The sequence below is a fragment of the Pseudodesulfovibrio piezophilus C1TLV30 genome (assembly GCF_000341895.1).
In the GTDB taxonomy this organism is placed as follows: domain Bacteria; phylum Desulfobacterota; class Desulfovibrionia; order Desulfovibrionales; family Desulfovibrionaceae; genus Pseudodesulfovibrio; species Pseudodesulfovibrio piezophilus.
In genome coordinates this window covers 1,897,645-1,955,315 of sequence record NC_020409.1, presented here as the reverse complement: position 1 = coordinate 1,955,315, position 57,671 = coordinate 1,897,645, and the positions used below count along the sequence as shown (strand labels likewise).

Below are 57,671 nucleotides of genomic sequence, written 5' to 3'. Positions count from 1 at the left end.
ACGATATCCTTGCCCTTGAGATCTTCATAGGGAAACCAGTTGCCCAAGGGGGCGCGAACGCCGATCTGATCACCAGCGGATAAGGTATGCAGTTTTGCCGTCACTTCGCCCGAAACCATGACGCTGAACTGGAGATAATCCATGCGTGTGGGCGGTGAATTGATGACAAAGGTGGACTCTCCGGTGCCGAACACCGAGAGCTGGCCAACCTGGCCGGGATGGAAGGTGAAGTTTTTCATCTCTTCTTCGCTGTTGAGCACGACCCGGAACGTCATGATATTCGGCGTTTCCTGAATGGTCTCGATGATCGTGCCCACGGCCGGAAGATAGGGATTGGCCGTTTCTTTGTTGTTGGACTCTTGCAACACGATTTATTCCTCCGCTGCCGTCGGTGCGGCAATGGCTTTTTTGACGATGGCGCGAATATCGACCGACACGGGGCAGCTCTTGATGCAACGGCCACAGCCTGAGCAGGCCATGTTTCCGCCATGGATGGACGGATAGTAGCTGAACTTGTGCCCGACGCGGTTTTTCAAGCGATGCGCTTTAGTGGGCCGTGGGTTGTGTCCGCTGGCCTCCATGGTGAAGAGATTGGACATGCAGTTGTCCCAGGTCCGAAGTCGGACTCCTTCCATACCGAATTTTTCATCTGTGATGTTAAAACAGTAGCACGTGGGACAGAGATACGTACAGGTGCCGCAACTGATGCAGCGATCGGAAACCTCTTCCCAGAATTCGGCATTGTCGAACAGTGCGAGCAGGTGTTCCGGTGCGGTTGAGATATCCGGGGCCTCTTCCATGCGGTCTTCGGCCATGGATTTGATGCCTCGGGCTTCTTCAATCCGGCTTTCTCCGTTTGTCAGCAGGGAGCTGTTCAGCAGGGTTTCGCCTTTTTCGGTCACCGATTCCAAAAGCCAACCGTCCGGCAGAGCGGTCATCTGGACGTCAGAACCTTTCGTATCGGCAGGCCCGCCGCCCACCCAATTGCAAAAGCATGTGGTGGCGGGCCTGTCGCACACAAGGCTGATGAACAAAGTCTGCTCTCGGCGGTTCAGATAGTTCTGGTCCGTGACTTTGTCAGTGATATACACCCGATCAAAAGTGTTGAAACCGGCTGCATCACATCCTCTGCCGCCCACGACAAGAGTCGGAGCAGCATGTTTCTTTTCTTCGATATTCAGGCGAACTCTGCCCAGATCCTGTTCGTCCTTCTCGTATTTGAAGGTCATCAAGGCTTCACATTGAGGAAAGACCGCACTCTTGGCCGAGACTGTCGGGCGCAAGCGCAGTTCCGGGGCCTGTTCTTCGCTGAATGGACGGTAGACGACCGCATCGCCTTCCTGCCTGGGAACAAGGGTCCGATAGGTTTCGGACAGCTCCGCCAGCCAGGGAACAAGTTGATCTTGTGGTAAGAATTTGGCTGCCATTACCATCCCCTCTCATTGATGTTGTCTTCTTCCACCTTGAAGGCCTGTAAGGGCGGGGTCGCTTCAATGATGGTTCCGGCCTTGTAGTCGAACAGGGTATTGATTTCCTTGTTCAGTTTGCGTTTGAGCAGCAGCAGGGGGATGCCCACCGGACATGCTCGCTCGCATTCTCCACATTCGGTACACCGACCGGCAAGGTGCATGGCGTGGATCATCTGGAAGAACCATTTGTTCTGAACGGTATCTTCCTGGGTAATCCAGTGGGGATCACGGCTTTGGGCCACACAATGATCCCGGCATACGCACATGGGACAGGCGTTGCGACAGGCGTAACACCGTACGCAACGATCCATTTCCTTGAACCAGAATGCGAGCTTTTCCTCGTTGGACTGGGCTTCGAATTCTGTCACGTCCGAATAGTCGTCCTCAGCGGATTCCTCGATGGGATCGCCGATGAAAACGTCACTGACCAGAGCGTTGTGGTGTTGACACCGTTCACATTTCGAGGCGGATATATCCTTGAGCCAGAGTTTGTGCGCCTGCCCATCCACTGTAATTCGCAGGGCTTCTTCGCCTGTTTCCACGGCTTCCACATAGTCGAGTGTACCGACTATTCGCTGTATCTTGCGGATGGAGATAACCCCTTCACACGGAATGGTGAAGATGGTGACATCATCACGATTGATCAGTTTTTCCTGCAAAAGTTCGATGATGGAGCGGCTGTCGCATCCTTTGACCACAATACCAACCTTTTTGCCTTTGAGTCCTGGCAGGTAGGTGGCAAGGTTGTGAACGCACAGGGGACCCCACATCATCTTATCGACATCCTCCTCGGTACGCATGAACAGGGGGTTGGTGCGCAGGGGGTCAAACCCCTGCTCCCAGCCGATGACCATGTCCAGGTCCGGGAGTTTCTCTTTTATTTTGGTTTTCAGTTGCTCCAGATTCGACATTGTATTCTCCGTTGGTGAGGTCGTTTAAACGGCAGCGGCCATGGCATCGGCCCGAGCCAGAAGCTCAGGGTCCAGCTTGGGCGCAGGCCCCAGCTCGTGGATGCGTTCGGTGAACGTCTGGACCACAGTTTTCCATTTCTGCCCTTCGGAGGCGGAAACCCATGTGTATTCGAACCGGCGCTCGTCAATACCGAGGATCGGCAGGAATTGCTTGAGCACTTCCAGGCGTCTGCGGGCGTAGTAATTGCCTTCTGAATAGTGACAATCACGGGGATGGCATCCGGAGACCAGGACTCCATCCGCGCCGTTGACCAGGCTCTTGAGCACGAACAGCGGATCAATGCGTCCGGAACAGGGGACGCGAATGATACGAAGGTCCGTGGGTTGCTGGAATCGTCCGACGCCGGCAGTGTCCGCGCCGCCGTAGGAACACCAGTTACAGAGAAAGCCGACTATTCGTAGTTCCGGACTGGCGACTGCTGACATAAGACATTGACCTCCGCGAGAATCTGGTTGTCGGTGAAGTGTTGCAATTGAATGGCCCCCTGCGGGCAGGTGGATGTGCAGATGCCGCATCCCTGACAGATAGTCTCAATGACATTGGCCTTGGGCATGCCGCGGAAGTCCATTTCTTCGATTGCACCGAAGGGACAGGTCGCTATGCATTTGCCGCAACCGATGCATCGTTTGATGTCCACAGAGGATATCTGCGGGTCGCTTTCAAGTTGATCCTGGGAAAACATCGCGAGAACCTTGGCTGCGGCAGCACTGCCTTGGCTGACCGAAGACGGGATGTCCTTGGGACCCTGGCAGGACCCGGCGAGATAGACTCCGGCGGTGTTGGTTTCCACCGGCCTGAGTTTGATATGGCTTTCCATGTAAAAACCGTAGCTGTCATAGGAAATACGCAGCTTTTCCGCGAGTTGTGGCGCTCCGTGGGCTGCTTCGGCTCCGACCGCGAGGACAACGAGGTCTGCTTCGATCTCAACCTGGCTGCCAAGCAGTGTATCCGCTCCACGGACAACATATTTGTCACCTTTGGGATAAATCATGGCGACGCGGCCACGAATGTACTTGGTGTCGTATTCTTCCATGGCTCGACGGGTGAATTCGTCGTACAGCTTTCCTGGTGCGCGGATATCCATATAGAAGACATAGGATTGTGAATCCGGCATGTGATCCTTGGTCAGAATAGCCTGCTTAGCCGTGTACATGCAACAGAAGCCTGAGCAGTATGGCCTGCCAATGGATTTGTCTCTTGAACCGACGCATTGGATGAAGACCACGGTCTCCGGCTCCTTGCCATCGGACGGACGTTTGACGTGTCCGCCGGTGGGGCCGGAGGCCGAGAGCAGTCGTTCGTATTGCATTGAGGTGATGACGTCCGGGTATCGACCGCCCCCGTATTCTCCGTAACGAGTGAAATCAAAGAGGTCATAGCCTGTGGCTACGATAATCGCTCCAACGGCTTCTTCCACAGCCTCGTCTTGCTGTTCGAATCTGATAGCTTTGGTGGGGCAGACTTTTTCACAGACGCCGCATTTGCCACTTTGCAATTTTTTGCAGAAATCAGCGTCAATAACCGCTTTTTTAGGAATGGCCTGGGGAAACGGGATGTTGATCGCCGTGGTGGTGCCGATTTCCTCGTTGAAATAGTCCTTGCTTTTCTTGCTCGGACATTTCTCCATACACAGACCGCAGCCTGTGCAGGCATCCCAGTCCACATAGGTGGCTTTCTTCTTGACGGTGATATTGAAATTGCCCACATACCCTTTGATGTCCGCGATTTCGGAACTGGCATAAAGGGTGATGTTCGGGTGCTGGGCCACATCGACCATCTTGGGGCCGAGGATACAGCTTGAGCAGTCCACTGTGGGGAAAGTCTTATCCAGCTTCGACATCTTGCCGCCGATGGATGAAGTCTTTTCCACGAGAACGACATCAAGTCCACCGTCCGCGCAGTCCAGGGCTGCCTGAATTCCGGCCACGCCGCCGCCGATGACGAGCACGCGTTTGTTAATGTCGAATTTCTTAGGTGTCAGCCCTTTGTCATGGGCGAGCTTGGCCGCAGCCATGGAGACCAGATCAATGGCCTTGGCTGTATTGGCTTCCGTATCTTTGCCGATCCACGAGACATGCTCGCGGATATTGGCCATCTCGAACATGTATTTGTTGAGACCGGCGCGTTCCACAGTCCGGCGGAAGGTCGGTTCATGCATGCGCGGGGTGCAGGATGCAACCACGACGCCGTCAAGTCCATGTTCCTTGATGGCGTCGATGATGCCGTCCTGGCCCGGTTCCGAGCACGCGTACAAAGTGTCGCTGGCAAAGGCCACATTGGGCATTTTGCGGGCCTGTTTGGCCACTTCGGCGACATCGACGGTTCCGGCTATGTTGCTGCCGCAGTGGCAGACGAAAACTCCGATTTTCATATTGAATGACGCTCCTTGGATCCTGCCTGGCTAGGCTTGGGCCTGTTGGGTTTCACGCATTGTGCGAAATGCCTTTCCAGGGTCCACACACAGTTTGTCCATCATTAGGCTGGCGTCGCTGTGGCCGAGCGCCATGCCGATGAGCTGTGTGTAGTAGAAGATGGGCATGTCGTGTTTGCTGTTGTTGGCCCTGTTGATCTGGTCCTGACGCATGTCCAGATTCATCTGGCACAGAGGACAGGCCGTGACCATGGCAATGGCTCCACAGTCTTCTGCTGCATCAAGAAGTTTGCCGGAAAGTCGGGTGACGATGTCATTTCTGGCCACACCGAATGACGCGCCACAACACTCCACCTTGAGTGGGAAGGGCGCAACTGTCGCACCGATGGCTTCCATGATCCGGTCCATGGCGATGGGATTCTCGCAGTCGTCAAAATCCATGACCTCGGGCGGGCGATTCATGATGCATCCGTAATAAGGGGCCAGGGTCAATCCTTCCAGCGGTTTTTTGACCATGCCCTTAATGCTGTCCACGCCGAGTTTCTCAAAGAGAACCTGCATGACGGACATCACAGGAAGATCGTTTCGACAGGAACCGCCTGCCAATGTATCGACTTCTTTCTTGAACTCGGGATCACGCATGCGGTGGCTGGCCGTTTTGAGGTTGGTCAGGCAACTGGGGCACGGCGTGATAATACCCTGAACATCCAGGGTCTCGGCCTGGATGATGTTTCGGGCCGACAGGGCGGCGGACAAATGGTGGTCCACGGTGTGAGCCGGGGTGGAACCACAGCAACTCCAGTCCGGGATATCCACGAGCTCGATACCCAGATCGTGGCACACGGCGCGGGTGGACTGATCGTATTCGATCGAGGTGCCCTGACCGGAACACCCCGGATAATATGCAAAGGTAAGAGGGGAACTCACGAACGACGCTCCTCGTTGAATCGTTGGAAAATCTTTTTGACTTCATCCTTGCCCACGATGTCATGGGCTTTGAAACCGAGCTTGCCCCGAGGCATGAGCTTGAGGCCAAGGTCGATATCAGTGAAGAGTTTACCCGTCTTGGTCGCATAGGCTACCATCAAGCCGACTTCGAAAACCCGGCCATGGCGTTCAACGGATTGCAGGAAGGCGTCCCAAAAAGTCTTGACCTGAGGCTCAGGAGCGTATCCCTCTCGCCGGGCCATGTGCCGCAAAACATCCATGATGCGCGCGACGTCGATTTCATTGGGACAACGGGTGGTGCACGATTCGCAGGAGGCGCACAACCAGATGGACCGGCAGGAAAGGACCGTTTCGCGTTGTTTCGCCTGGAGGTTGCGCATGACCTGACTGACCGGGATGTCGTAAAATGAGTTGTACGGACATCCCGCGGTACAGTTTCCGCATTGATAGCATAGGCTCAGGTTCTGCCCGCTCTCTTTCTCCACTTGGCGAATGAACGCGTCGTCACCGGCATCGTTCATGTGTATCGTGTTCATGTATCGATCTCGCATGGTTTAGCCGAAGCCTGGGCTTCGGTGTTGGTTTCTCTATATGTTGTCGTTCCCGAATCGTTCCGAACATGCGATGAAATCGGGTGGCGATCAGCCGGGATCGTTGACGACATTGTGGCGGGCATGAGTCCCCGGGAAAGGGACGGCTTTCCCGGGGTGTTCTGCTGGCCGGTTTACATGGCTGCTTTGTAGATCTCGTCGACATCCATATCGGTGGGACAACGCGGGTTGGTCAGACCGCAGGCGTCTTTTTGTGCGTTGCCGGTCATGACCTTGATGTCCTTGGGGCTGACTTCCTTGCCGTAGCGTTTGCCGAGTTCGACCAAACCGGAAGGTATGCCGACATCGGAGGAAAGTCTACGGATGGCCACAAGGCATTTTTCGGCTGCTTCGATGGGGGACAAACCGTCGAGGTTTTCACCCATGATTTCGGCCAGCTTGGCGAAACGATCGACTTTGGCAATAAGGTTGAATTTTTCAACATGGGGCAGGAGGATCGCATTGCATTCGCCATGGGGCAGGTCGTAGAAACCGCCAAGCTGGTGAGCCATGGCGTGGACGTGGCCCAGGGAGGCGTTATTGAACGCCATACCTGCGAGATACTGAGCGAAACACATGCCTTCGCGAGCATTGATATCCTGACCGTTGGCAACTGCCGGGCGCAGGTGCGTGAAGATGAGTTCGATGGCCTTTTCTGCACATGCGTCGGTCATGGGGTTGGCAATGGTGGAGACGTATGCTTCCACAGCGTGAGTCAGCGCATCCATGCCGGTGGCGGCAGTCAGGGACGGCGGCATGCCGACCATCAACATCGGATCATCAAGAGCGATACCTGGGGTGACACGCCAATCAACGATAGCCATCTTCACCTTTCTGGACAAGTCGGTGATGATGCAAAAACGAGTCATTTCGGAAGCTGTTCCGGCAGTGGTGTTCACTGCAACGTAAGGCGGCAGGGGCTTTGTGGACTGGTCAACGCCCTCGTAATCATGAATCTTGCCGCCGTTGGAAACAACCAGGCCGATGCCTTTACCACAATCATGGGATGAACCGCCACCCAAGGTGATCAGGCTGTCGCACTTGGCTTTTTTGTAGACATCGACACCTTCGTGGACATTGGCGTCAGTCGGGTTCGGGATGGTCTTGTCATAGACTTCATAGGACATCTTGGCATCGTCGAGCAGATCGGTGATCTGTTTCAGAATACCCGTTTTGACAATACCCTGATCAGTTACGATAAGGGGTTTCTTACCGCCCAGGTCGCGAATCTTGCCGGGAATTTCCTTGGAAGCACCGATGCCGACGAGAGTGACACTGGGAATGAAAAATCCATAAACTTGTTCCTGTACAGCCATGATACATCTCCTGAATTGAAGTTAACGAATGACGGAATATCCGTACTGGTTACCAACTGAGGCTGAGACCTCTGTCAGCAGATAGCGTGCCAATGGATTTTCATCATTGTTTTCAGGGTGTTCAACTTTATTTGAACACTGTGCTTTCCGTGTGTGGGGCATTTTGTCCCATACTCGGTGGGGGGGTGGCTTTGTCATAACTATAAACAATACGAGTAATGATACGAATTTGTAGATTATTTTATGGTAAGTGTCGTAATGACACACAGCTTGAGGCTGATGGGTCAAAGTGACTTCCAGGTTCTTTTTTAGCTTTCTATACCGTATTTGAGAATTTTTCTGTAAAGAGTTTTTCTTCCTATTCCAAGAACTTCCGATGCTTTTTGTTTGTTGTTGTCATAGTAGGACAGGATGCGCAGGATGTGTTCCTTCTCAACAGTCTCCAGCGACATGGGCGGCGGAGAGTCTTCGCATGTGGCGCTGCAATTGAGAATTTCCTTGGGCAGAGCCTGATCGGTAATGACGTTATTGTCCGTCAGAATCAATGCCCGCTCAAGCACGTTTCTCAGTTCGCGCACATTACCCGGCCAGTCATAGCTGAGCAGAAGCTGCATGGCTTTGTCCGCTACCACGCATTGATCGCCGCCGCCGCTGAGTCGGCCGAGGAAATAGGCCACCAGCAGCGGAATGTCTTCCTTGCGTTTTTTCAGGCGAGGGATGTGGATATTGAAGACGTTGATTCGATGGAAAAGCGCTTCGTTAAATTGGCCGTTTTCCACTGCCTTTGCCAGATTTCGATTGGTTGCGAACAGGAATCGGACATCAGCCCTGCGTTCTTCATTTTCACCCATACGGCGATATGTCTTGGTTTCAATGACCCTGAGCAGGGAGGCTTGCACATCCTCAGGCAGGTCGCCTATCTCATCGAGAAACAGAGTGCCTTTGTGGGCCAGGGAGATCAGCCCCTCTCGAGCTTCGGAAGCACCGGTGAATGCACCTTTTCTGTGTCCGAATAACTCGGAGCGGACCAGTTCGCGCTGGAGCATGGCGCAGTTCTTGATAATCAGGGGATGGGAAGCACGTTTGCTCTGACTGTGGACCGTGCGAGCCACCACATCCTTGCCCGCGCCGCTTTCGCCCGTAATGAGTAGGGGGATCTCCGAAGGACGGAGTTTGCCGATGAGAAATCGGATATGCTTAATAGGATCGGACTTGCCGATCAGGGAATCATCGTCAGAAGCTTCGTGAGTATGGCGTAATCCCTTGTTTTCACGTTGCAGCCAGACTCGCTGGAAAGCACGATCGAGGACCAATTCCAACCGGTCCAGCTTGAAGGGTTTGGTAATATAGTCATAGGCTCCGATCCGCATGGCTTCGACCGCACTGTCAATATCGCCATGCCCGGTGATGAGGATGATTTCGATATCCTGCAATTTTGCCTTGAATTCGGTAAAGAGGTCCAGGCCGTCTCCATCCGGGAGCTTGATATCGAGAATGAGGACATCATACTCGTTTTTAGCGACCATTTTTCTGGCCTGTTGTGCGCTTTTGGCCGTATGGACGATTCGTTCGTCGGAATTCAGTTCCCGTTCGAGCAGTTTGAGGATGCTTTCCTCATCGTCGACCGCGAGCACTCTGTAACTTGTCTGCATGCTAATCCTGTTGAATCGGGAGGGAAACAATGAAACTCGACCCTTTGCCGACTTCACTGGTGACTTCGATCTCCCCTTTATGTTCCTTGACGATATTGTAGCAGGTGGACAACCCGATGCCGATTCCCTTTCCCACGGGTTTTGTGGTGAAAAAGGGGTCGAAAAGTTTGTCTTTGATGTCTGCAGAAATGCCACAGCCGGTATCTTTCACTTCAATGGCGATCATGTCGTCGTTCTTGTGGAAAGTATTGACGGTAATCGTTCCGACCTCGCCGTCCAGGGCGTCGCTCGCGTTGGTCAGCAGGTTGAGAATGACCTGTTTGAGTTGCGGTTCATCGGCTTTGATCAACGCCAACTCAGGCTGGAGAGTGACGTTGAGCGTCAGATTGGTTGATTTTTTCAGGTGAAATCCGAGAAGATCGATCGTCTCGCGAATAATTGAATTGAGAAACACTACGGTAAAGACCGATGACCTGGGGTGTCCGAAGTTGAGCAGGCTGCGGACAATTTCCTGGCATCGATTGCATTCCTTGAGAATGATGCCTGTGCAGTCGGCGAAGTCGTCAATGACCTCGTCGGGAATCTGTCCGTCAAGTTTCGAGAGCCGTCGCTGAATACCTTCGGCAAAACCGGAAATGGCCATGAGCGGATTATTCACCTCATGGGCGACGCCCGTCGCCAGGGTTCCGACGGTTGCCATCTTTTGCGCCTGATAATATTTAGCCTGGTATTCTTTTTCGAGTGTCACATCCCGTTTGAAAATCAGGACACGGTTGCCGGACTGGTCAGGTATCTTGACTGGGGAAGCGATCATTTCAAACTGGCGGTTCCGGTTGCCTATGCGGAATATGGCTGTTTCCTTGCACACCTTGTTGGTGGAAAGAGAGCGAAAGGCCGGACATTCCGGGCAGGGAGCGTTGGTATCGCGAAAGAGTGTGTAGCAGTATTTGCCTTTGTGTTGTTTGCCCTTCCCGAAGAGTTGTTCAAATTCATGGTTGACGGCAATGATGCGCAGGTCCTCGGACAGGACCATCATGATATCAGTGATACCGTCAAGAATGGCAGCAATTTCCCGGCGCTGGTTTTCCGACTTTTGGCTGGAGGTTTTCAGCTCTTCAATCGTATGCTGTAATTCCTGGAAAAAGCCGAGTTTTGAGTGCTCAATGCCGATCAGGTCGGCCAAAGTGGTCGGGGTCATCACCATGCCTCCTCGCATATGGACATCAGGTCCTGCCAATCGGCTGCTCTCGGGTTGGTCAGGTGGCAGGCATCGTGGGTCGCGGTTTTGCAGATGTCTTCCAAGGTCGACTTATCCGGGAGAAGTTGTCGAAGTTGGGTATTGAGGTTCAAATCCTTGAAGAGCTGTTCCAGTGTATCGATACCGATTTGGGCGGTATGTTTGTCCGGACACAGTCTGGCTCCGGCGATTTGTCTACCGATGTCCCCCATTTTTTCGACACAGGAAGGCATATTGTAACGCATGACCGAGGGAAGCAGGACCGGGTGAACCCAGCCATGCAGGACATCATAAATTCCGCCAAGAGAGTGGGCTATGGCGTGCAGGGAACCCAATCCTGCATTGCTGAATGACATGCCTGCCGCAGTGGCGGCGATGGAAAGTTGTTCCAGCGCCTTAATGTCTTTTTCTTCGGCAGCGGGAAGGATGTTTGCCGTGATCAGATCAATGGCCTTGAGTGCCTGCATTTCGGTAAATGGCGAAGCGAGTTTTGAAACATAGGACTCCACCGCGTGTGCCAGTGCATCTATGCTGGCGGCCAGGATCAGGCTCCTGTTCTGGGTTACGAGGATCTGTGGGTCGATGATGGAAATGTTGGGAACGAGCGAACGGCTGATGATGGACATCTTGACCTGCCGTTTGACGTCGGTGATGATACAGTATTGGGAGATGTCGGAGCTGCTGCCCGCAGTACTCGGAATCAGGATCATGGGAGGCAGGGGGCGCATGATACGGTTTGCCCCTTCGTAATCTCGTATCTGCCCTCCGTTGCCGACGATAATGCCGATACCCTTGGCTGCGTCCATGGGGCTGCCCCCCCCGAGAGCAATGATGACGTCGCACCCTTCCTCTCGGTAGAGTCTGGCTCCCTCGTGCACCTGACTGTCACGGGGGTTGGAATTGACGTTGTTGAAGTAGACGCAATCAAGATTATTTGCCCTGAGGATACCCCGCACGCGGTCAACCCACCCCGCTTCCTCAAGTCCTTTGTCACTGACAAAGAATATCCGTCGAGCGCCGACGCGCTGCGCACATTGGGGGAGGTGAGTGATGGACCCATGTCCGAAGATTATGTCCGGTATGGCGAATTTTGTACTGAGCACGGTACAGTCTCCTCAAGAGTCAGGACGTGTGAGCCAACGGCTTATCGTGAACGGGATGATACGTTGACCCCATTTCACTTTTTTTTCAAGCCACATTGCGATGAGAGCAATTCCCAATTGATGTTTGAATGATTTCGAGCCGCTGCGGTGTCGGGTTGAATACGTCAAGAAGGCGTCGGAACTGTTTTTAAACCTGTGGAAAACTCCAAGCTCTCCGTGTTTGGTGATCTTATACTGTTCTGCTTGTCAAGAAAATCGGGAGAAGCGAGAATTTCCCATTTGGAAAGTTTTTTTGTCCGGGCAGAGGGAGAAGAGCTTTTTTTACCCGTGTTTGAGATGGAAGTACAAGGTCTTGAAGTGAGAGGGGAAAAGGCCTCTCGTAATAAAATGGTGCATTCTAAAGAGTTCGTTCGCGCCTGTCAGGGGATCTTTTTGCGTGACAGGGGGAGCTTGGCATGAAAAAGGGCTGACCGAGACACCCGGTCAGCCCCATGAAGCTCGTTCTGGTTGTCCTGTCTAGTTCAGCAGGTCCGGACGGGCGATCTCGATCTGGGCTTTTTCACGCAGACCGGTCATGAAGGCGTTCAGCACTTCGTTTTCGTAGTTCTGGCTGGCCTGTTGCATCCAAGCGTCCTTTTGTGCCTCCCATGCTGCTTCAGGAGCGGGAATGCGTTTGGCGACGCGAGCAACGATGATACCGGAGGGCATGACATACGGCTGGTCCAGCCATGCGTTGTCTCTGGCAGCAAAAGCGGCTGTGGCCATATTTTCATTCTGACCCAGTTCCGCGACAGTGCCCTTGCGATCAAAAGGCGTGGTTGTCTTGATCTGGCCTTTGTATTTCCTGGCGGCCTCAGGAGAGGCTGCAAGTTCGGCGAGAATGTCCTCGGCGGCTTTTTGGGCAAGCTCCGTGGCTTTGTCTTTTTTGATATTGTTGATGATCACCGGCTTGACCTGTTCCAGTTCCATGGGGGCGGCCGGAATGTCTTCAGCTTTTTCCACGAGCATATATCCGCCATCGATGGCCAGAGGAGTCTGGTGAGCTTCTCCCACGGGGATGGACATCACCACTTTGGCGGCTTCCGGGGTCATACCAAAGGCCTGGGGCAGGAATTTTTCCGGGATGGGACGGGACGTTACTGCCAACATACCCAGCTCATCCGCCACATCCTCCAGCTTCATACCGGAGACAAGGCGGTCCATGGATTGGTCGAGCATGTCAGTGACCTTTTCGGACGCTTTTTCTTCGGCCAAAGTATTGGAGATCTCGTCCTTGACCTGCTCCAGAGTCTTGGTTTCTGCTTTCTTGTGGTCTTCCACCAGAATGATGTGCCAGCCGAACTGTGTCCTGATCGGTTGGGAGAAAGAGCCCTTGGGGGTGGTGAATGCCGCGGTCTCGAATTCCGGGACCATGTCACCACGACCGAACCACCCCAGTTCTCCTCCCCGAGGGGCGCTGGGGCCTTCGGAATACTTTTGAGCCAACTTGCCGAAGTCAGATCCTGCCTTGGCTTTTTTATAGATACGATTGATCTTGTTTCGAGCTTCCTTCTGGACATTCTCGGGATCATCTTCTTTTGACAGAATCAGAATATGGCGGGCTTTGACCTGTTCCTTTTGGATCATGGAATCAGCATTGGCATCATAATATGCCTTGATTTCCTCATCAGAGACGGTCTGGTAGGCCGCGAGGTCGGATGGGGTGAAAGACAGGTAACGCAGGCGAACCTGTTCCGGCACCATGAATTTCTCTTCATTGGCAGTGTAGAATTTTTCCACTTCATCTTCGGTCACATTCACACGCTTCATGAAATCGGCAGGGGTCTTTTGGATATAATCGATGGTGATCTGTTCTCCCACCCAGTCGTATATCTGACGTGCCTGCTCCGGCGTCACGACGCCGGTCTGACGGACCATGTTCTTGACCTTGTCGGAGATGTATTCATTGCGGAAATTGGCCTCGAACTGCGGAGGAGTCATGCGGATGGAGCGCAGGGCCATCTGATAGATGTTGCGGTCGAACTGTCCCTGCTGGTTCCAGAAAATGGATTGGCGGGTAATGGCTGCGAAAACTTCTTTCTTGGAAGCGGAAATACCAAGGCGGCTCGCTTCGTCAAGGAGCAGTCGGGAATTGATCAGTTCACCGAGAACCATCTGTTTGAACTGTGGTGTCTGCAACTGGGCGCTGGTGACGCTCGGGTTGGACTTGCGCATCCCCTCTGCGGCTCGTTGGAAAGCATCCTCGAACTCGGCTCGGGTGATGATTTGGTCGTTGACGGTGGCAAGGACAGGATCATTGCCTGTGTCCATACCGCTCATACCAAAGGCGAAGACAAAGACGACGATGAGGATGGCAAAGATGACCTTGACGACCCAGCCCGACGCGTTTTCACGCATTATCTCAAGCATTACTACTCCAGAAACTCTTTGTCCGCCGCCTCACCCGATTTGCGAGGAGGCGGCGGTTGATTTCATTGATTACGATTGACTTTGACGGACAGCGTTAAGCAAACCACCTGACTGGATAATATCCAGTTCCTTTTTGGTCAAATCATTTATGACCGGGATGGCATCGCCGCTGGCTGTTGTGATTTCAAGAGTTCCGCCGGGTGTCATGTCCCCGGCCGGGATGGTCAGTTCTGCTCCCAACTCCAGTCTGTCGTAGTCGGCAGGATTGACCAATAACAAGGGCAGGATGCCGAAGTTGACCAGATTGGCACGATGGATACGGGCCAGGGATTTGACGATAACCGCCTTGACCCCCAGATGACGCGGTCCAAGGGCGGCGTGTTCCCGGCTGGAACCTTGCCCATAGTTTTCGCCGCCGAGAATCACTCCGGTACCATGATTTTTCATGCGGCCGACAAAGTCGGCATCCACGCGGTTGAAGATATACTGGCTGATGGCCGGGATATTGGAGCGCAGGGCTGTAATCTCGGCACCGGCAGGCAGGATGTGGTCCGTGGTGATATTGTCCTCGACCTTGAGCAGGATTTTGGCCTGTACCGTCTTGGGTAATTCAGTGAAGTCTTCCAGAGCCACAATGTTGGGACCGCGCAGAATCTCCACGGAATCCTTGTCCTCGGGCGGGAAGACAAACAGGTCGCGGATCGATGGGACATCATCGGGCAGTTCGATGCGTTCGGGAGCCGGTCCCCAAGTGGCAGGATCGGAAAATTCTCCGTCAAGTGCCAGCCGCGCGGCTGTCTGGGCAGAAACAAGGTAAACCTGGCCGTCCAGGGTGCCTGATCGGCCTTCGAAGTTCCGATTAAAGGTGCGTACGGAAACACCTCCGCTGGTCGGTGAACCTCCCATGCCGATGCAGGGACCACAGGTACATTCCAGGACGCGGGCTCCGGCATCCAGTAATGGTTCGATCAGCCCTTCGCGGGACAGCATCTTCATGACCTGTTTGGAGCCGGGGGAAATCAGCAGGTCTGTCTCGGGCGGAGTCTTTTTACCGGACAGGATCTGCGCGGTATTTTTGAGGTCGGAATACGAGGAGTTGGTGCAGGAGCCAATGGCACATTGGTCGATCTTTTTGCCAGCCAGGTCTCGCACTTTGCAGACTTGGTCGGGCATATGCGGCTGGGCAACCATGGGTTCCAGTTCCGAGAGGTTGATTTCGATGATTTCATCAAAGGAGGCGTCCTCATCGGCAACCAGTTCAACGAAGTCGCAGGGGCGTCCCATCTTGGTCAGGAAGTCTTTGGTTTTGTCGTCGGAGGGGAAGATCGAAGTGGTGGCACCGAGTTCAGCACCCATATTGGTGATGGTGGCCCGATCCGGGACGGACAGGGCAGCAACGCCAGGACCTCCGTATTCGAAGACTTTACCCACGCCACCTTTCACCGTAAGGCGGCGAAGCAGTTCGAGGATAACATCCTTGCCTGCGGCCCATCCTGTCAGTTCACCTGTCAGGTGGACCTTGACCACTTTGGGCATGGGGATAAAATAGGCTTCTCCGGCCATGCCGAGCGCCACGGAGAGTCCGCCTGCGCCCATGGCCATGGACCCAATGCCACCCGCTGTGGGGGTATGGGAATCGGACCCGATGAGAGTCGCACCCGGCTTGGCGAAGTTTTCAAGGTGGAGCTGATGACATATACCGGTCCCGGCAGGAGAAAAGATCGCGCCGGATTGAGCGGCCACGGTACGCAGATAGCGGTGGTCGTCCGGGTTGCGAAAGCCCATCTGCAAGGTGTTGTGATCGACGTAGCTGACCGAAAGGTCTGTTCTCACTTCGCCGATGCCGATGGCCTCGTACTGGAGCCACGCCATGGTGCCTGTGGCGTCCTGGGTCAGGGTCTGGTCGATACGGAGGCCCACCTCCTGCCCCGGAACCATCTCTCCGGAAACGAGGTGCTTTTCAATGATCTTGTGGGTTATGGACTTGCCCATCTGTCACTCCTGCAATGTCAAAAGGTTATCGGGTACTCTCAGTTACAGCCGCCAAAGTGCCCTGGCAGGATAAAGCAGGGACGATCCTCTCACAAATCGTCCCTGCGCGCTTCTACGGCTCGTAATCATTTCCTCTAGAAGAGAAAGCCCTTTTCAAGGCCTTCACTCGGACCGCCTTCCTCGATGCCGAGGGTGATCCGGTTGATCTTGTTGGTGCGGAACTTGATGTCCACGTCCAAGCGAAGTTTTTGCTGCTGCAATTCGAATATTTCCTTGTGGTGGTAGATTCCCTCTTTGGGATTTTCCGCCTCCATCAATTCCCGCACTCGTTTCGCGGTTCTTTCTCGTTCAAGAGTCAGCTGTGCGGCTTCGGCTTCAAGAGTGGGGATATCATCGCTCAGTCGCGCTTCACCGGATTTTGATTCTTCTGCGTGTGTCATCTTTGGTTTCCTTGACCGGCTTGGGTTTCATCTTGCCGGAGGGCAGGGAGTTGTAGAAGTTCCAGAACTCGGGCCAGGTGGAGGTCACTTCTCCGTGGTTTTCCAGCTTGATGCCGGGCACCGAGTAGGCAGCCAGGGCGCATCCCATGGACCAGATAGGTTCCGGGCTGAACCATGTGCCTTCCCACGACCGTTCGCCGGATTTGATCTCCACGCCGCTTTCGGTTTTTTCGTAAGCGACCCCTGTGCGGTCGAGAAGTTCGGCTCCTGTTTCGCTCAGTTCACCGGTGAGGGTGGCGTTACCCAGCTTCATGGCCAAGGCCAGAGCCAGGGGCTGCATTTCCTCGCTTTCGCCGAGGGTAATGGTCGCGGATTCAGGTAATTCACCTTCCATGGTCGCAATGATGTTTTCCGTGGCGACATCAATGCGAAGTCCCAGAGCGCGGAGCTGTTCCAGAACCCGGTCTCCCTTGTCGGACTTGGGCCAGGAACCAGCGATGTTGATAGACCCGCCAGCCATGGCAGGCAGGGCCAGAAGAATGGAGTTGAGCCGGACAGACAGGGGCAGGAGCGGGCGTTCTTCAATGACGGGAATGCCATCGGAAACCGTCACGGAATCTTTTTCCAGGGTGGCCTTGATGCCGCAGATCGTCAGAACATCCACGGCTTCGGCAACACGTTCCCTGGCCGTCTGGTTCAGTCCCCGGATGGTCAGGCCTCCGGGAAAGGACCATGCCGCCAGGGTCAGGGCGGCTGCGAAATCAGGATCAATGCCGCCGGGCAGGGTTATTTCCTCGTCCATGGGACCACCGCACTCAAGGCGTGCGGGAAGTCCGGGGTTGTTCGGATTCATGGGGACAAGGCGTGCTCCCAATTTGGGCAGCACCCTGTTCATGGTGGCGATATCCAGCAGCTGAAGGGCTGGCTTGCCGGTGAATTTGCAACGACCTGCGTGGCCCAGAGCGAGGCAGAGCAACATATAGAAGTTGAAGTGGTCTTCACCAACAAAGATCATGTTGCCTTCAAAACCGAGGGTACGGTCTCCTTCATTGCGGATGAAATCATCATCCCAGGAGATGGGTGCTCCGGCCTGCTTGAGGGCCTTGGCCAGATCCTTGTTGGGGGCGTTCATTGTCACTGGAGCCAGTTTAACCGCAGCGCCGGAGCTTGCTGCGAGTGTCAGGAGCATTCGTGTGAAACGGAAGGAACGAGGGCCGGTGATGGAAGCAGAAACCGCTTCCACACGCGGGGCAAGCTTGTATCCTTCGCCTTCGAATTTCTTGCGAATGTCAGCCAGGGAAAACTGGTTGAGCAGGGTGAAAAGCTGTTTGGTCAGTTTAGCATCAAGGCCAAGTTCCCCGGCGTGTTTGTCAAAGGAGCCGCGCAGCAGCTTTTCGAGCTTGGGGTCGACCAGGGATTTTTGGCGTGATTTACGCCATGCGCCTTCCTTGCGGATAAGGAATGCACGCTTCTCAAGCAGATTCAGGACCTGATTGTCGATGTCGGAAATATCATTGAAACGGTGTTCGGAAACCGCCTGGGATTTGTCGACGAACGACTCTTCGTCGCGGGGAGGGAGATTGCCGAAGAAGTCACGTTTGCCCCGTCCGCCTCCGCCTCGTTTCTCAAACTTGCGTGGGCCTCGGCTTTCATCACGACGCGGTCGATCGGTTCTGTCATCACGACGCGGGCGATCGGTTCTGTCGTCTCGGCGTGGTCGATCGGTTCTGTCCTCTCGACGAGGCCTTTCTGACCGATCGTCTCGGCGAGGACGGTCATCCCTGTCATTGCGGGTAAAATTATCGCGTCTATCGTCTTTGCGCGGTCCATTGGAGGGACCTCGTCTGTCGTCATCTTTGCGGATCTTGATCATAGTCTTTCCGTCTTCCTTATAAATGATGTAGTTCCCCCCATGAGGGGAAAGGCTTCTCTATCGTGAAAGAATGATTGATGCAACCCCCGTATTTCAAGGCATCACGGGCATGGGCGGCGATTCTTTGATGCACTGTGCAGAGTGTTTTTTCAGGCTTTTGCGAAAGAGTTTCAGCATGTTTGGAAGAGGAAGGAAAAGGGAGATGTCGAAAGGGACAGCAGAGAGCGGGAGCAGGGGCCGGTCGCGTTGTAAAAAAATCATACGTCATCCCGGTCTCGAACGTCCAGTCTCCATCCATTGAGTGGGGCGTAACAGCCTTGTCCGGCGTGTTGAGATCGGCGAACGTCTTCGCCGTACTTCGGGTCGAGCATCAACTTGCAGATATAGCGGGTGTTTTTTGGGTCCCAGAGCAGCTCAGGGCAACGTTTGGTGTAGCCATAACGGCGGTGAGATTCCGAGCATGGATCCCGAAGACAACACCAGCCACACCCCACGCATGGCGCATTTTCTTCCGAAAGAGGCTCAATGGCGGGGGCATCGGTGAATATGTTGAATTCGTCGGACACAATTTCTCCCTGAGTGGAGAAAACGGATACCTTTGCAACGGGAAAAACGCAAGGTTGCTTACAGGATGAAATCCTTGATGACCTGAAAGCCTGTCCTGAATTGCCATAACGCCAGGGCAAGTAATATCAGGTTGCAAGCAGCGTGGGCCAGGGGCAGTATTTTTCTGCGAGCCTTTTTCTTGTCCATATAGAGGCCTGAAGCGCCCCCCAGAATGAGAAGCGGGAGCATGGCGAACGCTGTTTTGTAGTGAGCGCCTGTCACGAAGTTCACTTCCCATTTGAGGCGGGCGACGGTCATGCCGCCTATCATGCCGAGTAACCAGAGGGACAGGGCTATCTGTCCCACTGTCACATGCCGTTTCCAGGGAAAGCGTGTGCGCATTTCAAAATGTCGGGCCAGAAATCGTTTCATTCCAAGGGAGGCCGCGTACAGCCCCACCAAGGTGGCGAATATCTGGAGAGCCGGATGAAACCAGAGCATTGAGACCTCCCGCAACCGTTAGGGTTTGCAACGAGTCTACATCAAAAAACGCTTTGGTCAAAGGGCTCGGTGAAGAGTTTTCTTCGAAGCATCTCCCAGACCATGTCGGGAGTCAGGCGGCGCATACAGTCGTGGTGGTTCAGCGGGCACCGCCTGGGACCGTGCAGGCCGCATGGCCGACACTCAAGGGGAATCTCGGCCACGGTGGAGTTGTCGCCGCGCGGGAAGAAGCCCAGTTCTCTGACAGTGGGGCCGAACAGGGCGACCAAAGGGGTGTCCTGGGCCCAGGCAAGGTGCATCGGGCCGGAGTCATTTGTCAGATAGGCGTTGAGTTTGCCAAGGTAGGCGGCCAGCTGTGGGAGCGTCAATTCTCCACCCAGATTGAGAACATTGACAGAACCTTCGACCTCGGCTCCTGCCTGAACCTGGGCTGCGACGTCCCGTTCATCCGGTCCTGCGAAAATGAGCACCTGCGCTCCGGCACGGGCTGCGCGAGTGACTATCTCGCTGAAATATTCCACGGGCCAGCATTTGGTGGGCCATGTGGAGCCGGGGTGCAGGCCAAGCACCGGGCGATTGCCACAGTGTGCTCTCCAGAATTGTTCCGCATCCTGTCGTGTCTCGTCGGATATCGAGAGTGACGCCTTGGGAGCGGGCGCGTCGATGCCAAGGGGCTTGAGTAGTTGGAAGAGGCGTTCTATTTCCTCCAGGTCTGCAAAGCGGCGCGAAACGGTTTCTGTATAGGCCAGCGTGTTGAACCATGGTTGATCATAGCCGATACGCCGATTGATGCCGGTGGCTCCGCTTATCAAGGCGGAGCGGAAACTCTTGTGCGCTGAAATCCAGAGATCGAAGCCTTCCCTGCCGAGTTCCCAGCCATACCGAACCGCTGAGGAAAGGGATTTTTGCGCACCTCGTTTGGCAAAGGGGCGAACGCGGGTGATCTCCGGCTGGGCCGTAAAGACAGACTCGACGCCACTGCGGACGAAAAAGTGGATTTCCGCTTTTGGGTAGCGGGTTTTGAGGGCGTGCAACAAGGGCAGAGTCAGGACGGCATCGCCGAGAAAGGCTGTCTGCCAGACGCCGATTTTGGTGTATTCGCTCATCGAGAGAAGGTGTATCCTGTCCCTGCGGTTGAGGCAACGGTTGATCTCCTGTGCCGATGCCCGTATTCTGCTGGAGCAGAGTCGAATGAATTCAAGCAGTCAGGAGGCTGATGATGAAATATATCATGTTTGAAGATTTTTCCGGTGTGCCTGTGCCCGTCATTTTTCCCAATCGGATCGATCATGCTGAAATGCGTGAACAGATGCCGTATCCCAAAGCCCTTTCCGCCGGGTATGTTTCCCTGCGTCCGGACGGTTTTCATTGTCATGGTGCGTCCAAGGAGCTGCAATTGGAAGCAAAATCAGGGGATGCCGCTGTCATTGCAGGAAAATTTGAGGATCCCGAGAGTTAGGGATTCGCAGTGCGCCCGATCCATGTCCCCGTATTCAGAGGGAACACGGGCGGTCAGAGCCGCCTCGACCGGCCGTGCTGCTGAACCGTTCCCCCCTTCAATACGACCATTCGCCGTTTTCCGGGTTGCACCCATGGCGTGGCCAGTGCTAAATCTCGATGACGCTTGGAAAAAGCGGCAGGCTTGAGAAGGGACCGAGAATGCTGTTGTCTTGTCCCGCCTGAGAAGGAGAGAGAGAATGTTACTTGGAATTGATGTTGGCGGGACGCATACCGATGCTGTCGCCATCACTGTGGATACGGGTGTAGGCGTGATGGCTTCCTGCAAGGTGCCGACTCGACATGATGATCTGTTGCGGTCCGTGACTGAGGCTTTGGAAACCATTTTGGGTAAAGTGGACAAGGATGCGGTGACACAGCTTAATTTGTCCACGACCTTGTCGACCAATGCCATTGTCCAGGGGCAGACCGAAGATGTGGGAGTCATTGTTTCGTCCGGTCCCGGCATTGATCCGCATAACTCCATGCTGTGCCGGGATTTTCATGTTGTTGAAGGGTCCATTGATCATCGGGGGAATGAAATAAAGTCCCTTTCCTCCCGTCAACTCAGTGATGCTGTGGATGCCTGCCGCGCCAATGGGGTGCGTGTCTTCGCCGCAGTCAGTAAATTTTCCACGCGCAATCCGCGCCATGAAAACGTTATTCGTCGTTCCATTTGTCAGTGTCGTGAAACCGATCAATGCGATCACGCGGATTTCGTCACTTTGGGACATCAATTGGGCGGTGCGCTCAATTTTCCGCGACGGGTGGCTACCGCCTATTTCAATTGTTCGGTTTGGCGTCTCTATAATGACTTTGCCACGGCGGTGGAAAAGGCTCTCCATGATATGGGGTTGGCTCACGTCAAGGTCAACATGCTCAAGGCGGATGGCGGTACCATGCCTTTGCCGCAATCGCGTACCATGCCGGTGCAGTCCATCTTTTCCGGTCCGGCCGCCTCGGTCATGGGGATTGTCGCTTTGACAGATATCTTTCTGGATTCAGTCATTCTCGATATCGGAGGAACCACCACTGATATCGCCGTGTTTGCCGATGGCGCGCCCCTTATCGAACGGGAGGGCATTGCCATTGGCTCCCACCCAACGCTTGTCTCTGCTCTGAAGGTCCGATCTATCGGAATTGGTGGGGATTCCGCCATCTCCGTGGTCGGGAAAGACGTCCGTGTCGGCCCTAACAGGTTTGGCCCATCCGTGTGTTTCGGTGGGGCGAGGGTGACTCTGACCGATGCGCTTAACGTGACAGGAGTTGGACAGGTTGGGGATATCGAGGCGTCGGCAAAGGCTCTCGATACTTTTGCGGCCCGGTATTCCATGTCCGGTCAGGATGTGGCCGGTGCTGCCGTGGATTACGCGGCTCAAGCCATTCACTCGGCAACTCGGGAACTGACTGATGAGATCAATTCCAAGCCGGTCTACACCATTCATGAACTGGTGGAAGACAAGCGTGTGGTCCCGAAAAAAGTCTATCTCATGGGTGGACCGGCTCAAGCGCTCCGGGAATCGCTTCACGAGTGCTTCCAGCTTGCCACGGAAGTACCGGAAAACTACGATGTGGCCAACGCCATCGGTGCAGCCCTGACTCGCACAACATGGGAATTGGAGTTGTTCGCAGATACTCAACGACATGTCCTGTTCATTCCTTCCTTGTCCCACCGTGAGAATATTCACTCGTCCTATGACCTGGGGGATGCGAAGAAGGACGCCGTAAATCATTTGACCAGGCAGCTCGATTCCATGGGGGTTTCCCTGGAGCGGGAAGATGCCCAGGTAACCCATTCCTCCAGCTTCAACATGATTGAAGGAATGAATCAGGTCGGCAGGAACATTCGGGTCAAATGTCAGGTTCGGCCTGGTGTTGTCGCAACCCTGGTTGGGAGATAGATCATGCTCAAGGCACAGAACTCACTTGGAATCATTTTTTTCCCGGCTTTTGATTGGGCCATTTCCCCCACGCATCCCGAACGGCAGGAGCGGCTTCTCTACACGCAGGACCAATTGCGGGAAGAAGGGCTTTTCGACATCGAGGGAATAGGAGAATACAAACCGGATGTTGCCGCTATCGAAGACCTGGAGAGGGTGCATTTCCTGTTTCCTGATGGTGGCAGTGTCACGACGCGCTCCCATCGCATCTCGGCGGGGGGGGCCATGAAAGCCGCTGATCTCGTCATGACGGGGGAACGCGAACGGGCCTTTGCCATGGTTCGTCCTCCCGGTCATCATGCCATGAAGGTCGTTCACGGGTCGCGTGGCTTCTGTACTGTCAACATCGAAGCCGTGATGATCGAACATATCCGGGAAACATACGGGCATAAGCGTGTGGCTATTATTGACACCGACTGCCATCACGGTGATGGTTCGCAGGATGTCTACTGGCATGATCCCGAGACGTTGTTCATCTCCATTCATCAGGACGGGCGCACACTGTATCCCGGCTCCGGTTTTCCCCAGGAGTTGGGTGGTCCCGGTGCCATGGGGCGGACTCTGAACATCCCGCTGCCCCCCAATACTTCGGATGAAGGATTTCTCATGGCCATGGAAAGGGTGGTCATGCCCATTCTCGATGATTTCAAACCGGACATCATCATCAATTCGGCAGGTCAGGACAACCACTTTTCCGACCCTATCACCAACATGAACTTTTCTGCCCGTGGCTATGCCGCGCTCAATGAGATGCTCAGGCCGGATATCGCTGTCTTGGAGGGTGGCTACTCCATTCAGGGAGCCTTGCCATATATTAATCTGGGCATTTGCCTCGCCATGGCCGGGGTGGACTTTTCCCATATCCGGGAGCCGAATTACAATCCTGAACAGGTACGTCAATCCTCCCGGACGACGGAATACATTGAGGAGCTGTGCTCCCAACTCCCACGGTTGTACTTTGACCCACCAGCGTTCAAAAGCGGCAAGGATACTTCACAGGGAATTCTCTCCGGGGACACTTTTGTACGACATCGGCAGATCTTTTACGATACGGATGGCATCAATGAGGTTCAGCAGGAAAACCTGACCGTTTGCCCGAAGTGCCGAGGGCTGCTCAAAATCGAAACGCGTGCGGATTCCGGTCCGCTTTGTCTCGGCGTGGAAATACCCATTGACGCCTGCCCTGAGTGCAGAAGCAAAGGCTATCAGTTGGTGGAAGAAGGGCAACTGAAGGGGAACTACCGATATATTCAACTGATCAACCGCCTGGACAAGGAGTATGTCCGGTTCGGTTTTTGATTCAATGACAGGGCAGGATGCATGAAACGGGTTTTCTTGTTTCTTCTTGTTTTCTGGGTGATCGCCGGTTCAACTCTTGTTGTTCTCGGGCTGCATGTGCCGAACCCCATTTTTTGGAAGACGCTTGATGTGACGGTTACAGCCTATAACTCCACCAAAGGACAGACCCAGGGAAACCCTTTTGTGGCTGCATGGGGTGATCGGCTCAAGCCCGGAATGGATGCTGTGGCCGTGTCTCGAGATCTAATCCCCCTGGGGCTTGGGCACGAAGCCGAAGTCTATATCGAAGGCGTGGGTGGTCCCTATACCGTGTTGGACAAGATGAATCGGCGCTTTGAGAAGCGGGTGGATGTCTATTTCGGCGTGGATGTAGCCGAGGCCCGTGAATTCGGCGAGATGGAGACGACGATTTACTGGCGATAACGTCGCTTTGGTTCGCTTACCAATGGAAAAGGCCGCTGATCATGGTCAGCGGCCTTTTCCATTGGTAAGCGAAAGAAGAGAGTGTGGGGTACTGCCGGCTTAGGCTGTGCAGAAGTCGTTCAGAGCTTCTGCGGTCATGGCGGGGGTGAATTCCACTATTTCATACTTTGCAGCCTGTTCGCGGTGAAACGGGTCTTCGCTTATGACCGCTTCCATCGCTTCTCGTGACTCTCCTGTTGCGATGATAATGCCACCGTTGCGCGGAATTTTCGGGCCGGAAAAAAGAAAAGTGCCGTTTGCGTAGTGGCGGGTGAGGAATGCACGATGTTCAGGGATGAGGGCATCGATCGTTTCAAGGGGCTTGATATAGGTCAGCGTAATGATGAACATGATTTTTTCCTTTTTTGAGGTAAAGGACCGATTGAGACGGTGTTGTCGCGTCAATCGGATGCTGGAGGTCGAGACTCTCCCCACGGTCGGGAAACGGTCCTGTGTTCTCTCCAGAGTGCCGCTTTATTTTTTCAGAAATGCCCCGGTCACGGAATTCGGGTTGGCGATGATCTCTTCCGGGGTGCCGGAGGCGACTATCTGCCCGCCGTGTTCTCCGCCGCCAGGGCCGAGATCGATAACGTGGTCGGACCCGTTTATGACATCGGTATTATGTTCGATGACGATGACGGTGGCTCCTTTGTCCACCAGGGCATGGAGTACCCGGATGAGCTTGCCGACTTCATGCATGTGCAAGCCTGTGGTCGGTTCATCAAGGATATAGAGTGCGCCGGGCAGGTTCCGTTTGCCGAGTTCGCGTGAAATCTTGATACGCTGGGCTTCGCCGCCGGAGAGCGTGGTGGCTGCCTGTCCGAGCTTGATGTAGTCGAGGCCGACTTCGGAGAGCACGTCAAGCCGCCGCATGAGCGGAGGATGGTTGGCAAAGAATTCGCGGGCCTGCCGTACTGTCATGTCGAGAACATCAGCGATATTCTTGCCCTTGTATTCCACTTCGAGAGTCTGGGCGTTGTAGCGCTTGCCTTTGCAGGTTTCACAGGTGACGTAGACGTCGGGCAGGAAATGCATTTCCACCCTGATTTGTCCGTCCCCCTTGCAGGCCTCGCATCGCCCGCCCTTGACGTTGAAGGAGAATCGGCCAGGTTTGTAGCCTCGGGTTCGGGCCTCTTTGGAGCCGGTAAATATTTTCCTGATCTCATCGAAAATCTTGGTGTAGGTGGCGGGGTTGGAGCGAGGAGTCCTGCCAATGGGCGTTTGGTCGATGGATATGACCTTTTCGATTTTGTCGAGGCCCTCGATTCCACCGATCTTTCCGGGGTTGTCCGCCTTGTTCCCATTGAACAATTGCAGATGCTTGTAGAGCGAGTCCATGACAAGGGACGACTTACCCGAGCCAGACACGCCGGTCACGCAGGTCATGACACCAAGAGGAATATCCACATCGAGATTCTTGAGGTTGTTGGTCTCGACATTCTTGATAACAATCGAATCTGTGGGCGTGCGGCGCGTTTCCGGTGGTTCAATGACGATATCACCTCGCAGGTATTTGCCGGTCAGCGTGTCTGCCTTGAGCAGTTTGTCTACTGGCCCCTGGAAAACGATTTCACCGCCAAGCCAGCCCGAGCTGGGGCCGATTTCGATGACATGATCCGCTTCAAGAATGGTTGGTTCATCGTGTTCAACCACGAGGACGGTGTTGCCACGCGTCTGGAGTGAGCGGAGTGTATCGATGAGCCGTTGGTTGTCTCGGGGGTGCAGACCGATGGACGGTTCGTCGAGGACATAGGTGACACCAACCAGGCCGGAACCGAGTTGGGAAGCGAGGCGGATACGCTGGGCTTCGCCACCGGAGAGCGTGCTCATGTTGCGGCCAAGGGAGATGTACTCAAGTCCGACATTGACCATGAAGCCAAGCTTGTGGGTCAGTTCTTTGAGCAATGGTTCGGAGATGAGGGTTTCCTGGCCGGTGAAATTCAGTCCGTTGAGCCAGTCCAGTGCCCGTTGGATGGACATGGAGGCGAATTCGAACATGTTTTTATCGGCCACGCGGACAGCCAGAACCTCAGGGCGCAGTCGTGCGCCATGGCAGGCCGGACAGGGTGTTGATTGCTTGTAGCGAGCGGTCCAGTGGTCCCAGACGCCAGATTGTTGTTGTCCGTATTCGAGGATGGGCACGATGCCGGGCCAGCCGGTTTCGGAACACCCGTGGAAGAGGGCGTCCCAGCCGTCCTTGGTGTAGTCGGACAGGGGGGTGTCGAGCGTAAATCCGTGTTTTTTGCCCAACTTTTTGAGTTGCGGGCCGTATTGTTCCTGACGGTAGGCGGACTTCCAGGGGATGACGCCGCCTTGGTTGAGGGAGAGTCCCTTGTTGGGTGAAATAAGGTCCGGTTCGAAATATTCCACCGAGCCAATGCCGTTGCAGGTGGGGCAGGCTCCCTGAGGCGAGTTGAAGGAAAAGAGCTGTGGGGTGAGGCGCGGCATGGATATTTTACAGGCCGGGCATGTTGAAAGCGTGGACATGAAGGTGTCGCCGGGAGCATTGCCACCGACCACGGTGACGATCATGCGTTCCTCGCCGTGTTCCAGGGCGAGTTCCACGGAATCGGCAAGGCGTTTTTTGATGCCGTCCTTGATGACGAGACGGTCTATTACCAAGTCGATGGTGTGTTTCTTGTGCTTTTCCAGGTCGGGCACTTCATCGATGGGATAGATTTGGCCGCCGACACGGACACGGACGAACCCATCTTTTTTAAGCTTGGAAAAGAGATCCTTGTGCGTTCCCTTCTGGTGCTCGACCAAGGGGGCGAGCAGCATGAGTTTGGTGCCCTCTTCCATGGCGAGGATTGTTTTCACTATTTGGTCGGTGGTCTGAGCCTCGATGGGCTTTCCGCACTTCGGGCAATAGAATTTGCCGAGCCTGGCATAGAAGACTCGCAGAAAATCATAGACCTCGGTGACGGTTCCCACGGTGGATCGGGGATTTCTCGTCGCGGTCTGTTGCTCCAGTGATATGGCGGGGGAAAGCCCCTCCACCTTGTCCACATCCGGTTTGTCCATCTGGGGCAGGAACTGGCGGGCATAGGCGGAGAGAGACTCCACGTAGCGGCGTTGGCCTTCGGCATAGACGATGTCAAAGGCCAGAGTTGATTTGCCCGACCCGGATGGCCCACAGACCACCACGAGCTTGTCGCGGGGGATGTCGAGGGTCAGGTCCTTGAGATTGTGATGGCGGGCGCCTTCTATATGGATGGAATGATTCGGTGCGGATTTGGTCATTTCGGGAGGATAATCATTCCTGAAAAGATGGCAAGCGGGAGACTGTGAATGTCACGTTCCATTTTTGAATGAGTGGGAAAGTCAGTCCTTATTGGCCCATTATTTTGAGCAGGGTCTTTTCAAAAAACCCCTGCTGTTTCATGTTCTTGAGAGTCTTCGCTATCCGAGGAGCCAGGGCTGCATGTTTTTTGGAGAAATAAGCGTACATATTCTTTTTGGATAAAACGCACAGTAATCGTATTCCAGAGTCGCTGAACTGTTTTGAGCAGAGAAACTCCTGAGCCGTATATTGATTTGCCATGACGAAAACCGCGATTTCTCCCGCTGCCAAAGCTTTGAAACCATCAAGTTGGGTTTGAAATTCGTGAAGGAACCGGGGGGGGACAGTCCCGGTCAAGTTCTTTTTGCTGATGAAGTTACCCTTTCTGTAGCCAACTGTCATGCCAAGCGTGGACAGGCTTTTCCACCCTTTCACAGGGAGAGGAGAGCATGCGTATGCGCCCCATTCCAAGGTGTGCGTGGAGAAGTTGATTCTGACATATCCGGGATATCCGTCTCGTCCGGTCAGAGAGCCTACCCTGTGGACATCCCCATCCAATATCATTTGGTTAACCTGGCTGGTCATCTCTTTGAGATTCGGGATGTAGATTACATGGAGTTGAAGCCCGTTTCGTTTGAATGCTTCTGTCAATAAAACCTTCTGGTATTTGTGTGTGAAAGTATCCGGGGGCGAGGCTGTGCCAAAGGAGAAGTCCACTTGGGAAGGCTCGGCAGCAGGCGTAATCGAGGTGAATGCAACAGTCGAAAGTATCCAGCATAAAAAAAATATCAGAATGCGTTGCCTCATGCTTACCTCCCTGGAAGTCGGTCTGTAATCTGGCGAGAAATATTTTGTCTACAGTGTCTCTTGTGTCGGGGAAATTGAACATGATAGTTTTGGGGAGGGAATGTTTTTATGAAAACTGAACGCTGTGGTCAATTGGCATTGAAGTTGTTACCATGGGAAAGAAGGCATGAAAGGGATGTTGTTGAGTCCAATACAGAGGAAGAAATGACCATGACAAAATCAATGATGGATCTGCCTATGAACACCAAAAGTACGACGTGTACCTGTGGTGGACCGGCAAAATATATCGAGACAGTATGCCCCTGTTGTGGTGAAAAGGGGATGCGAGTCAAAGCGGGAACCGTGCGGTATCTGCTCACGGACACATTCCGTGAACAGGCTGTGGAAAAAATCTATGGTCTCTGCCTTTCTCCAGATTGTTCTGTTGCCTGGTATGCGCAGGATGGGTCGCATCATTTCACGGTTGATCAGACAGACACCCCGATATGGAGCAAGAGAGGTGCCGAACCGGCATATATCTGCTATTGTAATAGGATCACCCGAGAGATGATTCGGCATGGCGTTGCAGTCAAAGGGCTGAGAACAATGGAGGAAATTGTCCTGCTGCATCGTTCGGAAGTGACTTCGGCCTGCGCCACCCGGCACCCGGCAGGGCAGTGTTGTGAAGAAACCTTTGCACAGATTATTGCTGAAGAGGTCAAGGAGTCCCTTGGCTGCCGCTGTTCCTGATCCGGGGCTTGGGCTCTGTGTTCGCGGTGATGGTATGAAAGTTGTTTCGAAAATTCTAGAAATATAGTTGACAAGAAAGGATTGCCCTCAGTATGATCACATGCATGAGCAAGGAAATGGAACTTCATGCCAAGCGACTCGGCGAATTGGGGAACCTGACTCGCCTGTCTATTTTTCGGGTGCTGGTCAAGGCAGGCCGGAAAGGGGTGGCTGTGGGTGATGTGCAGAAAATTTTGGATATTCCAGGATCGACCCTGTCGCATCATATATCACGGATGGTCAATGCCGGGCTGGTAGAGCAACGCAGGGAAAGCCGGACGTTGTATTGTCTGCCGCTTATGGATGCCGTGAAGGAGACTGCGGATTTTCTGTTGTCGGAGTGTTGCTCTGGGAATATTGTTCCAAAATAGGTGCGTGTTTTTTTGTGCTAATTATTCTAGATTTCTAGAAATATGGAGATGAGATGAATTATTTTCAAACTCTGGTTGGTCCGGGCAATTCTGCGTGGGTGGTGAAGCTTGCAGGCTCGGCTGACTTCTTTGTCTTTGCGTTTGTTGAACTGGCTGTGCTTTTTGTGGGGATCAGCTTTCTGGTTGGGGTTATCAACGAGTTCGTTCCTGCGGAGAAAATCAAATCCATCCTGTCAGAACGGCAGGGCCGAGGGTATCTGGCAGGGGCTGTCCTGGGGGCCATTACACCGTTTTGCAGTTGTTCGACCATCCCGATGACAGTCGGCCTGCTCAAGGCGCGGGCAGGATTTGGACCGACCATGACGTTCCTGTTCACGTCCCCTTTGGTTAATCCGATCATTGTCGGGCTTTTTCTGACCCTGTTCGGAGCAAAGACAACAGCTCTCTATGTGTTCATGGCCTTGGTGTTGGCCATATTTGCGGGGTGGGGGTTGCACCGCTTGAATTTTCAGAGATTCATTAAGGATGATCTTTTGGATCGGGGAAGCCTCGGCGGCTGTGCCTGCTCCACATCCACGCCTGGCGGTGGAGGCGATACCTCTGTTACGATACTGCCCATGGCTCCGGCAGGTGTTCAAAATCCAGCCAAGGGGGAGCCTTCGCGGTGGAATAGGATTTTTCACGATGCCTTAGGGCAGTTTCTCAAACTCATGCCATTGATCACCCTTGGTCTTGTTATCGGTGCTCTGCTACACGGGTTTGTTCCCTCCGATGTGGTTGCTCGGTATGCTGGTGCAGACAATGCCCTGGCCGTACCATTTTCCGCCTTGATAGGTGTTCCCTTGTATGTGCGTGCTTCGACTCTGCTGCCTATCGGTCTCTCGCTCATGGGTAAAGGGATGAGTCTGGGGGCGGTGGTTGCGCTTGTCATTGGAGGGGCCGGAGCCAGTCTTCCCGAGATGATCATGCTCAAGGGGCTGTTTCGGTGGCCTGTGATTAGTGCTTTCCTCTGCTCAGTTTTCGGTATGGCGATAACCACTGGCTTTGTTATGAACTGGCTTGGCTGAAGCCATGTAATGATCCGGTGACTTCCTGGACGGGGAGCACCGGATTTTTTCTTAGTCCCCCTGAAAGCACCTTTGCAGGGTTGACTCCGACCATCTTTCATATCAAAAGAATCCATGCTGAATTCTCAAATGACACTTGGGCAACTCATCGAAAAAGCCATGAAAATGGAAACGCTTGCCTATGAATTTTATGATAGGCTGGAAACCCACTTCGGGAAGAATGAAGCGTTTGTTCAATGCCTGTCCGGTATCAAGGAAGATGAAGTACTTCACCTTCGGGCCTTGACGGAAATCAGGGATTCCCTGTCCGAAATTCGACTGGAGGCCCCTGTCACTTCCGAAGCTGTCCATGGTATCGAGAAGGCGATTGAGACGATGGAAAGTCTTGAGTTGTCGCCGTCCACAGACGTGGATACGGTCATCGATTCGATGAGAATCGTCGAAGATGTAGAGTTCGATGTGGTCATGGCTTTTGTGGATGCGGATGAAATCTGTTTTGAATTTACTCGTGATTACCTGAAAAATGAATCTCTTGACCATGCCCGGAAGGTCTTTCTTGCCCAACAAAGTCTTTATTAGGTTTGTCTACTTCTAAAGCCCAATAAAATAAGCAGGTTCTTTACCCCGTTTACAGGAGGGGCTTCGGCGGGTATGTTGCCTGCCGAAGAGAAAGCCAAACCCGTCGTGAGGCGGGGACGGAAAGCCACGGGTCTTTTTCGGCAATAATGCCGGGATACAAGATAGCCGGGTTGCCAAGAGTCTGCCCGAATGATTTGCAATGCACCTCGGGGCCGTGACGATTCGGCGCCCCAGGGAAATATGCATATGGAAAACAGTGCCTCGGTAGACGAAGCCAAGCCTGTTCGCAAGAAACGGTTCGGGGTCTTTAAAATTTCACCTTTCATGGTCATCCCGTCGCGGAGAGTTGGGTTTGCCCTGTTTCTCAAGCAGGGGGAAACCTATGTCCTTTATGCGGAAAAGGGCGTGCTCCTGGCTGACATTCACAAAAGTCGGCTGACTCGTCTCGGCGTGGATCATTTGTATGTTAAAGTTGAAGATTACGCTGCCTATACTTCCTATCTTCAGGAGAATCTCCTCCAACTTTTATATGACGAAGACATCCCTGTTGCAGAGCGGGCACGGGTCTGGAATGATGCTGCGGTTTCTCTGGCCCGTGAGGCTTTTACTCGCGATTTGCCCAAGAGGACCGGTAAGCGGGAGTTCCTCAAAATCAAGAAGTTGGTCAACAGCAGTTTGAAATTCCTGGCGCGGGCTGATGCCATACGGGAGTTGACCCGGTTTATTGCGGAGGGTGAGGAAGTCTTTTTGCACGGAATCGGAGTCATGGTCATGACTCTGAGCGTGATGAACACATATGTGAAGGATGAAGACCTGTTGGTCGCAGTCGGTATGGGGGCCATGTTTCACGATATCGGGAAGTTGGAGTTGCCAGAGACCCTTTTTTTCCGGCACAGAGAAAGCCTGAACAAGGAGGAAAGGGAATTGGTCGAATCCCATCCTGCCCTCGGTGTGGGGGTTTGTTCTTCCCTGCCGCTGCCTCAGGAGACGCTGCAATGTATTCTCTTCCACCATGAGCGCATGGATGGGTCGGGGTATCCTTCTGGTGCTCATGGAGAGATGCTACCGTCCTATGTCAAGGTCCTTTCCCTATGTAATGAATATGACAACCTTATTCGCGGAACATCCCTTGTTAAAAAGCTGACCCCATTCGAAGCTTTGACACGCATTAAAAGTCGTAAGACCGCACACGATCCAGAGATGCTGACTATGCTGATTTCTGTTTTGTCCAAGGCAAAATTGACCTGATCGCGTTTGAATTTCCATTCCCTCACCAGAAAAGCGAAGGCCGGTCCGTTGTATTCATGCGGACCGGCCTTCGTGATGGTGTGTGATGGTGTTGATTATCGTTTGGTCGCCCAAACTGCATATATCGGGTCACTTGAGGGCGTACCGTCTTCTCCTTTTGCTGCGTCAGATGAGGACCATCCGCGGTCGGAGTACGTGGTTATCCCCTCATACTCCCCAGAACGGATAAAGTACTGACTGACGAGCCCCATGCGCTCGAAGTCCAGGAGTTCTCTCCATATATGTACCACCTTTGGTTGAAACCACTGGTTGGAAAAGACCACGATAAACATGCCACCTGGGCGAAGGACCCGTGCGGCTTCATCGAAAATCTCAAAGGGTTTTGTCAGGTACTCGATGCCCCCGGTCGAGATGATGGCGTCAAAGCTGTTGTCCGCAAAGGGGAGTTTGGGATCTTCGTTGAGATTGTGAACACTATTTGCTGTCAGTGCAGTGTTGTCTTCCATCTCCCGCTTGTTAAGCCCGAGCCCTGTCATTGATCGAGGCTTCAAAGCAGAAGGAAGGTGAGAAGTCTGTCCGGCCATGAGGTCGAGAATATCCATGCCGTCCGTGAGCAGGTGTCCATAGGCGGTTTGCACATTGTGTCTGGCTTGGTTGTCCAGGTGATGGATACGATGCGGGTTGGCGTAAAAGTCGGCATCTCCGGCCTCATCTTCCCGCTTAAAAGGTTCATTGCCAAGAAAATCTGTTGGAGAGTCAAGCAGGCGGACTTGCATGCCGGGGCCACTGAAGAAAATATCCGGCCAGCGATTGAGCACTCCCTTTGCGCTGCTTTTGTCCGTTATTTCGATGACCTTGGCTTTCATCGTAACTTCACGACCTGCCATGGGGTGGTTCAGGTCGGCCTTGAATCCGCCCCGGTCCACGTTGACCACGCGAAATGGTGTAGTGGAGTCCGGACGAGTACCGGGAACGGAAGCAATGAAATATTTAGGATAATACCGCCCGATGCGTGGGCGCATATCAAGCTCATTGGGTTGAAAGCGGGCTATGGGCATATCCAGAATCTTGCCTGGTTTGAAGGCCGGGACTTCTGATGGATCGAGCGTCATCTGGACGGAATCTCCTTCACCAAGTCCCCGCATGCGGCTTTTGACGCCGACAGGCAGAATGTCGCGGGTAAAGCTGACATTCCTGGCCAGATAATTCTCAATATGTGATGCATGAGAACTCTTCCAGGTGAAGGTGAAATATATTGTCGCCAGGGAATCCTGTGCGATATGAGCCATGGTGGCCTCCTTGCAAGCAAAAAATGAGATGAAATGTGTCAAAAAAGGGAGTAGGATTTTGACGTTTACGTCTAATCATAGCTTAAACAAGGGAAAAGGCAAAGGTATCTTGGATATTGCCTTTTCCCCGGACTGAATGTAGGACCACGCCCATGAGCAAAGTCGGAAAATCGTCGCGCAGGCGGCCTCGTAAGCGGATATGCCCGCCACCGCCCCTTCGTTCGCAAAGAATGTATATCCGCCTTGATCCGGCGAAAATCGGCTTGTTTCGATTTTTGCTTGAAGGGTATGACAACCTAGGTATCTTTACCGTGACCAATAAGTTCAAGGGGATTTTGCAACTGTGGTATAGTCCTCACCAGAAAAAGGAAATCCGGCAGTTTCTGCAAGCACTGAGGACTGAAATGGATGTCGAGGTCGTTTCGACAGGCTTGGAGAAGAAAACGTCTCTCTTTGGTGAGAAGATCTCTTGACATTTGTCGGATTCTTTGGATAAGGTATCCTGCTCATAGACTACGGGCCAGTAGCTCAGTTGGCAGAGCCACCGGCTCATAACCGGTCGGTCCCAGGTTCGAATCCTGGCTGGCCCACCAATCCCCCCTCAGGCGGGAGGAATGATTGATTCCATACGATACAGGAACGATGTTCAACGCATATGTCTTGAAGTATCCCGTGAAGGCCGCAGGCTGGGATATAGATGAAGAAAATAATGCTCCCGAGGGGGAATCCCTACGGGAGCATTCTCTTTCTGGTAATGAGGTGTAAATATATGAAAATAAAAGATATTTTGCCGATTTTCCGTCGTTTGGCTCCAGAGGAAAACCAGAGCGCCTGGGACAACTGTGGCGTGCAGATTGCTGGTTCGCTGGGGGAAACTGATCGTGTGGCCGTCTGTCTTGAGCCGACCCCGTCCATGGTGTCCAAGTGCCTGGATTGGGAGGCGGGTGTGATTCTGACCCATCACCCGCTTTACATGAAGCCCAAGGCACTGGATTCCAACAACATGTTTATGAATGTGGTCCGCCAGATGGTGAACCATGGAGCATGGCTCTACGCAGCGCATACTTCTCTTGATACCCGACCCGACGGTCCCGCCTTTTGGCTGGGCAAGGCTCTGAAACTTGAGGACACACGGTTCCTGGAGGTTGAGCGGGGCATGGCCCCCATCGAGGTGTCTTTCTATCTGGAAGAATCCATTGATCGGAAGACCGCAGATATATGGGCGGACAGCGATGGCGTTCATTCCGTGTCTCAGAATCGTACCGGTGAAGTTCGTGTGGTTTGCGATGAAGATTCCTGGAGTGGGGTTGCCGGAAGCATTGAATTTTCACTTGGGCACAAACCACTTTTTTATATTCGTTCCCTGACCGCCCCTCGGCGGGAAATGGGTTTTGGTCAAGTCGGGACGCTGCCTGCGCCCATGCCATGGGATGCCTTCTCGGAAATGTTGGGCGGGCTTATCGATCGGGAGGCGTATACCGTTTCCGGGCCCAAACCTGCGACTGTCAGGACGGTCGCTTATTGCGGTGGTTCCGGCGCATCTCTTATCGGTGAGGCATCACAGGCAGGGGCGGATGTCTTTATCACTGGAGACATGAAGTACCACCCGGCAGTTGAGACAGATATTTGTGTGGCGGATGTCGGGCATTTTTCTTTGGAAGAGGAAATGATGCGTCTGTTCGCCATGGAGTTGGACCAGGTTTTCGGGGCGGTGGAAGTCCGTTTTTTCAAGGGTGAAGACCCTTTTCGGTTCCACATCAGGCACGATGGATAGAACCGCGCTGACGCGTGATTTCAATAAATGAGCGAGGTAACAGCATGTACGAAAAACAGATCGAGCAATTGATCATTCTGCAACAGGTCGATGACGAGATCATCATTCTTCAGGAAGAGATTGAAAAGGCTCCTCTGGAGTTGGCTGACCTGGAAAGCCAGATGAGCGATTTTGACGAGCGTCGGACGCAGATTCAGGAGCGCATCACCCTCCTCAAGGACCAGAAAAAGAAACTGGCCGTTGAGATTGAAGAGGATGCAGGAAAGATCAAGAAGAGTAAAAACAAGCTCATGTTGGTCGGCAATACCAAGGAATATCACGCCATGATGCGCGAGATGGATTCTCTGGAGAAGCTTAACCGGATGCGTGAGGAAGAGCAGGTCGCCGTCAATGAAGAGCTGGACAGGCAGGATGAAGCCACTAAGGCCCTGAAAGAAGATATGAGCGGCGTGCAGGAACAGTATGATGCGCTGAAGACAACTCTGGATGTGCGTCTTGCCGAAGCACAGAAGAAATTGGACAGCCTGAATCGCAAGCGGAAAAAGGCATGCAAGGTCGTTCCCCCGCCTATCCTCGGGCGGTATGAGTTCATTCGTTCCCGTATGCAGAATCCGGTCATCGTTCCGGTCAGCAGCGGTGTTTGCTATGGCTGTCACATCATGATTCCGCCGCAGATTTACAATGATCTGCAAAAGGGACAGCAGATCTTGAGTTGCCCCAATTGTCAACGTCTTATCCACTGGCAGCGCCAGGGCGAAGACGACGAGTAGGAAAACTTCTTCGTTCACAGTTCATGTATATCAGGGAGGACCAGCGGGAGAGTCCTGCGGTCCACGTCCGTGTTTCGAAAGTGAGCGAAGTGATGGATATTTGAAAAAAAGTCTGGAGCCGGACAGACTGTCGCCGCGATTTGTATCGGGGAGGAAAGTCCGGGCTCCACAGGGCAGAACGCTGGGTAACTCCCAGGGGGAGCGATCTCCGTCACGTGCAACAGAGAGTAGACCGCCTTCGGGTATATCCCGGAGGTAAGGGTGAAAGGGTGGGGTAAGAGCCCACCGGCTGTCGTAGTGATACGGCAGGCCAGGTGAACTCCGTTCGGAGCAAGACCAAATAGGGTAGCGCAGTAGATCGGCCCGATCGAGCTACCGGGTAGGTTGCTTGAGGCGTCTGGTAACAGCCGTCCTAGATGAATGACAGTTGCCCCGAAAGGGGAACAAGACCCGGCTTATCGACCGACTCCAGACTTGAAATAGCGCACCGGAGGGGATGATTCCTCTCCGGTGCGACCACAAATGGCGTGCGAATGAACAGATGTTCCGGGTTGGAGCAACTTTTTTCGCCGGAGCCAATACAGGATTGTGTGCATGAATCGACCTCTGAAGAACACATGGAGCATTATTCTCGCCGCAGGGTCCGGCTCCCGATTGGGCGAGGCCGCAGGTGGTGTTCGAAAGCAATATCTTGAGTTCAAGGGCGCACCGCTTTTTTGGCATTCGGCCAGAACATTTTCCCGCGTGGCGGGAGTCAAGGGTGTGGTTTTCGTTTTCCCGCCGGAAGATGTCATTCCCATGGAGAAACAGCTCCGTCAGTTTTTCAAGGCCGAAGAGCTTGGTCTCAGATGGAAGGTCTGTGCTGGCGGGGAACGCAGGCAGGATTCGGTTCGTCATGGGGTGGCTGAATTGCCTCGCGACTGCGACGGAGTTCTGGTCCATGATTCCGCCCGCCCATTTGTTTCCGCACGACTCGTCCGTGAATTGATCGACTGTCTCGATCAGGGCGCACAGGCTGCCACTCCCGGCCTGTCCATCACGGACACCATCAAGCGGGTGGCGGATGGTGTCGTGACCGAAACATTGGTTCGAGCAGAGCTTCGCAGCGTCCAGACACCACAGATTTTTGAGACCGCTCTCTTGATGCAGGCTCACGAACAGGCCGTCCAAGAGGGGTGGGATGTTACCGACGATGCCAGCATGGTGGAACGGATAGCCGAAGTGATCGTCATTCCCGGCGAGCAGGGGAATATCAAGATTACGACTCCTCAGGATCTTGCCAAACTCGAAGAGCCGCGTGTGACGGTTCCCTGTGTCGGCTGGGGGTATGATGTGCATCGATTCGGTGGTGAGCACGATCGGCCTCTGGTGATTGGCGGAGTCCCCATCGCGGGACCGTACCACATTCTTGCTCATTCTGATGGTGATGTCCTTTTACATGCCTTGGCCGATGCCATACTCGGCACATTCGGTGGCGGGGATATAGGCACGCATTTCCCGGATACCGATGAAAAATTTTCCGGCGCGGACAGTTCTCTCCTGCTCAAGGAAGTTCTCGCCATGGCCGATGAAGCCGGTGCGCGTCTTGTTCATGCAGATCTGACTCTTATTGCCCAAGTGCCGCGCATGGCTCCCCATTCCGCCCAGATTGCCAAAAATCTGTGCAGAGTACTGGGGCTTGAGCGGCATCAAGTGAATTTCAAGGCCACCACAGAAGAAAAACTTGGCTTCACGGGCCAGAAAAAAGGCATCAAGGCCGTGGCCACAGTGACGGCACTGAGGGAAGTTTGACAATGTCTCGTATCTGGAAATTCTTTTTTTCTTTCTGTTTGTTCATTGCGGTTTGCTCTTTCGGGCTTATGTGGTTTGTGAACAGTGAAGTCTCCAGAGAGATAGATCGTGTCGTGGCCGAAACTCCGGGACTGGAGCTTTCTTATGGTGACCTTTCCGTCTCACTGACAGACCATGCGGTGACACTGGAAAATGTCGAGACGCATCTTCCTGACGGAAAATATTTCACTGCGGATGTTCTGCGTATTTCTCGGTTTGACCAAGAGAATCCGGTTCCGCATTTTGCGACGGTGGAGGCAATCGGAGTCTCCATGGAAACCACATTTTCCAATTTCGGGTCATGGGCAGCCCCATTGCTCGCATCGGGATTTTCCACGGTTCACGGGAGCTTTGGCATGAGCTATGAGTATGATGCCAAAGAGAAACAACTGAAAGTGGACGAACTGGTCGTGAAAGCCGAAGACTTGGGAGATCTGCATTTGGCGACAACTCTGGATAGGCTTGACCTGGATGCATTCCGTATGGAAAAAATCATTGGTTTGCGCATGGAACACGCGATGCTGACTGTGACGGACCATGGCATGGTCAGAGCCGTTGTCCATTCCATCGCCAAAAGTTTCGGGACAAGTGATCCTGTGGCTCGTAATCAGATGGTGACAGAGCTTGCCCTCATGGCAGATTATGCCGGGGATTCGAAAAATCCTGTGGCAGAGGGAGTCCTGACCGGATTACGAAAGTTTCTTGTGAAGCCCGGAACGCTTTTCCTGGAGGCAAAGCCTGTGGAACCAGTTCCGTTTCTGGCGTGTTTTCTGGGGCGGGATATTTATGAAAATATGCGCTTGATGAATATCTCCGCAACGGCGGGATCAAACGACGATATTTAATCGATTTATAGTAATTACAAGAGAATAACGACGGAGCTTTTTGATGAGACTCTACAATACCCTGGCGCGGCAGAAGCAGGAATTTACCCCGATACACGAAAACAAGGTCAACATGTATGTGTGCGGTATCACCGCTTATGACTTGTGTCATATCGGACATGCCCGTTCCAGTGTGGTCTTTGATGTACTTTACCGCTATCTGCGTCATAAGGGTTTTGATGTCACATTCATCCGCAACTTTACAGATATTGACGACAAGATCATCAAGCGGGCCAATGAGGTCGGCAAGGAAGCGGGCGAGATAGCTGAAAAATTCATTGGTGAATTTTATGTGGACATGGATAGGCTTTCCGTCAACCGAGCTGACATCGAACCGAAATGTACCGAACATATCCCGGAAATGATCGCATTGACTCAACACCTTATCGAGACAGACCACGCCTATGCCACCCCGTCGGGCGATGTCTATTTTCGTGTTCGTTCCTTTGAGGACTATGGCAAGCTTTCGGGCCGGAATGTGGATGAGTTGGAGTCCGGGGCGCGCATTGCTCCGGGCGAAGAGAAGCAGGACCCTCTCGACTTCGCCCTTTGGAAAGGAGCCAAGCCCGGCGAGCCTTCCTGGGAATCTCCCTGGGGGCAGGGGCGTCCTGGCTGGCATCTCGAATGTTCCGCCATGAGCGAAAAATATGCTCCGTTGCCGCTGGATATCCATGGTGGCGGACAGGATTTGTCTTTTCCGCACCATGAGAACGAGATAGCCCAATCCGAGGCGGCCACAGGGAAACCGTTTGCCAAGTATTGGGTCCACAACGGGTTTGTGCAGATCAATTCGGAGAAAATGTCGAAATCTCTTGGCAATTTTTTCACCATTCGGGATATTCTGGACAAATTTTTACCTGAGACGCTGCGGTATTTCCTGTTGACCATGCATTACCGCTCTCCCCTGGACTTTTCGTTTGAGGCTCTTGAGGAAGCGGAAAAAGGCATCAAGCGCATTTACTCAGCCCTGGCGCAGGCCGATGTGGAACTTGCCAAGACTCAATGGAAGAAATCTCCTTTCCCGGAAGAGCTGGTCACGGAGTTGGACGAGATCGAGAAGCATTGGGTCGAGGCCATGGAAGATGACATGAATACCGCGGGAGCGCTGGGGCATGTGTTTTCCGCCATTCGCCTGACCGGACGCATTGTCGAAGACAAGAATCTGCGCAAGTCGGAAGGGGGCCGGGATATGCTCCTTCGCATTATGGATGACATGAAAACCTGGGGTGCTGTCCTGGGGATTTTTGAATGTCAGCCAGAAGATTTTCTGGTGGAACTGCGCGACAACCGAGCCGTACGTTCCGATATTGATCCGGTCAGGGTGCAGAAGTTGCTCGGTGCTCGCAAAGAAGCTCGTGCCAATAAGGATTTTGAAAAATCTGACGCCATTCGAGATGAATTGATGGCCATGAAAGTTGAAGTGAAAGATACCCCGCAAGGGGCGACGTGGGATGTCCTGTAGAAGGGCTTTCCTCTTGGTAGATAAGATAGAAAATGGCTCTCCGAGATCGGGGAGCCTTTTTTTCTGGTGCGGGAGAATGCGGAACCATGCATGAGGGCCGTTGCTCAGTGCCGTCTTTGTGTGGGAATTTCTCGGCATAGGGATTTTTCTTCTGTGAAAAAGGCTCTGGTTTCCGTGCAGGGCGGTTTTTCACTATTGAAAAGACAGAAGGGAAAACCGCCTGCGGCGGGATTGTCAGGTGGTTTCGCCTTCGATGGCTCAAGAGCCCTTTTCTTGAGAAGCCCATTCTTGCCATTGGCGAAATCGAGAGATGATATGGAAATGAGTTTCCCATGAAGAATCCCCCAGAAACAAATGTCTCCGGGGGATTCTGTCCATCTGTCAAGAGTTCTGGAAAAGGCCTCCGGTTTCCGGGAGGTCTTTGCTGTTATTCTTCTATACCCATGCCTGGGTGATGCATGGGATAATCCATCATATCAATATGGCAGACCGAGCAGCTTCCGTCGGCACCAAAGCTCTGGGCTGCTCCCATGTATTGCAGAGGTAAAACGTTGTCCCGTTCCGTTGCGGGGTATATGGCATGGGGGCTTCCGTGGCATCCGGCGCAGTGTATGGCTTCCATGTCGTCGCGTCGGATGGAATAAAGGGCACCTTCATCTTTGGTCCAGGTATTGAAGCCCATATCGGTTTCCGGTGTTTCAAAGTCCACATGGCAGGTCAGGCAGTCCGGTTCGTTGATCCAGGGTTTTCTGGGATTGATGCTTTCGATAGTCTGGTCTCCACTGGGCTTGATCAGTGATAATAATCTGTCTGCGGTTTTCTTGCCCTGCACTTGATCGGCCTTGAGCAGGGATATGGCGTGATTTTCCATGGAGCCGTGGCAATTGGTGCACTCTAGACCCACGCCTTTGTGCTGTCCTCGCAGGGAGTTCTTCGGGTGGCATTTCAGGCAGGAATCCTCTGCATCCCGTCCGGCCAGAAAAACGGCATGGGTACCGTGAATGGCGGCGGAAAGCGTTGGATAGCCATTTGATCCTTGTGCATTTTGAGCTGGATCATCATGGCATTCTATGCAGAGGATAGGGCCTTTTTTTGCTCGTTCCACATGATTTGTATTATTCATGCGGTCGTGTGTTTCGAGGATGTTGGCTGCCGTGGGCGAGGCTATGCCGTGTCCATTCTGTTCCCAATCCCCGCCATGACAATTGCGACAGCCCATTTGGTCACTGGTCGGGACTGTCACTTTGGCTGTTGCCAGGATTTCATCTTCAGGCGTTCGGGCTTCCAGGGTCATTATAGGCAGTGGCTCAAAGACGCCGTCCTTGAAGGGATGAATCGCCAATCGCCCCTCAAATCGTCCGGCCTCTGGGAATGCCTCAAGCTCGCCGCTCAGATTCTCACCTTTGAATCCCGGTTCCATGCTGTAGTGCATCTTGATGTCTTCAGTGACTATTTCTGGAGAGCTGCCTCGTCGTACGAGTTGGGCACGCATCATGTTTCCGGCAGGGAGGAGGGTGAATTGCCTTGATTGAACATAGAACTGCATACCCTGATCAGCCCATGCCGTCAGGGTGTATTCGGAGTGGACGGAATCAAAAGGAGCAGGTGTGGTCGGTTCCGGTGTCGGGATGGCGACAGGTTCTACACTTTCATTTTTGTTCAGCCCTTGGGCGATATAGATCGCCAACGCAGTTTTTTCCTGCCTCGTGCCGATGAAGGGGGGCATGTATCTGTTGAGTTTGCCCATGCCTGTCAGGAAGGCTTCCATGGCGTTGGTGTCATAGTTTCGTGTGCGTTTGCGGATTTCGTTCATGGGACCGCCGATGGAGTGGCAGGAAGCACATTCGAGTTGGTAGAGGAATTCACCCGCCTGCATCACATTGGCATCGGTTATGCCGGTTTTCAGCTCATGTGGTGCCCATCGCGCACTGGCAATGGCCCCTTTCTGGTTGATGACCGGGACTTGTGCTTTGATTATGGAGTTGGAGTAGGCGTAGTTCCAGATGAGGTAGGGTTTGCGTCCTGATTCCCTGATGAATTCGAATGAACCGAAGAGGCCCTGTCCGGCGAGCAGGACAATCAATGCCAGGGGAAAGCTCATGGCTCGGGGCAGTTTGATGGCCAGAGCCAACCCACCAAGGAGCGTCAGAACGCCGAAAATCCAGAACCACTGCATGAAGTCGGAGACACGGTGGGACTTGAGCAGGATCATTTCCTGCTGTGGCGCAGGCAGAGCCGTCACATACCAGTACCCGGCTGCCATGGTTGCCAAAACGCCGAGGATGGTCCAGGCGGAGCAGGTCCGGACGGTGGTGTGCCGTGTTGTTGTATCGGGAATGCGTGTGGCGGTGACAAAGCCGAATAGTCCGGCACAGGCCGCAGAAAAAAAGCTTCGGAAGACCAATGCTGGCCAGAACGAGGGATTGAAAAAACCATCCCAGAATGATCCTGTTTCGAGCCAGTCCCCAGGTGTGAGCATGAATCCGATGATACCGTTAATCAGGAACAGGGAAAGCCATCCGAAAAGAAAGTAGAGCCAGCCCACAGTCATATGGTCGCCGGGTTTCATGGTTTTCCATGTGTAATAGTAGATGATCAGGGCGACTATCTCGCCCAGAAAACAGACCCATTCCGCGGCCCAGCCAAAGACGAACTGGTGGATGAGGGTGATGGTTGCCTGCGGTGCGAGCAGTGCGATGGTGAACCAGATTGCCACACCGGTCACCGCTCCGAAAACCATGGTCAGCAGGAGGAAGAACTTGGTGTGTTTTTTTGCGTATTCGAGCAGGTGCGGGTTTTCCGAACGGTAGGCGGCTCGTTCCGTCAGGACCAGAAAAAGTCCGCCGCCTACAGCAAAGTGGGCTACGTAGACATGAACCGTGGCTATGAAGGCGATCCAGAAACCGCCAGCCAGAGTGGTGAGATGCCAGATAGGATATTCCATGAGTTACGCCTCCCCCCCACGAGATTTGAAATAGAGTTTGAGCATGTACCCGATCAGGGCAAGACCGACAACGAGGAAGCCGATAAAGAGATACAGTGAGCCATACTGGTGAGTGATCGGGGTTGTTTCTATCCGAAACCATGGTTCGAGGTAGAGAGTGCGAACCCAGTGCCGGGTGAAGCTCATGAAGAGCACCGTGGTTGCGGCCCATACAGCCGTTTGTGTGGTCTTTTTCCGAATCGCGGCCCAGAGCATAAGAGCAGCCGAGGCAAGGGCGGCTACGAAAGTGGCGGTGGCAGGCAGGGTCTGCCCCATGAAATTGAGCATCATGTTTCCGGGCAGGGCCATGAGAAACCAGAGGCCGATGGCGATATTAACGATGGTCGCGCGGATGAACCACGTCAGGCCGATTGCCACGTATTCTTCCTGCTTGCGCCAGTGCCCGAGCAGAGCGATGAAGACTCCTCCTATGGCGACTGTTCCGACCATGAAATGAAGGAACCGGGGATAAATGGCGGGGTCTCCCCAATTGAGAAAGGCCGTATGCCCCTCGAAGTACCGGGACCATATTTCGGGACGGAGCATGATTGTCATGTTGTTGGAGAGCATGAACCCGACATAAAGCAGTCCGCCAACAGAGAGGGAAAAGATGGCCAGTCGTCGTGGGCGAGACATGGAGTCATAGGCGAATTTATAAGCGTAGAGACCATAATAAGAGAGAATGAGGACCGGGATGACACAGAGCCACCAGCCTCCCATGAGGACGGAACTGACGTAATCGAATTGTCCGTAATTGACTTGTAGGAACAGGAGGGGAGCCACTCCCAGGTTGATGGTCAGGGCCAGAAGCGGAGGGAGTTTCTGGCCGATGTCACGAGTGAGGCCCTCTTTGCCTTTGAAGGCATGCACAAGGCCGATGGCAGCGGAACCGAGCATGGAGTTCATGAAAAGGATATGGGCGGCGAATGTGATGACGAGCAGTGCGTCGAACCATGGCCACGGGACAGGAATAGGCTCTGCCAAGGGAATGAGCGATGCGGGATTCATGGGGCCTCCTAAGTGTTAAGCCGTATTCTATATGGGATTTCATCGGTAGACACAATCCCCTGCCGACAATACCGTTAAATTACACAAGACGAAAAAGGAATTCTTTGTTTATAATGGCTTGAAGTTATTACGGCAGGTATCGTCCAAAGTAGTCTTCGGGGGAGTTGGGTGGTTCCGCTTGAGAGATCAATCATAAAACGGAGTGAGCAGGCGTGAAGATCGGAACGAAGTTGACGACATTAGGAGTGGCGTTGGTGGGGCTGACGACACTTGGAATTCTGGCTATTTTGTTTTGGCAGAGTTCTAAGATCGGCATGAAACTGTCGGATTATTTTGATAAACAGGCGGAACATACAATCGAATTGGCGGTCGATGATGCCAGGAATCTACTGTCCACACAGCATGCGACATTATCCAACCAGTTGGAAAACGACATGCGCGTTCTGCTGGACGTTGTTGATCGAGCGGGTGGGATAACACTCTCGACAGAGCCTGAGGAATGGACGGCTCTCAATCAGATTACCAAAGAGAAGAGCCGGGTTGAATTACCCAGGATGCTTTTCGGTGACACCTGGTTCGGCCACAATGCGGACCCGAATAAAACAACGCCCATGGTCGATGAGATCATGCGTATGACAGGGACAACCTGTACCGTTTTTCAGACAATGAATGCACAGGGTGATTTGTTGCGCGTGGCAACGAATATCATGAAGCTTGATGGGAACCGGGCGGTAGGAACGTATATCCCCAGCTCCAGTATTGTCGCCCAGACGATCAAGTCCGGCGAAACGTATCGGGGGACCGCATATGTGGTCAACGCATGGTACCTGACACAGTATCGGCCGATCAAGGACGCTTCCGGGAATGTTCTGGGCTGTCTGTACGTCGGCATCCTTCAGGAGGGAGTCCAGCAGTTGCGCGACGGACTCAAGTCCGTGGTGCTCGGCGAGACAGGATATCTTTCGGTTGTGGGTGGGTCCGGTACAGCTGCCGGAGTTGTCAAAATGCATAAGAACAATTCCAGAGAGGGAGACAACCTGCTTGAGTCCAAAGACCAGAATGGGATGCTGGTGTACAAGGACCTTTTCGAGGCTGCCAAACAGGCTAATGGCGAAGCGGTAACGCGTGATGCCACGCTTGATGGTAAGGAAGTCATTTTGACTGCCTCCTATTTCAAGCCATGGGACTGGATTATTGTCGGAACAGGCTTTGTGCAGGAATTCATGGAGGGCAAACATGAAGCGGCTGTTGCCTTGGCCAATGCCAAATGGTGGTCTGGTGTCATCGGAGTGCTCATGGTCGTTTTGGGTGTCTTTATTTCTTTTTACTTTGGCCGCAACATGAGTCTGTCCATCAGCCGGATCGTGGCCGTCATGAGTGATATTGATCGCGGCAATCTCAATGTTCAGCAATTACCGGTCAACTCCAGAGGTCCCAAGGATGAGCTTGAGGCATTGGGAGCTGCGGTGAACTCCATGACACACAAGTTGCGTGAGGTTGTGACCAATATACAGAGTACGGCCGGAAGCGTGACAAACGGGAGTTCGGAGCTGGCAATGACCTCGCAGTCGCTCTCCGAAGGAGCAACCAACCAGGCCAGTGCCGTGGAAGAGGTTTCCGCCTCCATGGAAGAAATGACATCAAACATCGAGCAGAATACCGAGAATGCCAATCAGACGGAAAAGATAGCACGCCAGGCTGCGGAGGATGCGCGTCAGGGTGGTGACTCTGTGGGCAAGACTGTAGAGGCCATGCGACAGATTGCAGATAAGATTGCCATTATCGAGGAGATTGCCCGTCAGACCAATCTGCTGGCGCTTAACGCCGCCATTGAAGCAGCTCGAGCCGGAGAACATGGCAAGGGATTTGCCGTTGTCGCTGCCGAGGTGCGCAAGTTGGCCGAACGAAGTGGTGTGGCCGCTGCCGAGATCAGTGAACTTTCAGCGAGCAGTGTCCAGATTGCCGAACAGGCCGGGAAGATGCTTGAGAAAATGGTTCCGGACATCAATAAAACTGCGGAACTGGTGCAAGAAATTGCCGTTGGCAGTAATGAGCAGCATACCGGGGCAACACAAATCAAGAATGCCATGTTGGAACTTGATCGCGTTGTTCAACAAAATTCTGCCGAGTCCGAAGAGGTGGCCGCGTCCTCGGAGGAATTGGCGAGTCATGCCGCGATCATGCAGGAAAATATTGGTTACTTCAGTATTGGTGTTGGCAACGTAGGCACGCACAAAACAGTTCGTGTTACTCAGTCCACTCCCAAAACTCCTTCAAGACCGGCGCCCAAACCGCTTCCTTCCAAGGCTGCGCCCAAGGCTCCAGAGGGTGGGGTCGCCCTGGATTTGGGGGATGACGACGATGAGGATTTTGAGCGCTTCTAAAGTGGCGTTCAGGGAATGAGGCAGGCCCGTATCCCTGTGGATGCGGGCCTTGTCTTTTGCCCGGAAACAGGTAGGTATTCCGTGAAAGGAGACGATCATGGGAACAACACTGCTCTTTGACGCAGGAAATACCAATACAAAGATTTGCCTGGCTGACGAAAAAGGTCTCGGAACAAGTTATACCCTCCCGACACGACCGGCCAACACGGCTGATGACTGGGGTATCAAGATCGAGGCCATTCTGGCTCGAGAAGGAGTCACCTCAAGAGATGTCGAGGCGTGTGTCATCTCTTCCGTCGTCCCTCCGCTGGACCCGTTGATCTCAAGCATGGCCCGTCGTTTTTTCGATTGTGATGCCCTTTTTGCAGGACGGACTCTCAAGATTGCTTTGGAAAATTGCTATGCTCGCCCCGAGCAGGTCGGCGCGGATATCCTGGTTGGATGCCTCGCCGCACGCATGATGCATGAGTCTGAAAATATAATTGTTATTGATTTTGGAACCGCTACGACTCTGGCCTGTGTCAAAGGGAGCGCCTTCAAGGGCGGATTGATTTGTCCCGGTGTTCTTTCTTCGACAGCAGCCTTGGCGAGCGGCACGGCAAAGTTGCCTAAAGTTGATCTCGAGATACATAATAAGACTCTGTCATGGGGAACGACTACGGAAGAGTGTCTCAATCAGGGGCTTGTCTTCGGTTTCGGGTCCATGGTTGACGGTCTTGTCGAAAAGCTGTCGGAGAAGATGGAAGATCCCTTTGTCGTCGCAACAGGCGGTTTGGCACGTAATGTTGCGCAAGTCAGTCGTCGTATTGATCAGATTCGTCCGGAGTTGGTCATGGAAGGATTGTGGCTGGCGTATTCCAATCATGAATGAGAGAAAAATAACTTTTAGTAATTTCGGTATATTTGATTTGAAAGCGCCCCATCTCTTCTCAGAGTTGGGGCGCTGCCATGAGTTCTTCAGTCTGTCAGGTCTCTTTTAGAAACGTTCAAATTCTCCGTCATCCATATCCAGCTCAAGCCCGGAGCCTGAGGGAGCCACCGTCTTTGCTGTATGAGTCTTCGTTGGTGGGGAAGGCAAAGCGACGCTGTTGGGCGGAACAACAGAAACACCCCTGGAGCCTCGGTTTGCATGGCGTACCTGGAAGAAAGCGATCGTCTGTTCAAGATGTTGACTCTGGCCGGAAAGCTCCTCGCTTGTGCTGGCCATTTCCTCGGCTGCCGAGGCGTTTTGTTGAATGACGGTATCAAGTTGGGACATGGCTCGATTAATCTCTTCCGCTCCGGTATTTTGTTCATTACTCGCTGTTGCGATCTGTTGGACCAGCTCGGCGGTTCGGCGAATATTGGGGACCAGGGTGTCCAACATTTTTCCGGCACGTTCAGCTATATCCACCGATGTCGTGGATAGTTGACTGATCTCACCAGCGGCCTGCCCACTCCGTTCGGCCAACTTGCGAACCTCGGCAGCGACAACGGCAAATCCCTTGCCGTGTTCTCCGGCCCGAGCTGCTTCAATGGCTGCATTGAGCGCCAGCAGATTGGTTTGTCGGGCTATTTCCTCGATAATAGAAATCTTCTCTGCAATATTCTTCATGGCACTGACGGCCTCGGTGACTGCGGTTCCGCTTTCTCCGGCATCTCGGGCCGAGGTCTTGGCTATTTCTTCCGTCGTAATGGCGTTTTCAGTGTTCTGGCGGATATTCCCAGCCATCTGTTCGACGGATGCTGACACTTCCTCAACAGCTGCGGCCTGTTCGGTGGCTCCCTGCGAGAGCATTTGTGCTGATGAGGAAAGCTCATTGCTTCCGCTTGCGACATTGGATGAACTGACTCTGACACTGGTGACCACCTCGGTGAGCTTGGCAGCCATGTCTCGCATGTCGCCATAAACCCCGACAGCTTGGGCATCAAGGTCCAGATCAAGGTTCCCTTGAGCGATGCTCTTCGCGATACCGGCGATCTCTGCCGGGTCCTGACCCAATTGGTGTTGGGTGGTCCTGATAATGAGGAAAGCAGTGCCCAGACCAACGATTGTAGCCAGAAGGCCTATGATAATCAGGAACATCGTTGTTCTGTCATTGGTCGATTGAAGCTCTGGACCGAGTGCGTTTTGATCCTCTATGATGGAGAGTTTCACCTTTTCCACATTCTGTGCAATGGCCGGGCCGAGGCTATCCAGATTCTCGTTTATAACCTTGTTGCGTCTGCCGATTATCTTGGTCACCATCTCAAACGCTTCATTGTAAGTGGTTTGCATTTCCATGACGTCTGCAAGGATTTTACGACGTTCAGGGTTCCGGAGATTCCCTTGGAGTGTGAACATCTCCTGGCTGAATTCCTTTATTTCCTTTCGAACACGTTCGATGCATGGCCGGGAATTGTCGTCCAGAAATTTCATTACGTAAAGTCGGGCCAGAAGAAGGTTCCGCATTGCCAGACCGCTTCGATAGGCAGATTCCATATCGTTATCCAGCTTCGCCGTTGTCAGGATTTTAGTCAGACCTTTTTCCATCTTCGGGCCAAGGTCATTCAGTACGTTGTTGACGAGGTGATCTCTTTCGGCCCTGTACTGAATTATTTCCTCAAAATATTTTCCGTATTGAGCGACAAGGCTGTCCGCATCATCAATAAGCCCGGCCCGTCCCGGATTATCGATGCCTTTGTGCGCAGCCTCCATAAACTCTTTCATTTTCATGAAATAGTCATTGTACTCCTGTTTGTCCTCTTCGCTGCCCGAGAGGATGAAATCCTTCACGTTCATGCGAACCATCAGCATATTTGCCTGAAGTCTGCCGCTGAGGTTTGAATCGCGAGCCAGTCCCCGGTATCGCAGAAAACCGTTACTCGAATTTTCTAAGGCCCAGAGGGAGACTCCTGCAAGAATCAGGAGTAGGCAGAGCACGGAACCAAATCCCAAATACAATTTACTGGCTAATTTCATTTCACGGTCCTCTCTCAGGGTTATCTCTTTTCACTGTGAACTTTACCTGAGAAAGGTATGGGGCAAATGATATTTGAAAAATATAATGCAATGCGGATTTCAGAAGTGGGTAATGGACTGTCAAAGCGTGAAAACTCCGAGCGGGCGACCGGTCGGAGTTTTCACAGGGATTCCTGGGACATCCTCTTCTTCAGTTTTTAAGGATGCAAAGTGTTCAGAGGCTCATCAATACCGAGCAGAATCGTTCTCTTGCCCCTGTCTGGGGGGCTGAAGCATAGTATGTGGGGCGGCTGTTGATCGGAAGAAGGAGATGGCCTTTTCAAGATGATGGCTTTGGGCTGAAAGTTCTTCGCTGGTGCTCGCCATTTCTTCAGCCGCACATGCATTGTGTTGAATGACGGTGTCCAGTTGGTTGATGGCTTTATTGATCTGTTTCGCTCCGATATTCTGTTCGCTGCTTGCCGTACTGATTTCCTGCACCAATTCCGCAGTTTTCAGGATATTCGGGACAAGATGTTCCAGCATGACTCCGGCCTGTTCGGCAGCGGTGACCGTGGCGTTGGAGAGACCGCTGATTTCGCCGGCGGCCTGTCCGCTTCGTTCGGCAAGTTTTCGAACCTCGGCAGCGACGACTGCGAATCCTTTTCCATTTTCTCCGGCGCGGGCGGCCTCGATTGCTGCATTGAGCGCCAACAGGTTTGTCTGTCTCGCTATTTCCTCGATAATGCCGATTTTTCCTGCGATATCTTTCATGGCGAGGACTGCTTCGGCAACGGCCTTTCCACTTTGTCCGGCTTCCTGGGCGGCAGAAGAAGCTATCTTTTCAGTCGAGACTGCGTTTTCTGTATTTTGGCTGATATTACTCGACATTTCTTCGATGGACGCTGAGATTTCCTCAATGGCGGAAGCCTGTTCCGTGGCGCTTTCCGCGAGGCTTTGCGCTGTGCCTGAAAGTTCGGCACTCCCGCCAGCCACACTGGATGAACCGGATCGAACATCAGTCACCACTGTTTTCAGTTGTCCGATCATTTCATCCAGCGCCCGTGTCAGTGCGCCTATTTCATCATTGCGGCTGGTATCGATTTCAACGGTTAGGTCACCGCTGGCAACAGCCTTTGCCAGTTCAACCCCGGCACGCAACGGGCGTGTAATGCTGCGGATGATGAAAGCTGCTGTTCCAATGCCGACCACGAGCGCAAAAAGGCTGATCAGGAGAACGATAATGAGAGTCTGTTGATTCGCCTGATGGAGTTTGGGGCCAAGTGTGTCCTGATCACTCATGAGGGATTGTTTCACTTTTTCAATATCGTTCGCAATAGTGGGACCGAGCCGATCAAGTGTATTCGTGATAATGTCATTTCGTTCGAATATGACTGCCGTCAATCGATCGAAAGCAGTAAAATATTCCGAGAAAAGGACACGAACTTCTTCAAGTAAACGCCGTCGTTCAGGATTTTGGAGTGATGTGTCCAGTTCCTGAAGGTCTCGACGCAGTTCATCCATTTCCTTGTGAACACGGTCTATGGAGGTTTGGGAATTGTCATCAAGGAATTTGATGACATAGAGGCGGGCCAGAAGCAGATTGCGCATGGCCAATCCGCAGGTGAATGCGGCTTCCGTATCATTATCCGCTTTTGCCGAAATCAGAATTTCTGTCAGATCCTGTTCCATACGCGGGCCTTTTGCGTTGAGGACGTCGTGAACTAAATGATCTCTTTGTGTCCGAAACCCGTGTACCTTTTTGAAGGCTTCTCCATAATTCATGACATGTTCAGCCGCCGCTGCCACGAGTCGTGCGCGGGCCGGGGTGGTGATCTCCTGTTGGGCAGCGCCCATGAGAGAAATCATGGAGCCAAAGAAGGTTTTGTATTCTTCAAGATCCTTTTGGCTTCCTCGGATGATAAAGTTTTTAACTTTCATCCTGACCATGAGCATATCTGCCTGGAGCCGTCCGCTCAGATTGGTATTGCGGGCCAGATTACGGTATGTTGCAAACCCATTGCTGGATGTTTCCACTGAAAAGTAGGCAACTGTGGCGAGGATAAGCAACAAGGCCAATAACGTTGCGAAACCAAGGCTGAGTTTGGTTGAGAGTTTCATGGAGACCTCCATGGTATCGGTTCGGGTGTGCGTACTGAAAAACAGGTAACAGGTGGCATGTCCTGGGGAAGGAGGATACGGTGGGTGAAGAGGAAGACATGCATATATTGTCAAGTCTGTTATAGTGGTGAAGCTGCGCGTTGAATAATCAAACACAAGAAAAACAGTGTGAGATTCCATGAAAATCTTAATGAATTCAATTTGTTGATTTGATATCCATTCAGTATTCTTCTAAAAATAGGAGTCTCTTTTTTTAACATGATACGAGCATATGGAATCTTGTTTTGGGGGACAATGGGGTGGGGTAAAAAAATAACTGTGTTTTTGTGTCCCGGCCGTAAGGTAATTGAGCATTGTGCAGAATTCGTTTAGAATCTCGCCGTTCCATGGGCATGAAATCGTTATCAATCATATTGTAAGGAGCTGATCATGAGTACTATTTCCGGCGTTTGGGCGCGTGAGATCCTTGATTCTCGCGGCAACCCCACAGTTGAAGTCGAAGTCATTCTGGAGTCCGGCATCATCGGTCGCGCCGCAGTCCCCTCCGGGGCATCCACCGGCTCCCGTGAAGCCCTTGAGCTTCGCGACAAAGAAGAGCGCTATGGTGGAAAGGGTGTCATGACCGCAGTGGAAAATGTGCGTGGCGAGATAGCCGGTGCAGTTATCGGCATGGATTGCGTTCGTCAGGTCACCCTGGATAATGCGCTTATCGATTTGGATGGAACCGAAAACAAGGAACGACTCGGTGCCAATGCGATGCTTGGTGTTTCCATGGCTGCTGCGCGTGCGGCCGCCCGTTTTCTGGGACTTCCTCTCTACCAGTATCTTGGCGGGACCAATGGCAAATTGCTGCCTGTACCACTTATGAACATCATTAACGGAGGCGAACATGCTCCGAATAACCTGGATATTCAGGAGTTCATGATTCTGCCTGTCGGTGCCGAGACATTTGCCGAGGCCCTGCGTATGGGCGCTGAGACTTTTCACAAGTTGAAAGCAATCCTTGCCAAGGACGGGCATGTCACTTCCGTGGGAGACGAGGGAGGCTTTGCCCCCAATCTGAAATCCCATGCCGAGGCATTCCAATACATAACCCGTGCTGTTGAAGAAGCGGGCTACGAACCGGGCAAAGAAATTTGTTTTGCCATTGATGCCGCTGCCAGTGAATTCTACAAGGACGGCAAATACGTTTTGGCCGGTGAAAATCTGACCTTGTCCTCCGATGAACTCATCGACTTCTACGAGGACCTGACCAACCAATTCCCGCTGGTATCCATTGAGGATGGGCTGGCTGAGGGGGATTGGGACGGCTTTGCAGCCATGACTGACAAGATGGGTGATCGTATCCAGCTTGTCGGTGACGATCTGTTTGTCACCAATCCCGATATTCTCGCAGAAGGTATTGATCGCGGCGTTTGCAATTCCATCTTGATCAAACTTAACCAGATCGGAACGGTAACCGAGACTCTTGATACCATTGAATTGGCCAAGACTGCCGGATATACCAATGTCGTTTCTCATCGCTCCGGTGAAACGGGCGATCATTTCATTGCTGATCTGGCCGTGGCCGTGAATGCCGGGCAGATCAAGACCGGGTCATTGTGCCGGTCGGATCGTCTTGAGAAATACAACCAGCTTCTGCGCATCGAGGAAGACCTGGCCGATGACGGCGTCTACTACGGCCCGATTCTGGGTGGGAGTTTCTTCGAGGATTAAACTGTCGACTTGACGAAAAGGCCGCTTCATGAGAAGCGGCCTTTTCTCTTGAGTCACAGCCGTCCGGTATCGAAGGAAGCTCCGCGTCCTTCCGGTCCTGATGCAGGGGACCACTTGCACCGGGGAGTATCAGGAGGAGAGAGGCCGATTAAAATGAACGGATTGAAGGATTCCAGGGAGATGGCACCGGAGCCGTCTGGATAACCGTGATCACAACCGCAGTAACCAAAGTCCCCAAAGGGATGCGGAAACGGGGCACAGGAGCAGACATGATTCTTCTGGACGGAAAAGAGACATCAGCCACTATTCGAGCTGAAATCAGACAGGAAACCGATGCGCTGAAGGCTCAGTTCGGGCGTAAGCCGGGATTGGCTGTGGTGCTGGTGGGGGAAGACCCGGCCAGTCAGGTCTATGTGCGCAACAAGGAGCGTGCTTGTGAGGACTGTGGTATCCTGTCCATTCCACATCGTCTTGAGACAGCGACACAGCATGAACTTGAGGGGTTGATTCAGGAATTGAACCGTGATGTCAACGTGGATGGTATCCTGGTCCAATTGCCGTTACCCAAGGGGCTTGATTCTCAGAAAATTCTTGATCTGATCGATCCCAATAAGGATGTGGACGGTTTTCATCCGGTCAACGTCGGTAAAATGAGTCTCGGGCTGCCTGGATTCAAACCGTGTACCCCCGCAGGAGTCATCAACCTGCTTAAGCGTTACAACCTTGACCCTGCGTGCAAAAAGGCTGTTGTCATCGGGCGCTCGAACATTGTGGGCAAGCCCCTTGCCATGATGCTTTCTCAGGCCGGACCCTGCGCCAATGCAACGGTGACGCTCTGTCATTCGCGTACCGCTGACCTCAAGGCTGAATGCCTGGAGGCGGATTTTATTTTTGCGGCCATTGGCACACCAAATTTTGTCACTGCCGATATGGTCAAGGAAGGAGCGGTCGTGGTTGATGTCGGTATCAATCGAACAGATGAAGGGTTGGCCGGTGATTGCGATTTTGAAGCCCTGAAGGACAAGGTCCATGCCATGACCCCCGTTCCAGGGGGCGTCGGCCCCATGACCATCGCTCAGTTGATGGTCAACACACTTGAGGCATTCAAGCTGCATGTCGGTGCATAGTTCAAGATACTGAAAACAAAAAGGGCCGGAACTTGATGAGAGTTCCGGCCCTTTTTGTTTTCAACGAAGCTCGGGCGGGGGGCTCCCTGTGCAGAGACACGAGCGTTTCAAAGAGCTTGTTTGTGCAATTACCGCTCGCAGGGGACTCCATGGGCCAAATAGATATCTCCCAGGTCATGAATGAGTTTTTTGTTGTCGAAGACTGCATGGACCTTGTCGCGGGCAGCCGGAATGACCTGAGCGCGAAGGGTTTGGTCTGTCAACATTCTCTGAAGAATAACGGCAAGCGCCTTGGGATCGTTGGCCGGGCAGAGCAGACCGGTGCTCTCGTGCTCCACAAGTTCCGGCACCCCGGACACGTCTGTGGCGACAACCGGGACACCGGTTGCCATGGCTTCCGCCACGACGTTGGGAATACCGTCCCGGTCTCCGTCGCTTGCTTCCCGGCATCCGAGAGTGAAACAATCGGCGTTGCCCAGAAGTCTGATCACTTCATCATGGGTGATGGTTCCCGGCAGGGTCATGACATCATCCAAACCCAGTTCTGTGATCAGGGCGCGAAGAGTGCGGTTGAAGCCGGATTTTCCTTCCCCGACCAGGGTATAATGAAATTCAAGACCAGCATCGCGAAGCCGGGCCAGGGCATGCAGGATGGTGTCGAGTCCCTTTTTTTCCACAAAGCGGGCCACTGTGAGAATTTGATACGGTTTGGTCGCCCCGGTCGTCCGTCCATTGGGCGAAAAAAGATCAAGATTGATGCCGTGGTAAACGCAATGAATGGGTTTGCCGTTCTTCGAGAACCGAGACAGATACCCTTCATTGTATCGGGTGCATGTCACGACGAATTTGGCGAGGTCTATCTTGTCTTCAATACGGCGAGGGTCCTGGGTGTAGATATCCTTGGCATGGGCGGTGAAAGAAAAAGGCACATCCGCCAAGGCTGCGGCGTACATCGTTACCGTGGTCGGCGTATGGGCAAAGTGTCCGTGGATGTGCCCGAGGTCGACCCCCTGATCAAGAACGGATTTCTGCATGATATACCCGGCCTGGAGCATATGTTTGAGCCATGTGTGCTTCTTGGGAGCCAGGCGAAAACGGGTCTTCATGAGTTTGAGGCATCGCCAATACCGGCCAGGTCTACGGAAGAAAAGGCGTAGGTTATACCAGAGCAGGGCTGGGAGCCCCAGGATCATCGATGAGGGCAGGTAAGTAACCTTGGCCTTGATCGATTTGATTGAATCGTGGGTAAAGTTTTCTCTGGGCGCTCGCATGGAGTAGATATGGATGGTAAACCCCATTTCTTCGAGCAGACGAATTTCATTGGAAATAAAGGTCTCGGAAATTCGGGGATACCCTTTCAGCACCATGCCGAGGGTTTTCCCTTTGGGGGAGGAATCTGTCACTCGTCACACTCTCGGAAATGGGTAAGCCGCTGCCGCATGACATCAAGGCCGGTCATACGGAATTGCTCAAGTTCGGCCACGCATCGGGTGGAGTCCGTGAGGAGGGCGTGGACTTTTTCTCGAAGCATTTCAGGGGTAGCGTTGTCCCATTTGATATAATCGCAGAGGCCGTGGCTTTTGAAAACCCTGGCCCGGAGCAATTGCTCCTGCCTGGGATTATCGCGCGGAATGACCAATGCTGGTTTCCTGAGCGAAAGGATTTCGCACAGGGTGTTGTAGCCGCCCATGGTCACGACCAGATCAGCTGCGGCCATGCGTTTCTCCAGATTCTTGACGAACGGTTTGATCTGGACCTTGAGGGCGCGAGCGCGATCTGCCAGTTCATCAAGCCGATCCGGGTCAAGGAACGGTCCGGTTATCATCAGGGTTTTGAAATCCACAGTGCCGTTGGTCTCAAGCATCTTGAGATAATTATCGAGGACGGTGTACCCGTCTCCGCCGCCGCCGATGGTCACCACGACCTGCTTGTGCTTTCGTCTGACTTTTCGGTGCTTGGGCACCTTGCGTGGGATGTAGCCGGTGAAGACTGTTTTTTCCGCGATGTCATCGGGAAAGGCATACTCGACGATCGGGTCGTAGAGAGCTTTGTCTCCGTAGACCCAGACTTCGGAGTAGAGGTCTCGGAGAATTTCGGGGAATTTTTTTCGCTTCCAGTCCGCCTGTGTGGACCGGGCGTCATCGAGAATATCTCTCAGTCCGAGTACTGCGCGGGTCGAAGGGAGATTCTTCCTGATCCATTTGAGCGTCGGCAGGACTTCATTTTTCAGACCGGAAGGCACTTTATCCACAATAAAAAGATCGGGTTTGAATGCCTTGGCTGTGGAGAGGATGATGTTCTTGCGAATGGTGATGGCTATCTTCGGGTCCACCTTGATGGAATGCGGGACGTAGATCGTGTTGGTTTTCTTGATCATACCCGGCATACGGACGAAGTCCACTCCACTGGGCATGGTATAGCGTCCGACAATGGGGGAACCTGTGACAATGAGAATATTGACCCCAGGGCGAACAAGGCTGCCCGCAATGGCCATGGTGCGGCGGATGTGTCCCAGACCGTACGTGTCATGGGAATACATCAATATATTGTATGATTTCGGTTTCATATATTCATCGCTGGCAAAAAAAGAGGCCGGATATGTCATCGGGACGTGCCAGCAGGGAAACACTACCGGGTTGAAGGCTTTCTGTCCAGAAAAGGTA

Annotated in this window: 48 protein-coding genes, 1 tRNA gene, 1 other RNA gene and 1 riboswitch (1 of these 51 running past the window's edge); of the genes, 22 read left to right on the top strand and 28 right to left on the bottom strand. The window is 53.2% G+C overall.

Annotated features, from left to right (window positions below; translation table 11 throughout):
- The 18 genes from BN4_RS09350 to waaF form a co-directional block, all read right to left on the bottom strand.
- A protein-coding gene (locus BN4_RS09350) for an FAD/NAD(P)-binding protein (RefSeq protein WP_015415143.1) crosses the window boundary here: on the bottom strand, positions 1-368 show its beginning. It extends 487 nt beyond the left edge of the window; 368 of the gene's 855 nt are visible here — the first part of the coding sequence; it begins with the start codon at positions 366-368; its stop codon lies off the left edge, out of view.
- Between the two features lie 3 nt (positions 369-371).
- Positions 372-1,427, bottom strand: a complete 1,056-nt coding sequence (locus BN4_RS09345; RefSeq protein ID WP_015415142.1) for a 4Fe-4S dicluster domain-containing protein — start codon at positions 1,425-1,427, stop codon at positions 372-374.
- Positions 1,427-2,380 (bottom strand): 4Fe-4S dicluster domain-containing protein, encoded by a 954-nt coding sequence (locus BN4_RS09340; protein ID WP_015415141.1) that lies wholly within the window; start codon positions 2,378-2,380, stop codon positions 1,427-1,429. Before BN4_RS09340 ends, BN4_RS09345 begins: the two co-directional genes overlap by 1 nt.
- A gap of 24 nt (positions 2,381-2,404) precedes the next feature.
- The gene (locus BN4_RS09335) at positions 2,405-2,866 is read right to left on the bottom strand and encodes a hydrogenase iron-sulfur subunit (RefSeq protein WP_015415140.1); all 462 of its coding nucleotides are present in this window, start codon (positions 2,864-2,866) and stop codon (positions 2,405-2,407) included.
- Entirely contained in the window at positions 2,833-4,812 is a 1,980-nt protein-coding gene (locus tag BN4_RS09330) for a CoB--CoM heterodisulfide reductase iron-sulfur subunit A family protein (protein ID WP_015415139.1), read from the bottom strand. The genes BN4_RS09335 and BN4_RS09330 overlap by 34 nt, the downstream gene beginning before the upstream one ends.
- Before the next feature lie 30 nt (positions 4,813-4,842).
- Positions 4,843-5,739, bottom strand: a complete 897-nt coding sequence (locus tag BN4_RS09325; protein WP_015415138.1) for a CoB--CoM heterodisulfide reductase iron-sulfur subunit B family protein — start codon at positions 5,737-5,739, stop codon at positions 4,843-4,845.
- Positions 5,736-6,296, bottom strand: coding sequence for a 4Fe-4S dicluster domain-containing protein (locus tag BN4_RS09320; RefSeq protein ID WP_015415137.1), 561 nt, complete (start codon positions 6,294-6,296; stop codon positions 5,736-5,738). Before BN4_RS09320 ends, BN4_RS09325 begins: the two co-directional genes overlap by 4 nt.
- A 188-nt stretch (positions 6,297-6,484) precedes the next feature.
- Positions 6,485-7,666 (bottom strand): iron-containing alcohol dehydrogenase, encoded by a 1,182-nt coding sequence (locus BN4_RS09315; protein ID WP_015415136.1) that lies wholly within the window; start codon positions 7,664-7,666, stop codon positions 6,485-6,487.
- Between the two features lie 308 nt (positions 7,667-7,974).
- Positions 7,975-9,318, bottom strand: coding sequence for a sigma-54-dependent transcriptional regulator (locus tag BN4_RS09310; protein ID WP_015415135.1), 1,344 nt, complete (start codon positions 9,316-9,318; stop codon positions 7,975-7,977).
- Between the two features lies 1 nt (position 9,319).
- Positions 9,320-10,516 (bottom strand): two-component system sensor histidine kinase NtrB, encoded by a 1,197-nt coding sequence (locus BN4_RS09305; RefSeq protein WP_157871334.1) that lies wholly within the window; start codon positions 10,514-10,516, stop codon positions 9,320-9,322.
- Positions 10,516-11,658, bottom strand: a complete 1,143-nt coding sequence (locus BN4_RS09300; RefSeq protein WP_015415133.1) for an iron-containing alcohol dehydrogenase — start codon at positions 11,656-11,658, stop codon at positions 10,516-10,518. The genes BN4_RS09305 and BN4_RS09300 overlap by 1 nt, the downstream gene beginning before the upstream one ends.
- Positions 11,659-12,174: 516 nt before the next feature.
- Complete coding sequence (locus BN4_RS09290) at positions 12,175-14,067, bottom strand: SurA N-terminal domain-containing protein (RefSeq protein WP_015415131.1); 1,893 nt, start codon at positions 14,065-14,067, stop codon at positions 12,175-12,177.
- 69 nt (positions 14,068-14,136) lie between these two features.
- A complete protein-coding gene (locus BN4_RS09285; RefSeq protein ID WP_015415130.1) occupies positions 14,137-16,059 on the bottom strand; it encodes an aconitate hydratase in 1,923 nt (640 codons plus the stop codon).
- 134 nt (positions 16,060-16,193) lie between these two features.
- On the bottom strand, positions 16,194-16,499 hold the full coding sequence (locus BN4_RS09280; protein WP_015415129.1) for a hypothetical protein: 306 nt from the start codon (positions 16,497-16,499) through the stop codon (positions 16,194-16,196).
- Positions 16,468-18,372 (bottom strand): chorismate mutase, encoded by a 1,905-nt coding sequence (locus BN4_RS09275; protein WP_015415128.1) that lies wholly within the window; start codon positions 18,370-18,372, stop codon positions 16,468-16,470. The genes BN4_RS09280 and BN4_RS09275 overlap by 32 nt, the downstream gene beginning before the upstream one ends.
- 257 nt (positions 18,373-18,629) lie before the next feature.
- Positions 18,630-18,938, bottom strand: a complete 309-nt coding sequence (locus tag BN4_RS09270; RefSeq protein WP_322785945.1) for a hypothetical protein — start codon at positions 18,936-18,938, stop codon at positions 18,630-18,632.
- Between the two features lie 58 nt (positions 18,939-18,996).
- Positions 18,997-19,419: a DUF4079 family protein gene (locus BN4_RS09265; protein WP_015415126.1), complete on the bottom strand. Its 423-nt coding sequence runs from the start codon at positions 19,417-19,419 to the stop codon at positions 18,997-18,999.
- A gap of 41 nt (positions 19,420-19,460) precedes the next feature.
- Positions 19,461-20,525 (bottom strand): lipopolysaccharide heptosyltransferase II, encoded by a 1,065-nt coding sequence (gene waaF, locus BN4_RS09260; protein ID WP_015415125.1) that lies wholly within the window; start codon positions 20,523-20,525, stop codon positions 19,461-19,463.
- Positions 20,526-20,638: 113 nt separating this feature from the next.
- Between waaF and BN4_RS09255 the strand changes: the two genes are divergently transcribed.
- The 4 genes from BN4_RS09255 (at position 20,639) to BN4_RS09240 (ending at position 24,578) form a co-directional block, all read left to right on the top strand.
- Positions 20,639-20,878 (top strand): hypothetical protein, encoded by a 240-nt coding sequence (locus BN4_RS09255; RefSeq protein WP_015415124.1) that lies wholly within the window; start codon positions 20,639-20,641, stop codon positions 20,876-20,878.
- Positions 20,879-21,116: 238 nt separating this feature from the next.
- Positions 21,117-22,817 carry a hydantoinase/oxoprolinase family protein gene (locus BN4_RS09250; RefSeq protein ID WP_015415123.1) on the top strand — a complete coding sequence of 567 codons (1,701 nt, stop codon included), beginning with the start codon at positions 21,117-21,119 and terminating at the stop codon, positions 22,815-22,817.
- Between the two features lie 3 nt (positions 22,818-22,820).
- On the top strand, positions 22,821-24,155 hold the full coding sequence (locus BN4_RS09245) for a histone deacetylase (protein ID WP_015415122.1): 1,335 nt from the start codon (positions 22,821-22,823) through the stop codon (positions 24,153-24,155).
- 21 nt (positions 24,156-24,176) lie between these two features.
- Entirely contained in the window at positions 24,177-24,578 is a 402-nt protein-coding gene (locus tag BN4_RS09240) for a 3D domain-containing protein (RefSeq protein WP_015415121.1), read from the top strand.
- A 99-nt stretch (positions 24,579-24,677) separates the two neighbouring features.
- Here the strand turns inward: BN4_RS09240 and BN4_RS09235 are convergent, their stop codons facing one another.
- From BN4_RS09235 to BN4_RS09225, 3 genes are all read right to left on the bottom strand, one after another.
- Complete coding sequence (locus BN4_RS09235; RefSeq protein WP_015415120.1) at positions 24,678-24,968, bottom strand: YciI family protein; 291 nt, start codon at positions 24,966-24,968, stop codon at positions 24,678-24,680.
- Between the two features lie 123 nt (positions 24,969-25,091).
- Positions 25,092-27,860 carry an excinuclease ABC subunit UvrA gene (gene uvrA, locus BN4_RS09230; protein ID WP_015415119.1) on the bottom strand — a complete coding sequence of 923 codons (2,769 nt, stop codon included), beginning with the start codon at positions 27,858-27,860 and terminating at the stop codon, positions 25,092-25,094.
- An 88-nt stretch (positions 27,861-27,948) separates the two neighbouring features.
- Positions 27,949-28,707 (bottom strand): substrate-binding periplasmic protein, encoded by a 759-nt coding sequence (locus tag BN4_RS09225; protein ID WP_015415118.1) that lies wholly within the window; start codon positions 28,705-28,707, stop codon positions 27,949-27,951.
- 108 nt (positions 28,708-28,815) lie between these two features.
- Between BN4_RS09225 and BN4_RS17185 the strand changes: the two genes are divergently transcribed.
- The 5 genes from BN4_RS17185 (at position 28,816) to BN4_RS09200 (ending at position 32,740) form a co-directional block, all read left to right on the top strand.
- Positions 28,816-29,436, top strand: a complete 621-nt coding sequence (locus BN4_RS17185) for a (2Fe-2S)-binding protein (protein WP_015415117.1) — start codon at positions 28,816-28,818, stop codon at positions 29,434-29,436.
- 92 nt (positions 29,437-29,528) lie between these two features.
- Entirely contained in the window at positions 29,529-29,846 is a 318-nt protein-coding gene (locus BN4_RS09215; RefSeq protein ID WP_015415116.1) for an ArsR/SmtB family transcription factor, read from the top strand.
- 53 nt (positions 29,847-29,899) lie between these two features.
- Positions 29,900-30,913, top strand: coding sequence for a permease (locus tag BN4_RS09210; protein WP_015415115.1), 1,014 nt, complete (start codon positions 29,900-29,902; stop codon positions 30,911-30,913).
- Positions 30,914-31,027: 114 nt separating this feature from the next.
- Complete coding sequence (locus BN4_RS09205) at positions 31,028-31,492, top strand: hypothetical protein (RefSeq protein ID WP_015415114.1); 465 nt, start codon at positions 31,028-31,030, stop codon at positions 31,490-31,492.
- 83 nt (positions 31,493-31,575) lie between these two features.
- A riboswitch (cyclic di-GMP riboswitch) is annotated at positions 31,576-31,670 on the top strand.
- A gap of 68 nt (positions 31,671-31,738) precedes the next feature.
- A complete protein-coding gene (locus BN4_RS09200; protein ID WP_157871332.1) occupies positions 31,739-32,740 on the top strand; it encodes an HD-GYP domain-containing protein in 1,002 nt (333 codons plus the stop codon).
- A gap of 95 nt (positions 32,741-32,835) precedes the next feature.
- Here the strand turns inward: BN4_RS09200 and BN4_RS09195 are convergent, their stop codons facing one another.
- Positions 32,836-34,029 (bottom strand): methyltransferase domain-containing protein, encoded by a 1,194-nt coding sequence (locus tag BN4_RS09195; protein ID WP_015415112.1) that lies wholly within the window; start codon positions 34,027-34,029, stop codon positions 32,836-32,838.
- Between the two features lie 152 nt (positions 34,030-34,181).
- On the opposite strand from BN4_RS09195, the gene BN4_RS09190 reads away from it, so the two are divergent.
- The 9 genes from BN4_RS09190 (at position 34,182) to cysS (ending at position 40,749) form a co-directional block, all read left to right on the top strand.
- Positions 34,182-34,502 (top strand): DUF4911 domain-containing protein, encoded by a 321-nt coding sequence (locus BN4_RS09190; RefSeq protein ID WP_015415111.1) that lies wholly within the window; start codon positions 34,182-34,184, stop codon positions 34,500-34,502.
- A gap of 44 nt (positions 34,503-34,546) precedes the next feature.
- A tRNA-Ile gene (locus BN4_RS09185) sits at positions 34,547-34,622 on the top strand.
- 25 nt (positions 34,623-34,647) lie between these two features.
- Positions 34,648-34,794, top strand: a complete 147-nt coding sequence (locus BN4_RS17875) for a hypothetical protein (protein ID WP_015415110.1) — start codon at positions 34,648-34,650, stop codon at positions 34,792-34,794.
- A gap of 4 nt (positions 34,795-34,798) precedes the next feature.
- Positions 34,799-35,803, top strand: coding sequence for a Nif3-like dinuclear metal center hexameric protein (locus BN4_RS09180; RefSeq protein ID WP_015415109.1), 1,005 nt, complete (start codon positions 34,799-34,801; stop codon positions 35,801-35,803).
- A gap of 44 nt (positions 35,804-35,847) precedes the next feature.
- On the top strand, positions 35,848-36,573 hold the full coding sequence (locus BN4_RS09175; RefSeq protein ID WP_015415108.1) for a zinc ribbon domain-containing protein: 726 nt from the start codon (positions 35,848-35,850) through the stop codon (positions 36,571-36,573).
- A gap of 114 nt (positions 36,574-36,687) precedes the next feature.
- An RNA gene (gene rnpB, locus BN4_RS17395) (RNase P RNA component class A) lies at positions 36,688-37,047 on the top strand.
- 120 nt (positions 37,048-37,167) lie between these two features.
- Positions 37,168-38,364, top strand: a complete 1,197-nt coding sequence (gene ispD, locus BN4_RS09170) for a 2-C-methyl-D-erythritol 4-phosphate cytidylyltransferase (protein WP_015415107.1) — start codon at positions 37,168-37,170, stop codon at positions 38,362-38,364.
- Between the two features lie 2 nt (positions 38,365-38,366).
- A complete protein-coding gene (locus tag BN4_RS09165) occupies positions 38,367-39,248 on the top strand; it encodes a hypothetical protein (RefSeq protein ID WP_015415106.1) in 882 nt (293 codons plus the stop codon).
- A gap of 43 nt (positions 39,249-39,291) precedes the next feature.
- The gene (cysS, locus tag BN4_RS09160; RefSeq protein WP_015415105.1) at positions 39,292-40,749 is read left to right on the top strand and encodes a cysteine--tRNA ligase; all 1,458 of its coding nucleotides are present in this window, start codon (positions 39,292-39,294) and stop codon (positions 40,747-40,749) included.
- A 427-nt stretch (positions 40,750-41,176) separates the two neighbouring features.
- Here the strand turns inward: cysS and BN4_RS09150 are convergent, their stop codons facing one another.
- Together BN4_RS09150 and BN4_RS09145 are read right to left on the bottom strand one after the other, a co-directional pair.
- Positions 41,177-43,693 carry a cytochrome ubiquinol oxidase subunit I gene (locus tag BN4_RS09150; RefSeq protein ID WP_015415104.1) on the bottom strand — a complete coding sequence of 839 codons (2,517 nt, stop codon included), beginning with the start codon at positions 43,691-43,693 and terminating at the stop codon, positions 41,177-41,179.
- 3 nt (positions 43,694-43,696) lie between these two features.
- Positions 43,697-44,740 carry a hypothetical protein gene (locus tag BN4_RS09145; protein WP_015415103.1) on the bottom strand — a complete coding sequence of 348 codons (1,044 nt, stop codon included), beginning with the start codon at positions 44,738-44,740 and terminating at the stop codon, positions 43,697-43,699.
- 212 nt (positions 44,741-44,952) lie between these two features.
- Between BN4_RS09145 and BN4_RS09140 the strand changes: the two genes are divergently transcribed.
- Positions 44,953-47,124 (top strand): methyl-accepting chemotaxis protein, encoded by a 2,172-nt coding sequence (locus BN4_RS09140; RefSeq protein ID WP_015415102.1) that lies wholly within the window; start codon positions 44,953-44,955, stop codon positions 47,122-47,124.
- Between the two features lie 97 nt (positions 47,125-47,221).
- A complete protein-coding gene (locus BN4_RS09135; protein ID WP_015415101.1) occupies positions 47,222-47,995 on the top strand; it encodes a type III pantothenate kinase in 774 nt (257 codons plus the stop codon).
- A 105-nt stretch (positions 47,996-48,100) separates the two neighbouring features.
- On the opposite strand, the gene BN4_RS09130 is transcribed toward BN4_RS09135, so the two are convergent.
- Complete coding sequence (locus BN4_RS09130) at positions 48,101-50,065, bottom strand: methyl-accepting chemotaxis protein (RefSeq protein ID WP_015415100.1); 1,965 nt, start codon at positions 50,063-50,065, stop codon at positions 48,101-48,103.
- Between the two features lie 225 nt (positions 50,066-50,290).
- Positions 50,291-52,165, bottom strand: coding sequence for a methyl-accepting chemotaxis protein (locus BN4_RS09125; protein WP_015415099.1), 1,875 nt, complete (start codon positions 52,163-52,165; stop codon positions 50,291-50,293).
- Between the two features lie 429 nt (positions 52,166-52,594).
- Here BN4_RS09125 and eno point away from each other — a divergent pair, with 429 nt between their 5' ends.
- Both eno and folD read left to right on the top strand, forming a co-directional pair.
- The gene (gene eno / locus BN4_RS09120) at positions 52,595-53,881 is read left to right on the top strand and encodes a phosphopyruvate hydratase (RefSeq protein WP_015415098.1); all 1,287 of its coding nucleotides are present in this window, start codon (positions 52,595-52,597) and stop codon (positions 53,879-53,881) included.
- Positions 53,882-54,150: 269 nt separating this feature from the next.
- Positions 54,151-55,008 (top strand): bifunctional methylenetetrahydrofolate dehydrogenase/methenyltetrahydrofolate cyclohydrolase FolD, encoded by an 858-nt coding sequence (gene folD / locus BN4_RS09115; RefSeq protein ID WP_015415097.1) that lies wholly within the window; start codon positions 54,151-54,153, stop codon positions 55,006-55,008.
- Positions 55,009-55,136: 128 nt separating this feature from the next.
- On the opposite strand, the gene BN4_RS09110 is transcribed toward folD, so the two are convergent.
- Together BN4_RS09110 and BN4_RS09105 are read right to left on the bottom strand one after the other, a co-directional pair.
- A complete protein-coding gene (locus BN4_RS09110) occupies positions 55,137-56,375 on the bottom strand; it encodes a glycosyltransferase family 4 protein (RefSeq protein ID WP_041720884.1) in 1,239 nt (412 codons plus the stop codon).
- 32 nt (positions 56,376-56,407) lie between these two features.
- Positions 56,408-57,574, bottom strand: a complete 1,167-nt coding sequence (locus tag BN4_RS09105; RefSeq protein ID WP_041720883.1) for a glycosyltransferase family protein — start codon at positions 57,572-57,574, stop codon at positions 56,408-56,410.
- Positions 57,575-57,671 lie beyond the last annotated feature (97 nt).

Excerpts from the sequence above, each read along its gene's own strand:
- BN4_RS09335 (WP_015415140.1), bottom strand. The coding sequence starts at position 2,866 with ATGTCAGCAGTCGCCAGTCCGGAACTACGAATAGTCGGCTTTCTCTGT.
- BN4_RS09275 (WP_015415128.1), bottom strand. The coding sequence starts at position 18,372 with ATGATCAAGATCCGCAAAGATGACGACAGACGAGGTCCCTCCAATGGA.
- BN4_RS09290 (WP_015415131.1), bottom strand. The coding sequence starts at position 14,067 with ATGCTTGAGATAATGCGTGAAAACGCGTCGGGCTGGGTCGTCAAGGTC.
- BN4_RS09105 (WP_041720883.1), bottom strand. The coding sequence starts at position 57,574 with ATGAAACCGAAATCATACAATATATTGATGTATTCCCATGACACGTAC.
- BN4_RS09205 (WP_015415114.1), top strand. The coding sequence starts at position 31,028 with ATGCTGAATTCTCAAATGACACTTGGGCAACTCATCGAAAAAGCCATG.
- folD (WP_015415097.1), top strand. The coding sequence starts at position 54,151 with ATGATTCTTCTGGACGGAAAAGAGACATCAGCCACTATTCGAGCTGAA.
- BN4_RS09180 (WP_015415109.1), top strand. The coding sequence starts at position 34,799 with ATGAAAATAAAAGATATTTTGCCGATTTTCCGTCGTTTGGCTCCAGAG.
- BN4_RS09330 (WP_015415139.1), bottom strand. The coding sequence starts at position 4,812 with ATGAAAATCGGAGTTTTCGTCTGCCACTGCGGCAGCAACATAGCCGGA.
- BN4_RS09235 (WP_015415120.1), bottom strand. The coding sequence starts at position 24,968 with ATGTTCATCATTACGCTGACCTATATCAAGCCCCTTGAAACGATCGAT.
- BN4_RS09175 (WP_015415108.1), top strand. The coding sequence starts at position 35,848 with ATGTACGAAAAACAGATCGAGCAATTGATCATTCTGCAACAGGTCGAT.
- uvrA (WP_015415119.1), bottom strand. The coding sequence starts at position 27,860 with ATGACCAAATCCGCACCGAATCATTCCATCCATATAGAAGGCGCCCGC.
- BN4_RS09145 (WP_015415103.1), bottom strand. The coding sequence starts at position 44,740 with ATGAATCCCGCATCGCTCATTCCCTTGGCAGAGCCTATTCCTGTCCCG.
- BN4_RS09250 (WP_015415123.1), top strand. The coding sequence starts at position 21,117 with ATGTTACTTGGAATTGATGTTGGCGGGACGCATACCGATGCTGTCGCC.
- BN4_RS09200 (WP_157871332.1), top strand. The coding sequence starts at position 31,739 with ATGGAAAACAGTGCCTCGGTAGACGAAGCCAAGCCTGTTCGCAAGAAA.
- BN4_RS09165 (WP_015415106.1), top strand. The coding sequence starts at position 38,367 with ATGTCTCGTATCTGGAAATTCTTTTTTTCTTTCTGTTTGTTCATTGCG.
- BN4_RS09125 (WP_015415099.1), bottom strand. The coding sequence starts at position 52,165 with ATGAAACTCTCAACCAAACTCAGCCTTGGTTTCGCAACGTTATTGGCC.
- BN4_RS09255 (WP_015415124.1), top strand. The coding sequence starts at position 20,639 with ATGAAATATATCATGTTTGAAGATTTTTCCGGTGTGCCTGTGCCCGTC.
- BN4_RS09320 (WP_015415137.1), bottom strand. The coding sequence starts at position 6,296 with ATGAACACGATACACATGAACGATGCCGGTGACGACGCGTTCATTCGC.
- BN4_RS09265 (WP_015415126.1), bottom strand. The coding sequence starts at position 19,419 with ATGCTCTGGTTTCATCCGGCTCTCCAGATATTCGCCACCTTGGTGGGG.
- BN4_RS09110 (WP_041720884.1), bottom strand. The coding sequence starts at position 56,375 with ATGGTGCTGAAAGGGTATCCCCGAATTTCCGAGACCTTTATTTCCAAT.
- waaF (WP_015415125.1), bottom strand. The coding sequence starts at position 20,525 with ATGAGCGAATACACCAAAATCGGCGTCTGGCAGACAGCCTTTCTCGGC.
- BN4_RS09315 (WP_015415136.1), bottom strand. The coding sequence starts at position 7,666 with ATGGCTGTACAGGAACAAGTTTATGGATTTTTCATTCCCAGTGTCACT.
- BN4_RS09310 (WP_015415135.1), bottom strand. The coding sequence starts at position 9,318 with ATGCAGACAAGTTACAGAGTGCTCGCGGTCGACGATGAGGAAAGCATC.
- BN4_RS09210 (WP_015415115.1), top strand. The coding sequence starts at position 29,900 with ATGAATTATTTTCAAACTCTGGTTGGTCCGGGCAATTCTGCGTGGGTG.
- BN4_RS09150 (WP_015415104.1), bottom strand. The coding sequence starts at position 43,693 with ATGGAATATCCTATCTGGCATCTCACCACTCTGGCTGGCGGTTTCTGG.
- BN4_RS09215 (WP_015415116.1), top strand. The coding sequence starts at position 29,529 with ATGATCACATGCATGAGCAAGGAAATGGAACTTCATGCCAAGCGACTC.
- BN4_RS09135 (WP_015415101.1), top strand. The coding sequence starts at position 47,222 with ATGGGAACAACACTGCTCTTTGACGCAGGAAATACCAATACAAAGATT.
- BN4_RS09130 (WP_015415100.1), bottom strand. The coding sequence starts at position 50,065 with ATGAAATTAGCCAGTAAATTGTATTTGGGATTTGGTTCCGTGCTCTGC.
- BN4_RS09285 (WP_015415130.1), bottom strand. The coding sequence starts at position 16,059 with ATGGGCAAGTCCATAACCCACAAGATCATTGAAAAGCACCTCGTTTCC.
- BN4_RS09195 (WP_015415112.1), bottom strand. The coding sequence starts at position 34,029 with ATGGCTCATATCGCACAGGATTCCCTGGCGACAATATATTTCACCTTC.
- BN4_RS09340 (WP_015415141.1), bottom strand. The coding sequence starts at position 2,380 with ATGTCGAATCTGGAGCAACTGAAAACCAAAATAAAAGAGAAACTCCCG.
- BN4_RS09245 (WP_015415122.1), top strand. The coding sequence starts at position 22,821 with ATGCTCAAGGCACAGAACTCACTTGGAATCATTTTTTTCCCGGCTTTT.
- eno (WP_015415098.1), top strand. The coding sequence starts at position 52,595 with ATGAGTACTATTTCCGGCGTTTGGGCGCGTGAGATCCTTGATTCTCGC.
- BN4_RS09240 (WP_015415121.1), top strand. The coding sequence starts at position 24,177 with ATGAAACGGGTTTTCTTGTTTCTTCTTGTTTTCTGGGTGATCGCCGGT.
- ispD (WP_015415107.1), top strand. The coding sequence starts at position 37,168 with ATGAATCGACCTCTGAAGAACACATGGAGCATTATTCTCGCCGCAGGG.
- BN4_RS09190 (WP_015415111.1), top strand. The coding sequence starts at position 34,182 with ATGAGCAAAGTCGGAAAATCGTCGCGCAGGCGGCCTCGTAAGCGGATA.
- cysS (WP_015415105.1), top strand. The coding sequence starts at position 39,292 with ATGAGACTCTACAATACCCTGGCGCGGCAGAAGCAGGAATTTACCCCG.
- BN4_RS09345 (WP_015415142.1), bottom strand. The coding sequence starts at position 1,427 with ATGGCAGCCAAATTCTTACCACAAGATCAACTTGTTCCCTGGCTGGCG.
- BN4_RS09225 (WP_015415118.1), bottom strand. The coding sequence starts at position 28,707 with ATGAGGCAACGCATTCTGATATTTTTTTTATGCTGGATACTTTCGACT.
- BN4_RS09280 (WP_015415129.1), bottom strand. The coding sequence starts at position 16,499 with ATGACACACGCAGAAGAATCAAAATCCGGTGAAGCGCGACTGAGCGAT.
- BN4_RS09305 (WP_157871334.1), bottom strand. The coding sequence starts at position 10,516 with ATGACCCCGACCACTTTGGCCGACCTGATCGGCATTGAGCACTCAAAA.
- BN4_RS17185 (WP_015415117.1), top strand. The coding sequence starts at position 28,816 with ATGAAAACTGAACGCTGTGGTCAATTGGCATTGAAGTTGTTACCATGG.